We start from the raw sequence: 56,471 nt of genomic DNA, 5'->3' as shown, positions 1-56,471 counted from the left end.
GCGCCGAAGCGATCCGCGCCCTGTTGCTGGGCGTGGAGGGCGAAGGCTGGGGCGCCCGCGCTGAGGCTCTGCTGTTCGCCGCTGCCCGCGCCGATCACGTCGAGCGGCTGATCCGCCCGGCTCTGGCGCGCGGCGCCTGGGTGGTGTGCGACCGCTTTATCGATTCCACCCGCGCCTATCAGGGCGGCGGCGGCGGCCTCTCCGAAGAGGATCTGCTGACGCTGCACCGGATCGGCAGCGAGGGTTTGTTACCTGACCTCACCCTGCTGATCGAGGTGCCGCCTCAGGAAACCGCGCGCCGTCTGGCTGCGCGCGATCTGGATGGGCCGGACCGTATCGGTGGGCGGGGCGAGGCCTATCACGCCCGCGTCAGCGCCTCTTTCGCCGGCTATGCGGAGGCAGAGCCGGAACGCTTTGCGCGCATCGACGGGCTGGGCGAGCCTGAAGCCATCCATCGCCGGATCATGGATGCCGTCGCGGGACTCGCGTCTTGACCATCCTTGAAGGCCATAGCGCCCCATGGCGGGAGTGGCGCGCGGCGCAAGCCTCGCCGCGCATGCATCATGCGTGGATTTTGACCGGGCCCAAGGGCGTGGGCAAGGCCAGCTTCGCCTTTGCCGCCGCCGCTGAGCTGGTGGCCGAAAAGGGCGTGCCTCAGCCTGAGATTGAAGCCCATCCCGATATTCTGATCCCGCGCCATCCCCCCGCCACCAAGGAGGATGAGAAAAAGCGCGACGAGGGCCTGCCGCATAACGTCAAGCGCTCGATCCCGGTGGATGAGATCCGCGCCCTGCAGCGCCGCCTGACTACGCGGCCCACTTTGGGCAGCCGCCGCGCCATCATTCTGGATCCGGCTGACGATCTGGAGACCAGCGCCGTCAACGCGCTGCTCAAAAGTCTGGAGGAGCCCCCGGCGGGCACCTATTTCCTGCTGGTGACGCATCGTCTGGGGCGGTTGCTGCCCACGATCCGCTCGCGTTGCCGTATCCTGCGGTTCGCGCCTTTGTCCGATGGGGCGGTGGACGGCATTCTGAAGGCTCAGGCCCCGCAGGCCGATGGCCCGACGCGCGCCGCCGCCGTGGCTGCGGCGCAAGGTTCGCCCGGTGTCGCGCTGGATTTCGTGCAGGAGGAGTTGGCCGGGGCTCACCAGTTGATGGGCCGCATTCTGGCCGAGGGCGACAAGGGCATGATGCTGCGCGGCTTGCTGGCCGAGGAGCTGGGCGCCCGCCCCAAGCGTGAACGGCTGAGCGCCGTTCTCGATCTGGCCCGCGCCGTGCTGGCCGCCGATCTGCGCTCTGCCACGCCGTTGCGGCAGGCCCGGCTGATCGAGGCGCATGGCGCCATGGTCAAGCTGGCGCGCGAAGCGCCGATCTACAATTACGACCCCGGTCTGCTGGCGATGGAAATCGGGGCCTTGCTGGCTTCGTCCGCCGTGCCTACAGAGGCTGGCAACCGATAACCCTCTCGCAAGTCAGGTAAGCACGGGCCCATGGCCGATCCTTTCTACATCACCACCGCCATCGCCTATCCCAATGGCAAGCCCCACATCGGCCATGCCTATGAGGCGATCGCCGCCGACGTCATCGCCCGCCACCAGCGCGCCGAGGGCCGCGACGTGCGTTTCCAGACCGGCACCGACGAGCATGGTCTGAAGATGGCGCAAAAGGCGCGCGATCTGGGCATCACGCCGCGCGAGCTGTGCGATGAAATGTCCAGCCATTTCCGTGCGATGTGCGATGCTTTGAACATCTCTTACGATGTGTTCCAACGCACCACCGATGAAGCCCATTACAAGGCCAGCCAGGCCATCTGGCAGGCGATGGAGGCCAATGGCGATCTCTATCTCGATCGCTATGAAGGCTGGTATTCGGTGCGCGACGAGGCTTTCTACGATGAAAGCGAACTGGTCGCGGGCGAGGGGGCTGAGAAGCTGTCGCCGCAGGGCACGCCAGTGGAATGGACCGTGGAGGAAAGCTGGTTCTTCCGTCTTTCGGCCTATCAGGAGCCGCTGCTGGCACTTTACAACAGCCAGCCTGATTTCATCAGCCCCGACAGCCGCCGTAATGAGGTGGTGAAATTCGTCGAGGGTGGTCTGCGCGATCTGTCGGTTTCGCGCACCAGCTTCGATTGGGGCGTGCCGGTTCCGGGCTCGCCGGGGCATGTGATGTATGTCTGGGTCGACGCGCTGACCAACTATCTGACGGGTCTGGGCTATCCCGAGAAGACCCCGGAGATGGAGCGCTGGTGGCCCGCCGATATCCATCTGATCGGCAAGGACATTGTCCGCTTCCACACCGTCTATTGGCCAGCCTTCCTGATGAGCGCCAAGCTGCCGCTGCCCAAGCAGGTGTTCGGCCATGGCTTCCTGCTGCATCGTGGCGAGAAAATGTCGAAGTCGCTGGGCAATGTGGTCGATCCGCTGGAGCTGGCCGAGCGTTTCGGCGTGGACAGCCTGCGCTATTTCCTGATGCGCGAAGTCAGCTTCGGGAATGACGGCAGCTATTCGGCGGAAGCCATCGTGACGCGCTGCAATGCCGAGCTGGCCAACAGCTTCGGCAATCTGGCGCAGCGCAGCCTTTCCATGATTTTCAAGAATATGGGCGGCGTTCTTAAGGCTGATCTTCCGCTTTCCGAAGCCGATGATGCGCTGCTGGCCACCGTGGCCGAGAGCATTGCCGCCATGCGTGAGGCCTTCAGTACGCTGGACTTCTCCGAAGGGCTCGATGCCTGGATGCGCGGCGTCTTCGCCTGCAACGCCTATGTCGATGAGCAGGCGCCCTGGGCGCTGCGCAAGACCGATCCCGAGCGGATGGAAGCGGTGCTGATGGTGCTGCTGCGCGTGGTGCGCGATCTGGCCATTGCCCTGCGCCCGGTGGTGCCGACCGCGATCGACCGTCTGCTCGATCAGATGGGCATTGCCGCGGATGTCCGCGATTTTACGGCGTTGGAGAACAAAGGCTGGCTGGCCGATCTGGCTGCTGCCGGATTCACGCTGGAACAGCCCAGCGGCGTTTTCCCGCGCCTCGAACTGCCTGCTGACGAGAACGCCTGATGCTCATCGATTCCCACTGCCACCTCAATTACAAGGGCTTGATCGAGCAGCAGGGCGAGGTGCTGGCACGTGCGCGGGCAGCGGGGATCGGGGCTTTTCTCAACATCTCGACAAGGCAGAGCGAATGGGCCGATGTCGTCGCCACGGCGGAGCGCGAAAGCGATGTCTGGGCGACCGTCGGCATCCATCCGCATGAAGCCGACCAGCATGCCGATCTGGGCGAGGGGGCCCTGCTGGAGGCCACGAAACACCCCCGCGTGATCGGCATCGGCGAGACGGGCCTCGATTACTATTACGACCATTCGGACCGCGTGGTGCAGCAGGATCTGTTCCGCACGCATATCCGCGTGGCGCGTGAAACCGGCCTGCCGCTGATCATTCACACCCGCGAGGCGGAAGAGGATACGGCGCGCATCCTGACCGAGGAGATGGAGCAGGGGGCTTTCCCCGCGCTGATCCACTGTTTCACCGCCTCGGCCGATTTTGGCGAAAAGGTGCTAAATCTGGGATTAACCATCTCGATCTCGGGTATTGTGACCTTCAAAAATGCCAAGGATCTTCAGGCCTTTGTCTCCACCATCCCGCAGGATCGCCTGCTGGTGGAGACGGACTCGCCTTTTCTTGCGCCGATCCCCCATCGCGGCAAGGTCTGCGAACCCGCCTACACCGCCGATACGGCGCGTTTCGTGGCCGGTCTGCGCGATGTCAGCCTTGAGGATCTGGCTGCGACCACCAGTGCCAATTTCCGCAAGCTCTTCGCCAAGGCGGATCTTGACAAAGCGGGATTGGCCGCATGAAGCTGGTGATGCTCGGCTCCGGCACCTCCACGGGCGTGCCGCGCGTGGCGGGAGAGATGGGCGAGGACTGGGGCCAGTGCGATCCCGCTGACCCCAAAAACCGCCGTACCCGGGCCTCGATCCTGGTCGAAAGCTCCGAGGGTGCGCGCATTCTGGTCGATACCTCGACCGATCTGCGTCAGCAGCTGCTGGCCAACAGCATCCATCGTCTGGACGCTGTGTTCTGGACCCATGACCATGCCGACCATTGCCACGGCATCGATGATCTGCGTCCATTCCGTTATGGCCGCGCCGGGCCTTTGCCGGGCTTTGCCAATGACGAGACGGTGCGGCGGCTGCGCAATCGCTTCGGTTATGTCTTCGCCGGGCAGCACGGTTATCACACGCTGGTCGAACTGGACTCGCTTGATCGGCTGCGCATGTTCGCGGGGTTTGGCGTGGGCTGGTGCCAGATGCCGCATGGACCGGCGCAGAGCACGGCTTTCCGGTTCGACTGCGACGGCAAGTCCATCGGCTATGCCACTGATTTCAGCGCGATCACCGGGGAGATGGTCAACCTGTTCCATGGTGTCGATCTGCTGGTCACCGATTGCCTGAGGCGCGAACCGCATCCGACCCATGCGCATCTGGGCATGGCGCTGGAGTTGGTGGAGGCCACGCGCGCCAGTCGCGCTGTGCTGACCCATCTGGACAAGAGCATGGATTACCGGGAGGTTTCCGAGGAAATCCCGAGTCACGTGCAGGTGGGCTATGATGGGCTGACCATCGAGCTTTGACGCGCGAGGGTGCTGTCAAATCGCGTCCCTCTTAACATAATATCGATTATCGCAATCTTGTGTGCGCTGCGGAAACATCGCTGTTCCGTGTGATGTTATGGCAACCCGACAAGGCCCTGACATCGGTGTCTTTGTTTTGACGTAAAACAGTCAACATCCCGTCATCTCAACCCTCTAGCGGCTTCGCAACCGCAGCGCGATGTTAGAGGGACACGCCATGAGTTTTCGCAGACTGGTAAACACATTGATGCTGCCGGGGGTCGCCGCCCTCGCCTTGGCACCGGTTCTGGCCCACGCCGCCGATACCGCTGACGCTCCCGCCGCGGCCTCGGCGCCGGAGAACGAAGACACCGCCGAAACCATCACCGTCACGGCCAAGGCGACGCGTTCCAGCACTGCCGTGGCCGGCGCGGAAATCCAGAAGATCCTGCCTGGCGCCTCTCCCTTCAAGGCGATGCAGACGCTGCCCGGCGTCCTCTACATCACCGCCGACCCGTGGGGTAACAACGAGCAGAACGCTCAGCTCTTCATCCACGGTTTCTCGATCAGCCAGCTTGGCTATGTGATGGACGGCGTGCCGCTGGGCGACCAGAATTACGGCAATTTCAATGGCCTGTCGCCTCAGCGCGCGCTGATCAGCGAAAATGTGGGCCGCACCGTCGTGGCCACCGGCGCCGGTGAACTGGGCATTGCCTCCACCAGCAATCTGGGCGGCGCGGTTCAGGTCTACAGCAGCGACCCCGAAAGCCGCATGGGTGTTCAGGTCAACCAGACCGGCGGCATGTATGGCACTTCGCGCACCTATGCCCGCATCGACAGCGGCGAGTTCGCCGGTGGCAACAAGCTTTATATCTCGGCGGCGCGCCAGCGTGGGCGTTCGTGGGATTTCGCCGGCATTCAGGGCGGCTGGCAGGCCAATGCCAAATTCGTTCATGAAGATCACATCGGCAAGCTGACGGCCTATTTCGACTGGTCGGACAAGACCGAGCCCAACGAAGACGCCTCGGTCATCTACACCAAGCCTGCCAATGCGGTGCAGGCCAATGTGCCTTACACCCGCCCCTACACCTATCCCAATTTCGCCACCGCGCGCAATTATGTGGATGCCTATGGCAACACGCCTGCCGGAGACGGCTCGAACTATCGCAACTATTATTCTGACGCTCACCGCGCGGATTATCTTGGATACCTCAAGTATGATCTGAACCTTGGCGAGCATGTGAAATGGTCGAACCAGGTCTATTATCACCACAACAACGGTGAAGGCGTGGTGGCCGGGCCGCTTGGCCAGTCGATCACCGTGGTCGATGCCTATCTGACCCCGGGCTACACCACCGCCACGGCGCAGAAGAGCAATTCGAACACCTCGTCCTATCTGGTCGCGGCGACGGGCGGCTCGGGTTACGTGACCCGCACCACCGAATATCGCATCATGCGCAAGGGTATCATCTCGACGCTGAACGCCGATATCGGCAATCACGCGATCGAGGCGGGCGTCTGGTATCAGTACAACAGCTCGCATGCCTGGCGCCGCTGGTATGCTCTGGATGCCAGCAATCCGGACAGCTCCACCCCCTACACCACGCCGAGCAACCCGCTCTTCACGCAGTATGCCGCTGAAATGCGCGTGAACACCCTGCAGCTGCATCTGCAGGACACGTGGAAGATGACCAACCGCCTGACCGTCGAGGCGGGCATCAAGACCAGCGCGCAATATGCCAATGGCTTCTTCATCGCCCAGCCCAAGGTCGGTTCCTATGCCGGTCTGGTCGCGGGTGACAGCCTGCCCTCGGGCCGCATCAACACCGAAAACTGGTTCCTGCCCACCGTGGGCGCCAAGTGGGACGTGAACGGCCACGAGGAATTCTACGCCAACATCCAGAAGAACATGCGCCAGTATCAGGCCTACGGCGGCGGCGGCAGCGCCGATCCGTGGTCGGTGGGCAACCAGCAGGCCTTCAATTACATCAAGGCCAACGGTCACCCGGAAAGCTCATGGACCTATGAAGTGGGTCTGCGCTCGAAGCACAGCTTCACCAACAGCGCGGTGACCAGCATCGAGGGCCAGATCAACTATTACCACGTCGATTTCAGCAACCGCCTGCTTTCGGTCAGCGCGGCGCCGGGCGGCATCGCGGGTGGCTCGATCACCGGCGGCACCACCTCGCTGTTCAACGTGGGCAATGTGAAGACCGATGGCGTGGACGCCGGCGCCACGCTGCGCTTTGGCTCGATCGCCTCGATCTACAACGCCATCAGCTACAACAACTCGGTCTATCAGAGCGACTATTCCACCGCGACGGGCGCGGCCACCGGCACCAGTATCGGCGGCTTCACCACCGTCAACAATGTGGTGCCCACCGGCGGCAAGCAGGTGCCCGGCAGCCCCAAGTGGATGAACAAGACCGTCATCTCGCTGGACAATGGGCCCTTCCAGGTCCAGCTCTTCGGTGACTATGTGGGCAAGCGCTACGCCACCTATGTCAACGATGGCATGGTGGACAGCTACTTCCTGGTTTCGGCCCGGATCGCCGCCAAGATCCCCGAGCGCTGGATCCACGCCCGCAAGGCAGAGATCAGCATGAATGTGACCAACCTGTTCAACGCAACCGGCTGGTCCACCGTGTCTGTCAATACGGCGTCCAGCTTCTCGGCCTATCCGATCGCGCCGCGCATGGTGTTCGGCACGCTTTCGCTGGGGTTTTAAGACAATGACGATGGGGCCGATTTCCCGCCGCCGCCTGATGGGCTATACTGCCGCAACAGGCATCGCCATGGGGGTCGGCCCCCTCACGTCTATGGTTAACGGAGCTGTTCCCATGCGCCAACGTCCTGCCAAGCCGGTTGTGATGGGGCATCGGGGGTGCTCCGCCCTGCGCCCGGAGCACACGCTGGGCTCCTATGCCAAGGCGATCCAGGATGGGGCCGATTTTGTCGAACCCGATCTGGTGAGCACCAGGGATGGCGTGCTGGTGATCCGCCATGAAAACAACATCGCCGAAACCACCAATGTTGCGGCACATCCTGAATTCGCATCGCGCAAGGTGACCAAGACCGTCGATGGCGAGCAACTGACCGGCTGGTTCACCGAGGACTTCACGCTGGCCGAACTGAAAACCCTGCGTGCCAGGGAACGCCTTGAGGGTATGCGCACGGAAAGCCATTCCTATGATGGTGAATTCCAGATCGTGACGCTGGAAGAGATGATCGACTTCGTGGCGGCGGAAAGCGCCGCGCGCGGCCGCATCATCGGCATCATTCCCGAAATCAAGCACTCCACCTATTTCGCCGGGATCGGCCTGCCTCAGGAAGGACGCTTTCTGGAGCGGCTCAACGCCAGCCGTTACCTGAAGACCGCGCCCGTGATCGTGCAGAGCTTCGAGACCGCCAATCTGCGCAGCCTGAAAAAGGCCGTGGCCGACAAGCCCAATGTGCAGTTGATGCAGTTGATCGGCGCGCCCGATGAAAGCCCCGCCGATTTCACGGCCAAGGGCGACAAAAGGGTTTGGAAAGACCTGTTCACCCCCACCGCCATGGCCGATATGGCGACTTACGCCGACTGGTTCGCTCCACCCACGCGCATGTATATTCCGCTGGGCAAGGACGGCAAAATGGCCGCACCCACCGGTCTGCATATTGCGGCGCGCAAGGCGGGCATGCTGGTTGGCACCTGGACTTTCCGTCCTGAGAACCACTTCCTCGCCGGTGATTTCCGGAATGGCGCGGGCGATGGCGCGCGCAATGTCGAGGGCAGTCTGGCCGAGATCAGCCATTATCTGAAGACGCTGCAGCTCGACGGTTTCTTCACTGACGATCCTGCGCTTGGCCGCAAGGTTGTCGATCAGGCGTAAAGGCCTGTTGGCAAAGTGGGACGCTCCATGGCAGAGGGCAAGGTGCCCTTCCCTCTGCCGCGAGGTTTCCCGATGACCGCCAGCCCTTCTCTCGACCGTTTGCTCGCCATCATGGCCCGGCTGCGCGATCCTGCGAAGGGGTGTGAATGGGATGTGGCGCAGACTTTCGCCACCATCGCGCCCTACACCATCGAAGAAGCCTATGAGGTCGCCGACGCCATCGAGCGTGACGATATGGCCGATCTGCGCGAGGAGCTGGGCGATCTGCTGCTGCAGGTGGTCTTCCATGCCCGTATGGCCGAGGAAGCGGGGCATTTCAGCTTCGACGATGTCGCCGCCGGGATCGCGGCCAAGATGGAAAAACGCCACCCGCATATCTTCGGCGATGAAGCCGGGCAGGACTGGTCACGCGAGACCCGCTGGGAAGCCCAGAAGGCCAGCGAGCGTGAAGCCAAGGGCGCAACCAGCGCGATGGATGGGGTGGCTCAGGCGCTGCCCGCGCTGATGCGGGCGGAGAAGCTGCAGAAGCGCGCGGTACGGCAGGGTTTTGACTGGCCCGATACCGAAGGCCCCGTCGCCAAGCTCTCCGAGGAAGTGCAGGAACTGGCCGAAGCAACCAATGAGGCCGAGCGTATCGAGGAAGCGGGCGATCTGCTCTTCGCCGCCGTCAATGTGACGCGGGCTTATGGCGTGGCGCCCGAGGAAGCCTTGCGCGCCGCCAATGCCAAATTCGAGCGCCGCTATCGCGGGATGGAAACGCTCTCAAGCGAACAGGGCCGGGATTTCGCGGCCCTGTCGCTCGATGAGCAGGAGGAACTGTGGCAGGCCGTCAAGCGACGCGAGAAGGGCTTAACGGTCTGAGCGCCGCCGCGCTCTAGCCCTCCAGATCCTCACTCAACCTGCAATAGCGGCCCCATTCGCGCGGCGTCAGGCGCACGCGCAGGCGCCGGCGATGATCCTCGCCCTCGCCCGCGTCGCTGTCTTCCAGCACATCGCCATGGGCATGCAGCCAGGCCAGACGCTGGCCATCGCCCGCCTCGAGCGTGAGGAGATGTTCCCGCGCATCACCCGTCAGCAGGCGCCCGGCGGCTTCGAGCAGTTCCTCACAGCCCTCGCCCGTCAACGCCGAGAGCGGCACGATCAGCTGGTCCTCATCCTCGCGCTGCTGACGCGCGGCGCGCAGCAGATCGGCGATCTGGTCGGCGGGCAGCAGGTCCCACTTGTTCCACACCTCGATGACAGGAACCTTGGGGGCGAAGCCGCCCTCCTCCATTAGTCCCAGATCGGCCAGCACATCCAGAACATGCGCCTTTTGCGAGGCTGTTTCGGGATTGGCGATATCGCGCACATGGATCACCACATCGGCGGCGGTCACCTCTTCCAGCGTGGCGCGGAAAGCGGCGACCAGCTGCGTCGGCAGGTCCGAAATAAAGCCCACCGTATCCGAGAGGATCGCCTTGTCGACGCCCGCCAGACGGATGGCGCGCATCGTCGGGTCCAGCGTGGCGAAAAGCAGGTCCTGCGCCATCACGCCAGCACCGGTCAGCCGGTTGAACAGCGTCGATTTGCCCGCATTGGTGTAGCCCACCAGCGCCAGCACCGGCCAGGGCGCCTTGCCGCGCCTCTCGCGGTGCAACCCGCGCGTGCGGCGCACCTGCTCCAGCTCGCGGCGGATGCGGGCCATGCGGTCGCGGATCATGCGACGGTCGGCCTCGATCTGCGTTTCGCCCGGGCCGCCCAGGAAGCCGAAGCCGCCGCGCTGACGCTCAAGGTGAGTCCAGCTGCGCACCAGACGGCCCGCCTGATAGTCCAGATGGGCCAGCTCGACCTGCAGGCGACCTTCGGCGGTCGCCGCGCGCTCGCCGAAGATTTCCAGGATCAGACCGGTGCGGTCGATCACCTTGCGCTTGAGCTTTTCCTCAAGATTGCGCTGCTGCACCGCCGAAAGCGAACCATCCACGATCACCAGCTCGGCCTCGTGCAGGGTGCATTGCACCATGATGTTGTCGATCTGGCCCTCGCCGAACAGCGTGCCGGGGCGTGCCTCGCGGATGGGCACAGCAAAGGCCTCGGCGATCTCCAGCCCGATGGCCAGCGCCAAGCCCTTGGCCTCCTCGATCCGTGCGGCCGGGTCGCTGGTGGTGGCGGCCCGCCCGCGGATGTCGGGGCATACGACGAGGGCACGCGCGCCGCGCGTCACCTCGCCCTTCGAGTCATCGATATGGAAAGTCAGGCGTTGGAATCCTCTTCGCCGTCCCATTCACCGGTCAGATCAACCGGGGTCAGTGGCTGAATGGTGGAAACGGCATGTTTATAGGCCAGCTGGACGTAACCTTCACGCTCCAGCAGCATGCAGAACAGATCGTAAGCCGCCACGCGGCCCTGAAGCATCACACCGTTCACCAGGAACATCGTGACCTGCGCCTCTGCAGCGCGGATGCTGGAGAGGAACACGTCCTGAAGCAGACGGGCCTTCTTGCCGCCATCGGTGCCGCTGCCGAACAGGCGCGTGTCGATGGGGGTGCTGGGCATGATCGTCGAGACGGCATGCTTGTAAACCAGCTGCGACTGGCCATCGCGGCGCAGCAGGATCGAGAAATTGTCAAACCAGGTGACAATACCCTGCAACTTCACGCCCTTGACGAGGAACATCGTCACCGGGGTCTTGTTTTTGCGCAGGTGGTTGAGGAACTGGTCCTGAAGGTTTTGGCCACCCTTGCCCGACGGAGCCGCCGCGGAAGCAGGAGCCGGTGCTGCCTCAACCTCGGGGGCGGGAGGCGGGGTGGGAGCCTTGAGCTTGGGGCGCGCCGAGAGCTTGCGTGCAGGCTTCACGACCTCAGGGGTTTCCGAGGTTTCGGTTGCTTCAGTCATGTTTTTGCTCCTTTTTTTTGGCGGGCGGTGGGGCCACCCGCGATCTGGCACCCGATTCTCGGGTTGCCGACGTCTGATGTGAGTGAATAATGTTTCGCGCTTGCAGCGTAAATGGCCTAAATTGTCTCAGCGTGTAAAAAGAGGCCCTTACTCCTCCTCTTCATCCTCACGGCGCTCGCCCATGCCCAGCAGCTTGAGTTTGCGGTGCAGTGCGGAACGTTCCATGCCGATGAAGCTGGCGGTCTTGGAAATGTTGCCCGAAAAGCGGCGGATCTGGACACGCAGATATTCGCGCTCGAAATTCTCGCGCGCTTCACGCAGCGGCACGCCCATCAGCGCCGACATGCCGCCATCGCCAGCCAGACGGCCGGTGACGATCTCGCCGGGCAGCATATCGGGCTCGATGATGCCGAGCCTCTCACGCGGAGCGAGGATCACGGTGCGCTCCACCACATTGCGCAGCTGGCGCACATTGCCCGGCCATTCATAGGCCTGCAGCGCGGCCATCGCCTCCAGGCTGATGTCGGGCGGCGGCAGGCCCTGATCGTTGGCGTAACGCGCGAAGAAATGGCTGACCAGCGCGGGCACGTCATCACGGCGTTCCGAAAGCGGCGGCACATGGACCGGCACCACGTTCAGACGATAGAACAGATCCTCGCGGAAGCGCTTTTCGGCGATTTCCTTCTCCAGATTGCGGCTGGTGGAGGAGACCACGCGCACATCGACCCGCAGCTGCCGCGCCCCGCCGACACGGGCAAAGGCCTGATCGGTCAGCACGCGCAGGATGCGGGCCTGGGTGGACAGCGGCATATCGCCCACCTCATCGAGGTACAGCGTGCCGCCATCGGCCATCTCCAGCAGGCCGGCGCGCACCAGCTTGCCGTTCTGCTCCTCACCAAACAGCTCTTCCTCAAAGCGTTCGGGGGTGATGCGGGCGGAATTGACGCTGACGAAGGGGTTCGTCGCACGCGGGCTCCAGCTGTGGAGCAGGCGCGCGGCCACCTCCTTGCCCGCGCCGGAAGGGCCCGAGATCAGCAGGCGGCTGCCGGTGTTGGCAACGCGTTTCAGCGTTGCGCGAACGTGGTTGATCGCGCTGGAATTGCCGGTGAACTCCTCGCCCTGCGTGATGTCCAGCTTCAGCCTTGCGTTCTCGCGGCGCAGGCGCTCCGTCTCGGTGGCGCGTTCCACAAGGTGCAAAAGGCGCTCGGTCTCGAAGGGTTTTTCGATGAAATCCATCGCCCCGCGCCCGATCGCGGCCACGGCCGTATCGATGTTGCCGTGCCCCGAGAAGATGATCACCGGCAGATCGGGCTCACGCGCCTTGATCGCGTCAAGCACCTCAAGCCCGTCCATCGGGCTGCCGTGCAGCCACACGTCGAGCAGCACCAGCGAGGGGCGCCGCTTGTCCACCGCCTCCAGAGCGGCGCGGCTGTCGCCCGCCGTTCTGCAGTCATAGCCCTCGTCGGAGAGCACACCCGCGACCAGATCGCGAATGTCCTTCTCATCGTCGACGACCAGGATATCGAGTGCCATGGAGATGTCCGTTCCTTACTACTCTGCCGCTTCACCGACGCGCCTGTCAGCGGCAGGCTTGTCGTCCAGCGGATCGCGCGCAAAGCGCATGGTGACTTGGGTGCCCCCCGTATCCACCGAGGCAAAGGCCATATCGCCCCCATGCTCCTCGATGATCTTCTTCACGATGGCCAGACCAAGGCCCGTGCCCTTTTCACGCGTGGTGACATAGGGTTCGACAATGCGCTCCCGGTCCTGAGGCAGGCCGATGCCATTGTCGGTGATGGTGACGGTGACGCTGTCCTCCGCGCCGGTGAGGCCCAGCGTGATGCGGCCGCGGTAGTCCTCGCCAGCGTTCTTGGCCTGCGCCTCGACCGCTTCGGTGGCGTTTTTCAGCACATTGGTCATGGCCTGACCGAACTGATGGCGATCGCAGGCGATCTGGCTGACATCCTCGCCCGCCAAGAAGGCGAAGCTGATATCGGGCCGCGCCACCTCCTGCAGGAACATGGCCTGACGCGCCAGATCGGCGGGATCCTCATTGCGGAACACCGGTTTGGGCAGGCGCGCGAAGGAGGAGAATTCATCCACCATCTTGCGCAGATCGCCCACCTGCCGGATGATCGTCTGGGTCAGTTCCTCGAAGAGCTCGCCATCGTCCACGATCTGCTTGCGATAGCGGCGCTTCAGGCGTTCCGTGGCCAGCTGGATCGGGGTGAGCGGGTTCTTGATCTCATGCGCGATGCGCCGCGCCACGTCGGACCATGCGGCCTGGCGCTGATCGAGCAATTGCCGCGTGATATCCTCGAAGGTCAGCACCGCGCCCGAAGGGTTGCCGGTGACCTTCACGGCCAAGGTCAGCAATTCGCTGCCCTTGGCATATTGCACGATGCCTTCATTGGCCCCCGGCACGACCAGACCGGCCAGCTGGGGGGCGATCTCGGCCAGCAGGAGGCCTTCTGGCGGCGCGGCATCGGCAGGGCGCAGCAGCTTCTGCGCCGAGGAGTTCATCAGCAGCACACGCCCCGCGCCATCGAGCGAAATCACGCCTGCCGTGACCGATTCCAGCACCGCCTCGATAAAAGCGCGGCGCTCACCGATCTGCTGGTTGGCGCCGACGAGCGCCAGCGTCTGCCGCTCGATCTGCCCGGTCATGCGGTTGAAGGCCCGGTTGAGCAGACCGATCTCGTCCGACCCGGCCCTGCCCTCCACACGCTGGGCGAAATCGCCCGCGCCCACGCGGCGGGCGGCGGCGACCAGCTCGGCCAGCGGCTGCACCTGCCGGTCGGCAAAGCGCAGGGCGAACCACACGGACAGGCCCACCAGCGCCAGCGAGGCGATGAACAGCGCCACGTTGAAGCGCAATTGCAGCAGCCGCGCTTTCTGCGTGAGCACCTGATAGGCGCGCACGATGTTATCGGCGCGGCGGCCCTGAGTGATCGCCAGAAGGTCCGAACGGCGCGCGGCAAAGAGATAGATGCCGCTGCGGCGGTCGATCGGCGTCACCACCTCGATCCGGTCGGCATTGGTGTTGACCACGATGGGCTCGCCGGCATCGATGCGCCGCACCACCTCGGGCTTCGGGGGCGTGGGCGGCTTGCCGCTGGGGTCGATGAAGGCGACCGTGTTCAGGGCGCCGTTGGGCTCCTTCTGCAGGATCGCCACCTCATCCAGCTTGCGCTGGAGCACCTGATAGGAAATGCCTTCCTGAAACTCGCGGCTGACCATCGAGACCCGGCTGAGCGCATCGTGCACATCGTAAGCCATGGCGATGGCATTGTCGGACACGTCGCGCTGGCTCTGCTCGTAATAGCCCTGCGCCAGCTTGTTGGCGTTTTCCAGCATGCCGCGCGAACTGTCGGTGAACCAGAACTCGCCGGTCGACTGGAACAGCCATGAGGCGCAGACCACCACCAGCAGCGTGGGCACCGCCGCGATCATCGAGAAGAGGAACACCAGCTGCACATGCAGCCGCCCCTTGGAGCCGATGCTTTCAGCCGCGCGGCGCAGCGCCATGCGCCGGCCGATCAGCATCAGGATCGCCATGGCGGGCACCAGCATGCCGACCAGCAGGGTCGCCGTCAATGCCGAGTTCAGCAACTGCCCCTTGTCCGACTGGTCCGAGAGAACCAGATAGGCCGAAAGCGTGGCGGCCATGAACGAGACCAGCGCAATGCCTTCCAGCCATGGGAAGATGTTCACACGCCGCAGATAGACCTGCGCCCGGCGCCACCAACGAGGCGGCCATCGGCGCATGGAAGGGGTCATATTCTGTGACATCGTTGCGCGCTTACAACACCACTGTAACGTGCTTGCAAGAGGATTTGTGTAACCATCGCGTTCAGGAACGGCGCCCCAGCGTCTCGGCATCGATGGCCAGCTCGCCCAGACGCTTGCGCAAGGTGTTGCGGTTGATCCCCAGCAATTGCGCCGCGCGCAGCTGGTTACCGCCGGTGGCGCGCAGGATTTCGATGAACAGCGGGCGCTCGAAAGCGGCCAGCGCGGTGTCGTAAATCGTACCGGGCTCGGGGTTTTCGCGGGCCAGCCATTGGGGCACGCAGCTCTCCAGATCGAAGGCGCGGGTTGGCGCGGGCGCAGCGGCCACATCCTCTTCCGTCCGCGCCGGAGCCGTCAGCAAGGGGGCCAGAGCGGCGGCATCGATCACATCCTCACGCGCCAGCAAGGCAAGGCGATAGATGAAATTGCGCAGCTCGCGCACATTGCCGCGCCATGGCTGACGGGCCAGCAGGTCGACGGCATCGGGCGCCAGCTGGCGGCGCGGCAGGCCTTCCGAGGCGGCCAGGGTCAGGAAATGGCGGGCCAGGGCCTCCACATCGTCGGCGCGCTCGCGCAGCGGCGGCAGGTTGATGGGCACGACGTTCAGGCGATAGAACAGATCCTCGCGGAATTGCCCTGCCGCGATCATCGGCATCAGGTCGCGGTTGGTGGCGGCGATGATGCGCGTGTCGATGCGCACCTCGTCGCGCCCGCCCACGCGGCGGATCATCCCCGATTGCAGCGCCCGCAACAGGCGGGTCTGGGCCTGCATCGGCATATCGCCGATCTCGTCGAGGAACAGCGTGCCGCCCTCGGCCTGCTCGAACTTGCCGATGTTGCGGGCGACGGCTCCGGTGAAGGCGCCCTTCTCATGGCCGAACAGCTCGCTTTCGATCAGCTCGGCGGGGATGGCGGCGGTGTTGACCGCCACGAAGGGCCCGGAACGCCGATGGCCCAGCTGATGGATCGCCTCGGCCACCAGCTCCTTGCCGGTGCCGGATTCGCCAAGGATCAGCACCGTCAGATCATTGCGCAGCACGCGGGTGATCATGCGATAGACCGCCTGCATCGAGGCGCTGCGCCCCACCAGAGGCAGCCCCTGTCCGGCGTTCTCTTCCTCCAGCAACCCCTGCGATGAGCCCGCCGCAGCCGCCTGACGCACGGTGCGCACCAGTTCATCGATGTCGAAAGGCTTGGGGAAATATTCGAAAGCGTCGGTATCGCTGGCCCGCACCGCCGTATCCAGCGTGTTCTGCGCCGAAAGGATGATGATCGGCATATCGGGGCGCAAAGCACGCACCCGGTCCAGCGATTCGATGCCGTCGCCATCGGTCAGCATCACATCGGTGACCAGCGCGGCAAAGCGCCGCTCGCCCAGCAGGCGGTCGCGACCGGCAATGCTGTCGCTGCGCGATACGGCAAAGCCATCCGCCTCCAGCGCGGCGGTGATCACGATGGCGATGGACTCGTCATCTTCGACCAGCAGAACATTCATCAAACGCCCGTCATCCTATGCCCTGTCTCTTGAATAAGCGCCATTTTCCAGGATTTGGCGTGTCATCGATGGCGACGGGCAGGTGCAGGCGGAAATGGGTCCAGCCTCCGGCCTCGTCGCGGTCATGGGTGATGCGGCCATTCATGTCGCGCACCAGCTTGCGCACCAGCGCCAGCCCCAGCCCCTGCCCGCTTTTCTTGCTGCTGACGAAGGGTTCGAAAATATGGTCGCGCATGGTGGGATCGATGCCCGGGCCATTGTCAGAGACGCGCACCTCGATCGGCAGGCGCACCGGAGAGCCCTGCCCCGCCGAATGCAGCTGCAGGCCGCTGGCGAAACGCGTACGCACGATGATGCGCGCGCCTTCGGTCTTGCGGCAGGCATCGCGTGCGTTGGAGAGCAGGTTGATCAGCACCTGCACCAGCCCATGCGCGCTGCCCAGCACCGAGGGCAGCGAGGGATCGAACTCTTCCTCGATGCGCGGCGGGGCTTCGGTGGCGGCGGAGAGAATGGCGGCGGCGCGGCGGATCGCCTCATGCAGATTGCAGGGCGCGACCGGCTCGGCGGTGCGACGGCTGAGAGTCTGCATCTGGTCGATCAGCTTGGCGATGCGGTCGACCTCATCGGCGATCAGCAGGGTCATGGCGCGGTCTGCGCCCTCCACCTTGCGGCCCAGCAATTGCGCGGCGCCCTTGATGCCCGCCAGCGGATTCTTGATCTCATGGGCCAGGATTTCGGGCGCGCGCAGCACGCCTTCCTCATTGCCCGAACCATTTTCGCGCATGGCGTCGGCAGCGAAGGAATCATGCAGAGTCATCACCAGCCAACCGGGGAAATCCGCCACCGGGGCTGCCGTGATATCCAGCCGCCTTACGCCATGGCCGACCAGTTGCACATCGATCTGCCGAGCGGAGACCGGGGCATCGCCCTCGGCCAGACGGCGGGCCAGACGCGGCTCGCCCACATCGATCAGGCTGCTCAAAGCCCTGCCGACAAGGCGGCGGTTGGATTGCCCGAAAAACTGCTCGGCGGCGGGATTGACCTGAGCGATCATCTGCCCGGGCGCCAGCACCACCACCGCCATGGGCAGGCTGAGCATCAGTTTGCGATGATCGGGCCCCTCCCCGGCTGCGACCATGCTTAAGCAGCCTGCGCTGGCTGATGGCCTTGTTCGATCAGCGGCATATAGAACTCTTCCAGCGCCGCTTTCACCATATCGGGATCATCGAAGAAGTTGACGCGGTTGCGGAATTCCGCCGAGCCATGCAGCCCCTTGGTGTACCAGCCCAGATGCTTGCGGGCCAGATTGACGCCGGTGACGGTGCCGTAATGCTCCAGCATCAGCTCGTAATGCTCGCGCAGCACGGCATATTGCTCGGCGAGATCCGGGGCATCCTTGCGCTCGCCGGTCGAGAGCCAGTGCATCACCTGACCCAGCAGCCAAGGCCGGCCATAAGCACCGCGCCCGATCATCACACCATCGGCGCCCGACTGCTCGACGGCCTTGGCCACATCCTCGATGGTGCAGATATCGCCATTGACGATGACGGGAATGTCCACCGCTTCCACCACATTGCGAACAAAGGCCCAGTCGGCCTCGCCGCGGTACATCTGGTTGCGGGTGCGGCCATGCACGGTGATCATCCTGGCGCCCAGATCCTGAGCGATGCGCGCCAGTTCGGGGGCGTTCAGACTGTCATGGCACCAGCCCATGCGCATCTTGACGGTGACGGGCACATCGACGGCCTTCACCGTGGCCTCGATCAGGCGGGTGGCCAGCGGCAGGTCGCGCATCAGCGCGGAACCGGCATCGCCATTCACCACCTTTTTCACCGGGCAGCCCATGTTGATGTCGATGATGGCAGCGCCCTTGTCGGCGGAAAGCTTGGCCGCCTCGCCCATCTGTTCGGGCTCGCAGCCGACCAGCTGCATCGAGACCGGCTCTTCCGCCGGGTCCCAAGCCGCCTTCTGGATCGACTGGCGCGTTTCGCGGATCGCGGCGGGGCTGGCAATCATCTCGGTCACATTGAGCCCGCTGCCATAGCGGCGCACCAGGCGGCGCATCGGCAGGTCGGTCACCGCCGTCATCGGCGCCAGAACGACTGGACAGTCGATCTGGACGGGGCCGATATGGATCGGCTTGAGGACGGGCGGAATGGGTGTGCTGCTCATAAACCGGGCTTTGCCTAAAAAACAGGCAGCGCATAGTGGATTGCGCGGCAGGCAGCAAGCGTTTACCGGCCCGCCCGATGACGAGCGAAGCGAATCTCTCCGACGTGGCGGCTCTGGTCGTGGCAGCAGGGCAAGGCTTGCGGGCCGGGCAACCCGTTCCCAAGCAATTTGCACCATGGCGCGGCAAACCGGTTTTGCGGCATTCCGTGGAAGCCTTGGCGCAGGCGGGCATCACCCCGATCATCGTGGCCATCCCCGAAGGCGCCGAAGAGATCGCCCGCGCCTGCGTGGCCGGGATCGACGGCGTGCGCTTTATCACCGGGGGCGAGACCCGCCAGCAATCGGTGCGTTTCGGGCTGGAAGCGATGCAGGGCGATGGTCCGCGTCTGGTGCTGATCCATGACGCCGCCCGCCCGGTCCTGCCCCGCGCGGTGATCGACAGGCTGGTGGAGGCGTTGGAGCATTTCCCCGGCGCCATCCCTGCGCTGCCGGTGGTGGACAGCCTGTGCCATGCCGATCCGCGCGGCCTGAAAATGGGCGCTCCGGCCCAACGCGAAGCCTTGCGCCGGGTGCAGACTCCGCAGGCCTTTAACTATAATGACATTCTTGCGGCGCATCAGGCTTGGGCACAGACGCCCATCGCCGGCGACGATGCCCAGGTGGCGCAGGCCCATGGGCTCGACGTGGCGCTGGTCGATGGAGATGAAGTCTTGCACAAACTGACCTATGCCAGCGATTTTGGGAACGGCGAGACCCGCCCGCCCGTCCGCATGGGCACCGGCTATGACGTCCACCGGCTGGAGGATGGCGAGGAGCTGTGGCTCTGCGGCGTGAAGATCGAGCATCATCGGGGCCTCTCGGGCCATAGCGATGCCGATGTGGCGATCCATGCGCTGGTCGATGCCCTGCTGGGCGCGGTGGCGCTGGGCGACATCGGCAAGCATTTCCCGCCCAGCGATATGCAGTGGAAGGGTGCTTCCTCCGACCGGTTCCTGGCCCATGCCATGAAGCTGGTGCGCGAAGCTGGCTATCAGCTCGGCAATGTCGATGTGACGATCATCTGCGAGGCGCCCAAGATCGGCCCGCATCGCGATGCCATGCAGGTCCGTCTGGCCGCCATCATGGAGGTGCCCGAGGCGCTGGTGAGCGTGAAGGCCACCACCACCGAAAAGCTGGGCTTCACCGGGCGCGGCGAAGGCATCGCCTGTCAGGCCGCAGCCGTGGTGGTGCGCGCGTGAGAGCCCGGCGGGTCGGCAGGCGCCCTTTCTGCGCCCTCTCCGCCGCGCTGCTGGTGCTGGTGCCAGGTCTGGCCCGCGCCGCCGAACCGCCTTGCCTGACCCCGCATGAGTTCAATTCGCTGGCGACCTATGCCCTGCCCAACGCGCTGAGCGCGACGGCGCAGCGCTGCTCGGCCAGCCTGCCGCCCGACGCCTTTCTGCGTACCGGCGGGCCCGACATGATCGCGCGCTATGCCGCCGCCAAGCCCGGCGCATGGCCGGACGCACGCAACGTGTTCCTCAAGCTGTCATCGGGTCAGCAGGGCCCGGTTGGCGACATGCTGCGCAACATGCCCGATCCCCAGCTTCAGCAGATGGCCGATGCCTTTATTCAGGGCCTCGTCGTCGAGAAAATTCCCGCCGAGCGGTGCAGCAGCCTCGATTCCATGCTGCGCCTGCTCTCCCCCCTGCCCGCCCAGAGCGCGGCGGATATCATCGGTCTCGCCATCGGTCTGGGTTCCCAGGCCGGTGCGGCGAGGGTCGGAAAGATCCAGATCTGCAAATGACCCAATCCCTTCTCCCTCCCGAGATCGTTGCGCTGGCGCAGCGGGTGATCGATGAAAACCTCGCCGCTGGCCGCAAGGTAACACTGGCGGAAAGCTGCACCGGGGGCCTCGTCTGCGGGGCGCTGACGGAAATCGCGGGCTCCTCGGCGGTGGTCGAGGGCGGCTTCGTGACCTATTCCAACGCCGCCAAGCACCGCCAGCTGGGCGTGCCGCATGACATCATCGACACCTTCGGCGCGGTCTCCGTGGCCTGCGCCTGGGCGATGGCGCAGGGCGCGCTCAAGCATTCGGACGCCGATGTGGCGGTGGCGATTAGCGGCATTGCCGGGCCCGATGGCGGCACGGCGCAAAAGCCGGTAGGTCTGGTGGTCTTCGCCAAGGCCGAGCGCGGCGCGACCGATGTGGTGGCCGAAGAGCGCCATTTCGCGCCCACCAGCCGCGCCAGCGTGCGCGCCGATGCGGTGAAAGTGGCGCTGGAATTGCTGTTGCCCGCGCAGGCCGAGAAAGAAACCCAGCCCGGCGGGAACTACGATATCTGAGTTAGCCGAAGTTGCCGGTCTTCAGCCGGTAAGCGGTGAAGATCAGAAACACGGCCAGAACCGTGCCGAAAATCGCGATCTGGCGGATGATCCTCTGTTTCTTTTCCAGGGGGCTCATGGGGGTGATCTCTCCGTCTCGTCTGGTGGCTGAACGGCTGCTTAGCCCTTCCCGTCCTTGAGAATTGTTCTTTTACGACAACGCCGGCCAACTCTCTGGGACTCGGCCGGCGTTGCTGTGTCCTGCTGCGGCTTCAGACCGCCGGAGCGCCGTAAAGATCGGCGGCGCGGGCCTCGAAAGCCTCGACCATCTTGCGGAAGGCGCGGTCGAAATACTGGCCCGCGATGCTTTCGAACAAGGCGTTGCGGAAGCTGAAGGTCACGTTGAAATCCAGCTCGCAGCCACCCTCCACGTCGCGGAATTCCCAGCGATTATCCAGATCGCGCATCGGGCCATCGACATAGTGGACGGTGATGACGTTGGGGCGTTCCTTCACCACCTTGCTGGTGAACTTCTCGCGCAGCATCTTGAAGCCGACCAGCATGTCGGCGATCATCTCATGCCCATCGTCGCTGCGCACGCGGGTGGCCACTACCCATGGCAGAAACTCGCCATAATGCGCGACATCGGCGACCAGATCGAACATCTGCTGGGCGCTGTAAGGCATGCGCCGCACTTCATGAATGCCCGGCATGTTACTTGCCGCCCGCCAGCGCGGCCTGAGCCGCCTGTGTCGCCGCTTTTTTGGCCAGCTGCGCCTCACGCGCGGCACGCATTTCGGCGAAATCCTCACCCGCGTGATAGGACGAGCGGGTCAGCGGGCTGGCCGCCACCTGCAGGAAGCCCTTGGCCCGGGCAATCGCGCCATAGGCGGCGAAAGCCTTTGGGGTGACGAACTCCTTCACCTCGGCATGCTTGGGCGTGGGGCGCAGATACTGGCCCATGGTCAGGAAATCGATGCCGGCGCTGCGCATGTCGTCCATCACCTGATGGACCTCCAGACGCTCCTCGCCCAGACCCAGCATGATGCCGCTCTTGGTGAAGATCATCGGATTGTGGCGCTTCACCTCCTCCAGCAGACGCAGCGAGGCATAATAGCGCGCGCCGGGGCGGATGGTGGGGTAGAGCCGGGGCACCGTCTCAAGATTATGGTTATAAACGTCCGGACCGGCAGCCACGATCGCCTCGATGGCGGGCAGCATCTTGTTGCGGAAGTCCGGCGTCAGGATCTCGATGGTGGTGTTGGGCGTGTTCTTGCGCAGCTCGTTGATGACCTTCACGAACTGGCCCGCGCCGCCGTCGGGCAGATCGTCACGGTCCACCGAGGTGATGACGATATGCTCCAGCCCCAGCTTGGCGGCGGCTTCGGCCACATGCGCGGGCTCGAGCGGATCGACCTTGCGCGGCATGCCCGTCTTCACATTGCAGAAGGCGCAGGCGCGGGTGCAGACATCGCCCAGGATCATCACCGTGGCGTGCTTCTTGGTCCAGCATTCGCCGATGTTGGGGCAAGCTGCCTCTTCGCACACCGTGTTCAGGCTCAGCTCGCGCATCAGGTCGCGGGTCTTGCCATATTCCTTGCTGACCGGCGCTTTCACGCGAATCCAGTCGGGCTTGCGCTGGATTGCGGGGCGTTCAGGGTTCTGTTCGGCGGGCTGAGGCGCGGTCGAGAGGTCGTTCATGTGTGCCAGATAGGCGCATGCGCGGCGCCTTTCCAGAGGAAAAGCGTCTTAAGACTTGCGCGCAATGCAAGCCTGCTTGCACCAAAGGGCATGGACGGAAAGCCGCCTCTTGCATGGGGGGCGTTCTGGTGGATAAAAAGCGCCTATGAGCACGGACGCTACCCCCCCACTCGACCGCCTTCTGGCCGGATACCGCCGTTTTCGCGAATCGGGCTGGAACCCGCATCGCGACCGCTGGCAGCAGCTTGGCGAAGGCCAGCAGCCCGAGGTGATGGTGATCGCCTGTTCGGACAGCCGCGTCGATCCCTCTCAGATTTTCGATGTCGATCCGGGCGAGATTTTCGTGGTGCGCAATGTGGCCGCCATGGTGCCGCCTTTCGAGACGACGCCGGGCCTGCACGGTGTTTCCGCCGCGCTGGAATTTGCGGTGCAGGTGCTGAAGGTAAAAGAGGTTCTGGTGCTGGGTCATGGTCTGTGCGGCGGCTGCAAGGCGGCGCTGTCTCAGGATCTGCACGGCACCGAGCCGGGACAGGGCGGCTTTATCGCCAACTGGATTTCGCTGCTGGATGAAGCACGCGGGCCAGTGGTGGAGAAATACGGCACGAAGGGCCGCGAGGCCGAGCGCGCGATGGAGCTGGCCGGGGTGAAGGTCAGCCTTGAGAATCTGCGCAGCTTCCCCTGCGTGCGCGAGAAGGAAAAGAGCGGAGAACTGACGCTGCGCGGCGCCTTCTTCGCTATTTCCGATGGCGTGCTGCATGTGCTGGATGAGGCCACGGGCGAATTTGCCCCGGCAAGCTAAGGTTTCAGGCTGGACATGAAACAGGGCGTCGGGACACCGGCGCCCTTTTCTATGCCGTCAACGCGTGGTCCAGATCGACGCGCACGCAGTCGCGCCCATCCCGCTTCGCACGATAAAGCGCGAGATCGGCACGCTCGATGCAAGTGGTGAGCAGATCGCGCGGGCCGATTTCCACCGCGCCGAAGCTGGCAGTCGGCATGGTAAACCCAAGCGCGTCATCGTCCTGATCCGAGGACAGGGTGATGCGCAGTCGATTGAGCAGATCGCTGACCTCGCTCGCATTCACGCCCGGCAGCAGCAACACGAATTCCTCGCCCCCGGCGCGCGAGACCAGATCGCCCTGACGCAGCCCTGATTGCAGGCGGCGGGCAAATTCGCTGAGCGCCAGATCTCCGGCGGCATGACCGAAACGGTCGTTGATCGACTTGAAATGATCGAGATCCACCACCGCCACGCAAACCGGCGTGCGGCTGCGGCGGCATTGCGCCTTGACCCGCCGCGCCGCTTCCTCGAACCCGCGGCGGTTGAGCAGCCCGGTCAACGGGTCGACAATCGCCAGATGGCGCATGCCATGGGCCAGATCCTCGGCCAGCAGGAACAGGGCGAACAGGCCGATGCCTGTCAGGCTGGCGGGCACGCCCAGCACATAGACGGCATGATAGATCTGGCTGCTCAGCGCGCCCCACGGGTCGGTCATCAGGCCCAGGATGGTCAACGCGCCGAAGAAGGCCATGAACAGGCTCATCATCGCCAGCGTGGTGCCCCCTTGCGCCAGTTCGCGCTCCGGCCCGCGCCGCAGCGCGCGGATCGAGAAGAACAGCATCACCACCACATAGGCGGTGACCACCGGATGATGCACCGGCTTGTCCGGAAACCGCACGACAAGCACGCCGCAGCCCAGCGCCATGATCGCCAGGGAGCCCAGAAACCAGCCCTGCTCACGCAAACCGCTCCGCTCGCGAAAGCCCAGCGCGACCAGCGTGGCGCCGGATAAAGACGCAGTGCAAGCCACCAGATTGGCGACCGTATGGCTTCCCGGCGTCAGCAGCCGCATCGCCATCAGCGTGTGATCCAGCGCGATCAGGGCGAAGGCGCTGGCCCAGTAGGTGGCATGGCGCACGCGCCCAAAGCGCTGAAAAGCAGCCAAAAGCGCGATGGCGAGAAGCAGGCTGGTGCTGGCGACGCCGAAAAATGCAAGCGCAAGAACGGTCATGGTCGGGGCCTAGCAGGATCGCAGCGCGATCCAAAGGCCTCTCATCTCCTTTACGCAAGTTTACATTTGAAGGATCGTGTTTTTCAGAAACAAATCAATAGACATCGCGCAGATAGCGTTTCGACTTCTGCATGGCGGTGAGATAATCGCGGGCGCTGGTGTCGCTCATGCCGCCATGTTGGGCGATGATCTGGCGCAGCGCCTTGTCGACATCCCTGGCCATGCGCGAGGCATCGCCGCAGACATAAACATGCCCGCCCTCATCCAGCCAGCGCCAGAGTTGCGCGCCTTCCTCGATCATGCGGGTCTGGACATAGATCTTTTCGGCCTGATCGCGCGAAAAGGCCAGGCTGAGGCGCGAAAGGTGCCCGCTACGGGTCCAGCTTTCGATCTCTTCGCGGTAGTAGTAATCGCTGGCTTCATGCTGTTCGCCGAAGAACAGCCAGTTCCTTCCGCGCGCGCCACTGGCCTGACGGTCATGAAGAAAACCCCGGAACGGCGCAATGCCCGTGCCTGGCCCGATCATGATCGCGGGCGCCTCGGGATCGGCGGGCGGGCGGAAATGCGCCGAAGGTTGCAGGAAGATGCGGCATTCCTCGCCTTCCGCGCGGTCGGCCAGAAAGCTGGAGCACACCCCCATCCGCGTGCGCAGATCCTGCATCCAGCGCACGACGGACACGGTCAGCTGAACCTCATCGGGCTGAACGCGCGGGCTGGAGGAAATCGAATAGAGCCGGGGCTGAAGCGGCTTGAGAACATCGACCAGTTCCTGCGCGGACAGTTTCACCGCCGCGCCATGCAGCACATCGGCCCATTGCCGGCCCCACAGCCAGTTGTCGAGCTGGGCCTTCTCGCCCGCCAGCAGAGGCACGACATCGGCCTGCGGATCGCGCCGGGCCACCAGCTCCAGCAAAGGCCGGGTCACCCTGGTGATATCGAGATGATAGGCCAGCGCCCAGCCCAGCGGCATCTCGCCCTTGCCCGGCAGGATCACCGGGGCCATCGCATCCAGCTCCAGCCGCAGCAGCACTTCCGCAATCAGATCTGAGCAATTGACCGGCCAGACGCCCAGCGCGTCGCCTACCTCATAGGTCAGCCCGCTGCCCGCCAGATCGAAGCCGAACTGCCGCACATCCTTTTGCGAGGACAATCCGCTCAGCCGCCGGTTGGTGATCAGCCGCGTGGAGAGCGGGGCTTTGCGATCATACATTGCCTGATCGGGTTTAGGCGTGGCAGCAGCAGCGGCAGGCCGCTCCATCACGGCCAGCATGGCATCCAGATTTTCCGGTCCGGGGGCGACAGGCAGCGGAGGAGTCATGTCCGCACCCTTGTCCGGTTCACCGTCGCTGGTCAGGCTGGCCACGGCCTTTTCCAGCCAGCCTTGGGCCGCATCCTCACCATCAGGCTCGCAATCCACGCGTTCAACCAGACGACGCCCGCCGAGCGCTTCCAGCCTTGCGTCCAGCTTGCGACCGAAGCCGCAGAACTGGTCATAGCTGGAATCGCCAAAGGCCAACACCGCGAAGGACAGGGCCTCAAGCCGGGGCGCGGCCTCCTCGCTCAGCGCATCCCAGAAGGCACCGCCATTGTCGGGCGGATCGCCATCGCCGAACGTGCTCGCCAGCAGGAGCGCATGGCCCGCTCTGGCCAGATCGGCAGGCGTTACCTCATCCATGGAAATCAGCTTGGCAACGAGCCCTTGCTCGCCAAGAAACGCGGCGACCTTTTCCGCAAAGGCCTCGGTATTGCCCGTCTGCGAGGCCCAGAGCACCAGCACCTCTTTCGAGGCAGCACCAACCGGAGCAGCCACCATCACCCCGGTCGCCTCACCCTCCAAAGGCTGAGCCATGCTCCCCGCCCGCGATACCATCCCCGCCAGCAAGCCATTGACGAAATTCAGCTTCGCCCCGGCAAGCGGCGCCGTGGCAGGCACCACCGGCATGCTGCCCGGCGCGGCGGCGCCCGGCACTCTCAGCCCGGCGGTGAAGCCGGAGAGGTAATGCTGCTCCTCCACCGAGAAATCGGGGATCGACCGGGGCAGCCCCAGAACATCGACAAGCGCGTCGGCAAGAGCATGAGGCATAAGGGTAAAGTCCCGGGAGGTGGCTTCAGGGATGGCTGTCTTGGCGGGCGCTGCATCGGGCGCAGCTTCGGCGGGGCCGGAAAGCCGCGTCAGCGCCACGGCGGAGAACTTGAATTCGGGCTGCATCGAGATCGGGTCGATGGCGTCGCTGGTGACCGCATTGATCGCCAGATCCTCGCCGAACACATCGTTCCAGTGGAAGGGCGCAAAGGCATTGCCTGGCCTCACCCGGTCGGTCACCACGGCGGGCAGCACCGCCCGGCCCCGGCGTGAACGGATTTCCACGCGATCCTTTTCGGCAATGCCCAGCGCCCTGGCGTCTTCGGGATGGAGTTCGATAAAGGGGCCCGGGTTCAGCTTGTTGAGCGTGGGCACCTTGCCGGTCTTGGTCAGCGTGTGCCACTGGTGCTGCAGCCGCCCCGTGTTGAGGATCAGGGGGAAATCGGCATCGGGCATGTCCGCCGCGTCTATATGCGGGCGCGGCAGGAAGAAGGCCTTGCCCCGCTCCGTGGGGAAAGCGATGGCGGGCGTGGCACCATCCTCGCCCTTGCGCAGCGTCTGGCTGATGCCGTCATTGAGATAACGCACCGGGTTGCGATCCTGCTCCGCATCGGGGGCGCAGGGCCATTGCAGCGGGGTTTCGCGCAGCCTTTCGTAACTGGCGCCGCGAATGTCATAGCCGGTCTTCGGGTTCCAGAACTGGCGGATTTCCTCGAACACCTGCCCGGCATCGGCATAGGTAAAGCCCTGCTCATACCCCATGGCGCAGGCGACGCGGGCGATGATCTGCCAATCGGCCATGGCCTCGCCCGGAGGGGCCACCGCCTGCTGCATCAGCGTCATATTGCGTTCGGAGTTGATCATCACCCCTTCCGCCTCGGCCCAGAGGGCGCCGGGCAGGATGATATCGGCATAGCGGTTGGTCTCGGTATCGACGAAAGCATCCTGAGCGATGACCAGTTCGGCCTTCTCCAGCCCGGCGATCACGGTCTTGCGGTTGGAAACGCTGGCCACCGGATTGGTGCAGATGATCCAGCACGCCTTCACCTTGCCCGCCGCCATATCCTCGAACAGGGCGATCGTCCCCTTGCCCGCCTCCTTCTTCAGCGTGCCCGGGGCGATGCCCCATGCACGTTCCACAAAGGCGCGATCCTTGGCGCTGAGCGTGGCGCGCTGCCCCGGCAGGCCCGGCCCCATATAGCCCATCTCGCGCCCGCCCATCGCATTGGGCTGTCCCGTCAGCGAGAAAGGCCCGGCGCCGGGGCGGCAGATCGCGCCCGTCGCCAGATGGAGGTTGCAGATGGCATTGGTGTTCCAGGTGCCATGGGTGCTCTGGTTGAGGCCCATGGTCCAGCAGCTCATCCAGTTGGGCGCGGCGCCGATCATCGCGGCGGCCTGGCGCAGATCCTCCTCGGGGATGCCGGTGATCCGCGCCACCTTGGCGGGCGGGTAATCGGCCAGAAAATCCGGCATCGCCTCCCAGCCTTCGGTGTAGCTGGCGATAAATTCCGGATCGGTATGGCCTGCCGCATGCAGCAGATGCAGCAGCCCGTTCATCAGCGCCAGATCGCTGCCGGGTTTCACCTGAAGGAACAGATCGGCCTTCTCCGCCGTGGTGTTGCGCCGCGGGTCGACAACGATCAGCTTCGCCCCCGCCTTCACCCGGTCCATCATCCGCAGGAACAGGATGGGGTGGCAGTCGGCCATATTGGCGCCGATCACGAAGAACAGATCGGCGGAATCGAAATCCTGATACGATCCCGGCGGCCCATCCGCCCCGATGGACAGCTTGTAACCGCTGGCCGCGCTGGCCATGCAGAGGCGCGAATTGCTCTCGATGTTGTTGGTGCCGATAAAGCCCTTGCACAGCTTGTTGGCGAGGTACTGCGCCTCCAGCGACATCTGCCCCGAGACATAGAAGGACACCGCATCGGGCCCGTCGCGGTCGATGATGCCGCGCAGGCCCTGAGCAGTGCGCGCGATGGCCTCCTCCATCGGGATCGCGCCCTGATCCTTGCCGTCGGCGAGGCGGGCATAGGCCTTGTCCGCCCGCCCCGGCGCGGTGACAGGCACATTGCACGAACTGCCCTTGGTGCAGAGCCGCCCGAAATTGGTGGGGTGGCTCTTGTCGCCTGAAACCTTGGTGATCCGCCCCTGTTCGACCTGCATGACGATGCCGCAGCCCACGCCGCAATAGGGGCAGACGCTCTTTACCTGCCTTGCGATTTCAGCCTTGATCGTCGCGGTGTCGATCGTCACGGTGGGCCCCAAACACAAAAAACGCCACCGAACGCAGCCCCAGGGCTGGATCGATGGCGTCGTTGCCATATCGTCAATTCATGCCCCTTCCCGGGGCGAAACCTTCGTCAGACATCTTCGCACTGACGAACCTGATTATCCTTTCACAGAAGGGCCTTGGCCGCAAGTCCCTTTGTGCGGCGCAGCATTGCCGAAATTACGCCGCTTTTTCAGGAGATTTCTGCCTCAATACGACATTTGGCCCAGCCCCGAAGCCGCGCATCACCGCAAAGCCCAGAGCGCCCAGAACCACCACCACATCATTGGCGATCGAACAGCCGATCCCCTGCAGAAAACCGCTGGCAAAGCCCATCAGCCCCGGCGCATTGGGCCCCACCCCCAGATCGGGCAGCACCCCGCTCGCCGCCGCCAGCCCCATCAGCAGCGAGGCCGGAAGCCAGAAGCAACTGCTCAGCGTGATCCCGATCCGGCAGATCGAACCCAAGGTGAGATCGGAGAGTCTCACAGCAGACGGGCGCGACGCATGGGCATTGTCGATCATGGCATCCCCTTTGACGAAAAGCTCATGGCAGGCGCCAGGCCTGTCAATCGCCGCGCGGCCAGTCGATGCGCTGGCTCGCCGGATTGACCGGAATATACGAATCGTATATGTTTCGCATATTGGAACACGGAGGCTCCCATGGGCATAGTCAAGATCGACGACCAGCTTCACGAGGACATCCGCCGCGCCAGCGCGGTGATGTGCCGCTCGATCAACGCTCAGGCGGAATTCTGGATGAAGATGGGCATGCTGGCCGAAGCCAACCCCACCCTCTCCTTTCAGGAAATCGTCAAGATCCAGCTGGAACAGGCGCAGATCACCCTGCCCTCTCCGGATGCGCCCATCGCTTCTGTCATGGCGGCCTGATCATGGTTAAAACCCCGGAGGAACTGGCGCTGATGCGGATCTCGGGCCGTCTGCTGGCCCGCGTCTTCGAGATGCTCGATACGCTGGATCTGGCGGGCCGTTCCACCATGGAGGTCAACGATCTGGTCGAGCGTTTCATCACCGTCGATCTGGCGTCGCGCCCGGCCAGCAAGGGGCAATATGGCTTCAAATATGTGCTGAACTGCTCGATCAACCATGTGGTCTGCCATGGCGTGCCCGACACAGACACGATCATCCGCGCCGGCGATATCATCAACCTCGATATCACGCTGGAAAAGAACGGCTTTATCGCCGATTCCAGCAAAACCTACATGGTAGGGGAGGTCAATCCGGCCGCCCGGCGTCTGGTGCGCGTGGCGCAGGAGGCGATGTGGCAGGGCATCCGTCAGGTCCGCCCCGGCGCCACGCTGGGCGATATCGGCCATGCCATCGAGCGGCACGCCAAGAAGCACGGCTACACGGTGGTGCGCGAATATTGCGGCCACGGCATCGGCCGTGAGATGCATGAGGAGCCCAACATCCTTAATTACGGCCGCCCGGGCACGGGGCAAACGCTGAAGGAAGGCATGGTCTTCACCATCGAGCCGATGGTTAACCAGGGCAGTCGCATGGTCGAAACCGAAGACGACGGCTGGACGGTGGTGACCCGTGACCAGAAGCTCTCGGCCCAGTTCGAGCATACGGTCGCGGTGACTGCCTCAGGCGTCGAAGTGCTGACCCTGCGCGCCGACGGCCAGTAAGGGTTCAAGCAGGGATCGACAGCAGGGCCAACCAGCCTGCGATCTCACCCACCACCTGCATGGTGCCCAGCACATCGCCGGTCTGCCCGCCGATCTGGCGCCATGCGATCAGGCCCGTCAGCGCCACCGCAACGGCCATCACCAGCCCCACGATCAACCCCGGCACAAACTCCAGCCCGGAAACCAGCGCCAAAGCACCCAGCACCAATCCCATGCCAAGCCGCACCACGCCGACACCGGAGGCAGAACGCCCCAGCCCATCGGCCCGCGCCACCGGCATCACCGCCAAGGCGCCCACCAGCAGAGCACGACTGGCCACCGACAGCGCAAGAATCCGCCAGACATCGCCAAGCTGGGCCAGCAGCAACCACCGCAACCCCAGCGCCATCACCAGAGCCATTGCGCCATAGCTGCCGAGGCGGCTGTCCTTCATGATCTCCAGCTTGCGTTCACGGGTCTGGCCGCCGCCGAAGCCATCGGCGACATCGCCCAGCCCGTCTTCATGCAGACCTCCCGTGGCCAGCAGTCCGGCCACCAGAGCGACGCCCGCCGCCACCGGCGCAGGCCAGCCCAGCGCTTGCCCCAAGGTGAAGATGCCGCCGACAATCGCCCCCACCGCCAGTCCGGCCAGCGGAAAGGCCCATGCCGCCTGAGCCAGCGTGGGCACCTCACCGCGCAAACGCCCGGCGGGCAGCCTTGTCAGCAGCATCAACGCCACCTGCGCTTCGGAGCAGCGGCGGCGCAAAAGGGTCACGCCTCGCTCACTCCGGCCTCGCCGAAGGTGGCCATGCCATTGTGGCACTCCAGGGCCGCACGCACGATGCCCAGCGCCAGAGCCGCGCCCGATCCCTCGCCCAGACGCATATCGAACTCCAGCACCGCGCGCTTGTTCAGCGCCGAGAGCAGGCGCCGATGGCCCGGCTCGGCGCTGGCATGGCCGATCAGGCAATGGTCCAGCAGATCGGGCGAGACGCCATGCAGCACCGCCGCCGCCGCCGTGCAGATAAAGCCGTCGAGGATCACCGGGATGCGCCTGGCGCGGGCCGCCAGCACCGCGCCGCAGATTGCCGCCTGCTCGCGCCCGCCAAGGGCGGCCAGACGCTGCATACCCTGTGCATCGCCATGGCGTTCCAGCCCTTGCGCGATCACCTGAGCCTTGCGTTGCATGCCTGCACTGTCAGCACCCGTGCCCGGACCGACCCAAGCTGCCGGTTCGCCGCCGAACAGCGAGCAGGCCAGCGCCGCAGCGATGGTCGAATTGCCAATGCCCATTTCCCCCAGCACCAGAATATCCGCTTCGGGGTTCACCGCTTCGGCACCCCGCGCGATGGCGGACAGCGTGTCGGCCTCGCTCATGGCGGGGCCCTGGGTGAAATCATCGGTCGGGCGGTCCAGATCGAGGGCGATCACCGAAAGATCGGCGCCAGAGGCCCGGCAAAGCTGGTTAATCGCCGCCCCGCCATGCTCGAAATTGGCGACCATCTGCACGGTCACCTCGCTGGGATAGGGGCTGACGCCGTGGACGCAGACCCCATGATTGCCGGCAAAGACCAGCGCCTGGGCATGGTTAATCGCCGGACGCGGCGTGCCGCGCCATCCGGCCATGAATTCGGCGATCTCCTCAAGCCTTCCCAGCGAGCCGGGGGGCTTGGTCAGGCTGTTCTGCCGGGCGCGGGCGGCCAGCGCGGCAACCTCATCGAAACGGGGGGCATTGCGGGCGAAATCGGCAACTTCGGCAAGACTGGCAAACATCACTTCACCTTCATGGGCAGTCCGCAGACCGCCAGAACAACCTCATCGGCCATGGCCGCGACGCGCTGGTTGAGCAAGCCCGCTTCATCACGAAAGGTGCGCGCCAGCGCATTGTCGGGCACGATGCCGCCGCCAACCTCATTGGTGACCAGTACCACGGGCGAGGTTCGCGCGGCCAGAGCCTCCGGCAGGCCCTGCTCCCGCCAATCACGTTCGGCCAGCATCATGTTGGTCAACCACAGCGTCAGGCAATCGACCAGACAGGGGGCATGATCGCTTTCGCGCAAGGCATCCGCCAGATCGAAGGGAGCGTGCAGATTGCGCCATTCCGGCCCGCGACGGGCCTGGTGGGTAGCTATGCGCTGCTCCATTTCGGTGTCGAAAGCCTGCGCCGTGGCGATATAGGTGGCGTGACCGGTGAAGCCCAAGGCATGGCCTTCCGCGATGGCGCTCTTGCCGGAGCGGGCACCGCCGGTCACCAGAATTATCCGCGCCATGCTGTGGGTTGCTCCATCAAGTGCTTGCCGAATCATGCGCAGAGAAACCAGAAGCACGTCCAACTCAAGAGGAGATATGCCTTTTGGCATCCGCGCCGCGCCACGAACTGCTGCTGATCCGCCATGCCCCGGCCCTGAATGAGGGCCGACTGGCCGGGCGGCGCGACGTGCCCGCCAATCTGGGCGATGGGCAGGCCCTGGCGGCTTTGCGCGGCTTTTTGGGGCCGGTGGATCGGGTCATAACCAGCCCCGCCCTGCGCTGCCGCCAGACGGCGCAGGCGCTGTGGGCGGACATGGCCATGGCCGAAGATGCCCGCCTGTGGGAACAGGATTTCGGCGCATGGGAAGGCCTGCCCTTTGCCGAAATCCCCGATCAGGGCGCCTTGCCTCCCGAAAAGCTGGTCCGGCTTGCCCCGCCGCAAGGCGAGAGCTTTGCCGACCTTTACGCCCGCGCCGCCCCCGCCCTCGTCGAAATCGCCACCCTTCCCGGGCGCAGCGCCATCGTCGCCCATGCCGGAACGATCCGCGCCGCTCTGGCCATGGCATGCGGAACCATGGGGCCTGCTCTGGCGTTCAGCATCGATCCTCTGTCGATCACGCGGCTGATCCCCTGCGGCCAGCAATGGGCGATTGGCTACGTCAATCAGAAAGCCTGCCCATGATGGCCCTGCATGCCACGCAGATGCTGATCGGACTGACGCTGGAAGCCATGCTGGGCTGGCCGATGGTCCTCTATCGCCTGATCGGCCATCCGGTCAGCTGGCTGGGCCAGCTGATCGCTCTGGGCGACCGGCACTGGAACGACGAAAGCGAGGATGACGACACCCGGCAGTCCAAAGGCACCATGCTGGCCCTGAGCATCATCCTGCTGGCCGGAGGCGTGGCGATGGCGCTTTCCCTGCTGCTGGTGCGCGACTGGACCGGTGCTGTGGTCGGCGGCATTCTGGCCTGGCCGCTGCTGGCGGCGCGCTCCCTGCACGATCATGTCGCCGCCGTGGCCGAGCCGCTGGCCGCTGGAGATGTGCCCCGCGCGCGCAAGGCGGTCTCGATGATCGTCGGGCGCTCGCCCGACAGGCTGGACAAGCCCGCCATCACGCGCGCCGCCGCCGAAAGTCTGGCGGAGAACACGTCGGATGGCGTGATCGCCCCGCTGTTCTGGGGTGTGCTGCTGGGGCTGCCGGGGATCGCGGCCTATAAGGCGATCAACACGCTGGATTCGATGATCGCCTATCGCACCACGCGCCATCTGTTCTTTGGCCGCACCGCCGCGAAAATCGACGATATCGCCAACTGGATTCCCGCGCGGCTGACGGGCCTGCTCTATGTGCTGGCCAGCAACCGACCTGCGACAGCTCTGCGCGTGATGCTGTCGGATGCCGGCAACCACCGCTCGCCCAACGCCGGTTGGCCCGAGGCCGCCTTTGCCGGAGCCCTGGGCATCCGCCTGTCCGGCCCGCGCCTCTATGCCGAGGGGCCGAGTGAAGACCCATGGCTCAATGGAGAAGCTCCCGATCCCGCGCCCGCCAATCTGCTGGCCGGGCTGAAGCTTTATCGCCGCGTGGTGGGGCTGGCGGCGCTCTGCGCGGCGACGCCTTGTGTGATCGCCTTATGGAAGTTCCAGAACTATGCGGCGTGACCATGGCGGCGATCTGGACCGCGCGCGCGCCAGCCGCGGCGGCGATGACTGGATCGACCTGTCAACCGGCATCAACCGCGTGCCCTATCCCGTGCCTCCCCTGCCCCCCGAGGCATGGACAGCCCTGCCCACCGCCAGCGCACGCGATGCCCTGCTCAAAGCCGCCGCACAGGCCTATCGCACCCCAGCGCCGATGGTGGCGCTGGCCGGGGCTCAGGCCGCGATCCAGATGCTGCCAATGGCGCTGGGCGCGGCTGGCGGTACAGTGCGCGTTCTCTCCCCCACCTATAATGAGCATGCCGCCTGCTTCACCGCCGCCGGCTTCATGGTGGAGCCGGTCAGTGATCCGGGGGATCTTGCGGGGGGCGCCATCGCTGTCGTGGTCAATCCCAACAATCCCGATGGCCGCCTGATCGCGCCTGCCGATCTTCTGGCCCTGCGTGACAAGGTCGGCTTGCTGGTGGTGGACGAGAGCTTCGCCGACCCCTTGCCCGAGATGTCGCTGGCGCCCCATGCCGGAGAGCCGGGGCTGGTGGTGCTTCGCTCCTTCGGCAAGTTCTACGGACTGGCGGGCGTGCGGCTGGGCTTTGCACTGGGCGATGCGCAGATCATCGCCCGGCTGACCGCCATGGCTGGCCCCTGGCCCGTGGCGGGCCCGGCGCTGGAAATCGGCGCCACCGCGCTTCAGGACGCCGCATGGGCGCGGGCGACCACGCGGCGTCTGGTTCATGAGGTCGGGCGGATCGATGCACTGACGCAGACCCATGGCTGGACGCTGGTGGGGGGCACCCATCTCTTCCGGCTCTATGACACGCCCGGTGCCGCCGCCGCTCAGGATCATCTGGCCGATCATCGCATCTGGAGCCGCATCTTTCCATGGTCATCCCGCTTGATCCGTCTGGGTCTGCCGGGCATGGAGAGCGAATGGCGGCGCCTTGCCGCCGCGTTTGGGCAAGCGGATTGATGGATTTCACGCAGGACGAGGCCAACACGCTGGAGCGCATCATGCGCTGGCGACGCGATGTGCGCCACTTCCGCGACACAGCCTTGGATGAAGCCCGGATCGAACGCCTTCAGGCGGCGATGGATCTGGCGCCATCTGTCGGCAATGCCAGACCATGGCAGGTGATCCGCGTGGAGGATGCCGGGCTGCGTCAGGCCGTCCATGACAATTTCCTCGCCTGCAATGCCGAGGCGGCGCAGGCCTATGAGGGTGAGCGCCTTTCGGAGTACAACCGGCTCAAGCTGGCCGGGCTGGACAAGGCGCCGCTGCAACTGGCGGTGTTCACCGTCAGCGATCCGGCCGAGGGGCATGGGCTGGGCCGCCACAGCATCCCCGCCACGCTTCAGGCCTCGACCGCCATGGCGATCCATACGCTGTGGCTGGCGGCGCGGGCCGACAATCTGGGGCTGGGCATGGTGTCGATCCTCGACCCCGAAGCCATCGAGCGCCTGCTGGAGGTGCCCGATGGCTGGGCTTTCTCGGCATGGCTGTGCATCGGGCATCCGGAATTTGTCGATGATACGCCGCTGCTGCATCGCGCGGGCTGGCAGGAAAACCACAGCCATGCATGGCTGCGGCGCTGAGCTTTATTCAGCCAGCGCCAGCAGGCCGGTCACATCGGCATGGGCTTCGAGATGATCGGCGAGGGCATCGAGGGTTGCCTCGACCGTGGCGCCATAGGCAAGGCCTGACGGCTTCGCGCCAAGGCCCGCGATAAAACCCGAGCGAAAAGCATCCTGCGCGAAAAGACCGTGCAGGTAGCTGCCCATGATGCGGCCATCTTCGGAGATCGCACCCTCGGGCCGCCCCCCGATCCGGGCGAAGGGGCGGGCGCGATCCGGGCCATCGGTGAGGCCGATATGGATTTCGTAGCCCTCGACAGGCAGGCCGCTGGCGGCGTGGATCGCCTGAACCTGCGTCAGCCGCTTGTCGCCCTGCATGGCCGTTGCAACATTCAGCAGGCCAAGGCCGGGCATCTCTCCCGCCGGTCCTTCCAGCCCTTGCGGATCGCTGATCGAGCGGCCCAGCATCTGATAGCCGCCGCAAATCCCCAGCACATGACCGCCCCGCCGCACATGCCCCGCCAGATCGACATCCCAACCCTGAGCGCGCAGAAAATCCAGATCGCCGCGCGTGCTTTTGCTGCCGGGCAGGATGACCAGCCTGGTATCGCCGGGGATGGCCTCGCCGGGGCGGATCATCACCAGATCGATGTCGGGCTCTTGCGCCAGAGGATCGAGATCATCGAAATTGGCGATGCGCGAGAGCGCCAGCACCGCCACCTTCACCTGCCCTCCGGACGAGATATGCCCCAGATCAAGCGCATCCTCGGCAGGCAGCAGATGGGCCTGAGCAAACCATGGCAGCACCCCAAAACCGCGCCAGCCGGTGCGGTCCTCGATCAATCGATAGCCATCGTCGAACAGCGAGGGGTCGCCGCGAAACTTGTTGATCAGAAAGCCGCGCACCATCGCGGCATCCTCGGGCGAGAGCACCGCCTGCGTGCCGACCATCTGGGCGATCACCCCGCCCCGGTCGATATCGCTCGCAAGCACCACCGGCACATTCGCCGCACAGGCAAAGCCCATATTGGCGATATCGCCGTCGCGCAGATTGACCTCCGCCGGGCTGCCCGCGCCCTCCACGATCACCAGATCATGCGCGTCTTTCAGGCGGTGAAAACTTTCCAGCACCGGGGCCATCAGCTGCGGTTTCAGAGCGGCATACTCCCGCGCCTTCACCGTGGCGATGCGCCGCCCCTGCACCACCACCTGACTGCCGACATCGGTTTCGGGCTTCAAAAGCACCGGGTTCATATCGGTATGCGCCGCCAGACCGCAGGCCAGCGCCTGCAAGGCCTGAGCCCGCCCGATCTCCCCGCCATCAGCGGTAACAGCCGCATTGTTCGACATGTTCTGCGGCTTGAAGGGCGCGACACTCAGTCCCCGCCGACGCGCCGCCCGGCAAAGCCCCGCCACCAGCAGCGATTTGCCGACATTAGAACCCGTCCCCTGGATCATCAACGCGGGCATAAAGGGTCTAGAACTCCACCCCGGCCTGCGCCTTGATGCCGCCGCGGAAGGGATGCTTCATCAGCGTCATCTCGGTGACGAGATCGGCCTGCTCGATCAGCTCGGGCGCAGCGTTGCGGCCCGTCAGCACCACATGGGTCATCTCGGGCTTTTCCTCGCGCAGGAAGGTCAGCACCTCCTCCAGCGGGAGGTATTCATAGCGCAGGGCGATGTTGATTTCGTCCAGAAGCACCATGCGGATTTCCGGGTTACGGATCAGTTCCTTGGCCTTGTCCCAGCCCTTGCGCGCCGCCGCGATATCGCGGGCCTTGTCCTGCGTTTCCCAGGTAAAACCCTCGCCCATGGCGTGAAACTGGCAGAGATCGGGGAAATTTTGCTCGATCAACCGCCGCTCACCGGTGTCCCAGGCGCCCTTGATAAACTGCACCACGGCGCTCGGCATACCATGGGCGATGCAGCGCAGGATCATCCCGAAGCCGGAGGACGACTTGCCCTTGCCCGTGCCGGTATGAACGATCACCAAACCCTTTTCGCCCTGTTTGCTCGCCATGATCTTGTCGCGAGAAGCCTTTTTCTTGGCCATCTTGGCGTTGTGGCGGTCAAAGTCGGCATCTGGGGTTTTCGTCGGGGCTTCGGCGGTCATGCTACTCTCCTGATCGCGGCATTCCTTGACAGCCCCGCCGCAATCCCGCAATCCCCGCCACGTTGGTTCCTTACGGCGGCGCTTGTCTGCCAAGAGGCGAAGAGGGAATGTGACAGGGCTTGCCAAAGCCTCAAACACAGCCGCCCCCGCGACCGTCAACGGATGAGGCAGCTTCGATGCCACTGGCCGCAAGGCTCGGGAAGGCGAGGCTGACGCAGGGTTCACGCCCCCGATCCGCCAGCCGGGAGACCTGCCAGCAGTTGAAAACGGACAGCCGGGGTGTGCTGTGGCCGGTCGATCAGGCGCTGAACCAGGGGTTCGGTGCCCGGTGGTCTGTGCAAAGACGCCCCCGCATACGGGAATGGAAGCGTCGTGGGCCAGAATGCCGTCCTTTTTGTCTGCACCACCTGCCGCGCGGGCCAGACCTCCGTGGAGGGCCAGAGCGTGCCCGGCGCGCTGCTGGCGCTGGCCTTGAGCGCCGCCAATGCGGATGGCGCGGTCGAGGTGCGCCCCACCGAATGCCTTTCGGCCTGCACCAATGGCTGCTCCATCGCCCTGACGCGTCCCGGCAGCTGGACCTATGTCTATGGCCGCCTCTCCGACGCCGATGTGCCCGAGATCCTTGCCGGCGCCAGCGCCTATGCGCAAAGCGCCGATGGCATCGTGCCATGGCGCGAGCGCCCGATCATCTTCCGCAAGCAATCCATTGCCCGCATTCCCCCGCTGGAGCTTTAACCCCATGTCTCTGGAAAAAATTCCCGTCACCATCGTCACCGGCTTTCTGGGCTCGGGCAAGACCACGCTGATCCGCCATCTGCTGCAGAACCCGGGCGGCCGCCGCCTTGCGGTGCTGGTCAATGAATTCGGCACGGTGGGCGTCGATGGCGAGATCCTGAAGGCCTGCGCCGACGAGAATTGCCCGGAAAGCGCGATCCTCGAACTGGCCAATGGCTGCATCTGCTGCACCGTGGCCGATGATTTCATCCCGACCGTAGAAAAGCTGCTGGCCCTGCCGCAGCGCCCCGACCACATCCTGATCGAGACCTCCGGCCTCGCCCTGCCCAAGCCGTTGCTCAAAGCCTTCGACTGGCCTGCGATCCGCAGCCGCATCACTGTCGATGGCGTCATCGCGCTGGCCGATGCCGAAGCCGTGGCAGCGGGCCGTTTCGCCCCCGATGTGGCGGCGGTGGACGCCCAGCGCGCGGCGGACGACAGCCTCGACCATGAAACCCCGCTGTCGGAAGTCTTCGAGGATCAGCTGGCCTGCGCCGATATCGTGCTGCTGACCAAGGCCGATCTGGTGGACAGCGCCACGCTGGAGCAGGCCCGCGCCGTGATCGCCGCCGAGGCCCCGCGCCCGCTGCCGATGTTGCCCGTCACCGATGGCGTGATCGATCCCGCTGTGATCCTTGGCCTCAACGCCGCCGCCGAGGACGATCTGGCCGCCCGCCCCAGCCATCACGATGGCGAGGACGAGCACGAGCACGAGGATTTCGACAGCACCATCATCACCCTGCCCGAAGTCAGCGATCCCGAGGCGCTGACGCAGGCCATCCAACGCCTCTCCCGCGAGCAGGCGATCCTGCGCGTCAAGGGCTTCGTGGCGGTGCGGGGCAAGCCGATGCGTCTGCTGGTGCAAGCCGTGGGCGAGCGCGTGCGCCATCAGTATGACCAGCCCTGGGGCCAGCGCCCGCGCGTCACCCAGCTGGTGGTGATCGCCGAGCACGACCACCTCGATCCAGCTGCCGTCCGCGCCGTGCTGGACACGGTGCTGGCCCCGGCATAAGCGCCAGCCCATGCATGTCATCTTCCGCGAAAGCCGGGGGCTGGATGAGGTCGAGGTCGCCACCGATCTCGGCCAGAGCCCCGCGCCCCTGATCGTCCTGTCCTTTTCGGACAGCGATCTGGGGGCTTTCGCGGCGGGCTGGCATGCGGGGCGCGCGGAGCTGCCCGAACTGCGCCTCGCCAATCTGGCGGCGCTGAAGCATCCGCTCTCGGTCGATACCTATATCGAGCAAACCTTGTCCGGCGCCAGGGCGGTGCTGGTGCGCCTGATCGGCGGCACGGGTTACTGGTCCTATGGTCTGGCGCAGCTGAGCGATCTGGCGCGGCGTGAAAAGATCGCTCTGGCCGTGCTACCGGGCGATGGTCGGCCCGACCCGGCGCTGGATGCGGCCTCAACCCTGCCTGTCCCTGTGTTGCGGCGCCTGTCCGATCTGTGCGAGACAGGCGGGGCCATCGCCGCGCAAAAAGCGCTGACCGAGCTGGCCCGCGCCGCTGGCCTGCCCGCCCCGGAGATCAAGGGCGCTGCCGAAATTCCATCCTGCGGCTGGTATCGCCCCGGCGCCGGCGTGATGGCGCCGCCGCCGCCCGGTGAGACGCCGCTGGTGGTGGTCAGCTTCTACCGCGCCTATCTGACCAGCGGCGACACCGGCCCCATCGACGCCCTGATCGAGGCCCTGATCCGCCGGGGCTTTCGCGCCATAGGCCTCTTTGCGCCATCCCTGAAAGCCCCCGGCGCAGCGGCATGGATCGCCGCCGCGCTGGAACGTCACGCCCCCGCGGCCATCGTCAACGCCACGGCTTTTTCCGGGCGCGACGACAGCGGCGTGTCGCCCCTCGATGGCCCCGGCTGCCCCGTGTTCCAGATCGCGCTGTCCACCGCCGATGAAGCGGCATGGGCTCAGGCCGAACGCGGGCTTTCTCCCGCCGATCTGGCGATGCATGTCGTGCTGCCGGAAGTGGATGGACGGCTGCTGGCCGGTGTCGCCAGCTTCAAGACCGCCGGGGTGATCGATCCCGATCTGCAATGCGCCCGCACCCTGCACCGCCCTCACCCCGAGCGGATCGAAGCCATCGCCGGCAAGGTGCAGGCATGGCACAGGCTGGCCATCACACCCGCCAGTGATCGGCAGCTGGCGCTGATCCTCTCGACTTATCCGGGGCGGGCCGATCAGATGGCGCATGCTGTTGGCCTCGATGCGCTGGCCAGCGCGGAAGCTATTCTGGAGAGTTTGGGCGAAGCCGGATATGGCGTTGCACCAGCCCGGGCGCTGGCCCCCGCTTTGCAGGCGGAAAGGCTGACATGGCCGCTGAGTGATTACCAGGCCGCGCTGAAAACTTTGCCAGCCACACTGCGCGCCGATCTGGCGCAGGCGTGGGGCCCGCCGGACAGCGATCCCGCCTTGATCGATGGCGCCTTTAACTTCACCGCCATCCGATCCGGCAAGACCCTTGTCGCCCTGCAACCCGAGCGCGGCGATCCCACGCAGCGTGACGATGATTACCACGATGTCTCGCGCATCCCGCGCCACGCCTATGTCGCTTTCTATCTCTGGCTGCGTGCGCAGGGCATCGATGCGTTGGTCCATATCGGCGCGCATGGCACGCTGGAGTGGCTTCCCGGCAAGGCCGTCGCCCTCTCGGAAAGCTGCTGGCCCGAAGCGCTGATCGGCCCGCTGCCGGTGATCTATCCCTTCATCGTCAACGATCCGGGCGAGGCGGCGCAGGCCAAACGCCGCATCGGCGCGCTGACCTTGGGCCATATCCCTCCCCCCATGGCCGCCAGCGCCGTGCCCGAGAGCCTGCTGCGCCTCGAGCGCCTGCTGGACGAATATTCCACCGCCGAGGGCCTCGATCCCTCCCGGCGCGATCGCCTGATCGCCCAGATTCGCGACGAGGCCGAAGCCACCGGCGTCACCAGCGATCTGGGCCTTGCGCAAAACGCCAGCGCCGCCGAGGCCATGGTCCGCATCGACCGCTTCGTCTGCGACATCAAGGAAAGCCAGTTCGGCGACGGGCTGCATATCTATGGCAAGGCTCCGGGCGAAAACGCAGGCCTGCTGACGGCTCTTGCGGGGCAACGCGTGACCTCGGGCCCTTCCGGATCGCCCCTGCGCGGGCGCGGCGATGTGCTGCCCACCGGGCGCAACCTCTACAGCGTCGATCCGCGCGCGGTGCCCAGCCGCATGGCCCATGCCCAGGGCGTCAAGCTGGCCGAGGAACTGCTGCGCCGCCACCTGCAAGACCATGGCGACTGGCCCAAAGGCCTCGTCATCGACCTGTGGGGATCGGCCACCATGCGCACGGCAGGCGAGGAATTCGCCATGGCGCTGCATCTGGCGGGCCTCGCCCCACGCTGGGATGTGGACAGCGAGCGCGTCAGCGGCTTCGAAATCCTCCCGCCCGCCCTGCTGGGCCGCCCGCGCATCGATGTCACCCTGCGCGTCTCCGGCCTGTTCCGTGATGTGTTTCCGGGGCTGGCGCAACTCTTCGAAGCCGCCGCCTCAGCTTTGGCCGAGCGCGATCATGAGGGGCTGGAGGAGAACCCCTACCTCACCGCCACGCCCCGCGTCTTCGGCCCCAAACCCGGCCTCTATGGGCTTTCCATGGCAGACCCGGCGCAGCATCTTGGCGATCAGGCCCGCCATGCCGCCGGGGAGGCATGGCTCGCTGCCTCCGCATGGGCGCTAAATGCTCAAGGCGGCATCACCCATGACCGTGACGCTCTGGAAGCGCGTCTGGCCGGGGCCGACGCCTTCGCCCATATTCAGGACCTGCCCGAAACCGACCTGCTGCTGGCCCGCGACTACGCCGCCCATGAGGGAGGCTTCGCCGCCGCCATGGAGGCGCTGGACCGCCCCACGCCAGCCCTCTATCATCTGGACGCCACCAGACCGCAAACCCCTCACGCCCGCACGCTGGCCGAGGAAGTGGCCCGGGTGGTGCGCGCCCGCGCCGCCAATCCGCGCTGGGCGCAAGGCATGATGCGCCACGGCTTTCGCGGCGCTGCCGAGATCACCGCCACGGTGGACAATCTGGCCGCCTTCGCCCAGCTGACGCGGCAGGTGCCCGCCCACCTCTTCGACCTTTGTTTCGAAGCCACGCTGGGCCGGGAGGATGTCTCGGATTTCATGGCGCAGGCCAACCCGCAAGCGCTGGAACAGCTCAAAAACCGCTTCGCCGCTCTGGCTGAGGCCGGGCTGTGGTCCACGCGCAGCAACTCCATCGCCGCACGGCTGGAACGGCCATGAGCGCGCCGCTGATCAAAGGCTGGTGCCCGGGCGCCCTGCGCCCCATGGAAACCGGCGATGGTCTGGTGGTGCGGGTCCGCGCACATGGCGGGAGGCTGTCGCAGGATCAGGCGCGGGGGCTGGCCGATCTGGCGAAGCGCCATGGCAATGGCCTGATCGACCTTTCCGCGCGCGCCAATCTCCAACTGCGCGGGATTACCGATCACGCGGCCATCGTGGGGGGACTGGCGGAAATCGGCCTGATCGATGCCGATCAAGCCAGCGAGACCCGCCGCAACATTCTGGTCACCCCCTTCTGGCGGCAGGATGACGGCGCGCAGAAACTGGCGCGCGACCTGACCGAGGCGCTGGCCGCCAGCGATCTTCCGCTGCCGGGCAAGTTCGGCTTTGCTCTGGATACGGGTGAAAACCCCGTCCTGCGTGACAGCTCCGCCGATATCCGGATCGAGCGGGCCGGTCATGGCTATCATGTGCTGGCCGATGGCGCTTTATCGAGCGCCCCGGCAACCATGAGGAACGCTATCGCGACAGCCCTCGATCTGGCCCGCTGGTTTGTGGAGTCGGGCGGTGTTCATGACGGTCGCGGGCGGATGCGCAAGCATCTGGCGCAGGGCGCTGCGCTGCCTGCCAACTTTGCGTGCCCCCTTGAAGCGGCAACCCCTTTTTCTCCCTCGCCCGGCCTCACGCCACAGGGACGGATGGTGGCGCTGGAATTCGGCCAGATCCATGCGGAAACCCTTGCCGCTCTGGCCAATCTTGCGCCCCTGCGCCTTACCCCATGGCGGATGCTGCTGCTGGAGGGATGCGATCATCAACCCGCATTACCGGGCCTGATCATCGCGCCCGACGATCCGCTGCTGCGCGTGGTCGCCTGCACGGGCGCACCCGGTTGCTCTCAGGCGCTGGGTCCGGTGCGCGATCTGGCTCGCCAACTCGCGCCGTCTGTGCCATCGGGCGGGATGCTTCATGTGTCGGGCTGTTTGAAGGGATGTGCGCATCCGGGAGCCGCCGATATCACGCTGGTGGCGCGAGGGGAGGATTTTGCTCTGGGATATGACTGCAAGGCGCAGGACGCCAACCATTCCAGCCACCCGAAAGCCGACCTTCTCGCCAACCCCACCCTGCTGATGACCCGGACCTGATGCCTTACACCTATGAAATGGATGGCGCCGCCATCTACCGCCAGTCCTTCGCCACGATCCGCGCCGAGGCCGATCTGGCCCGCTTTACCCCCGCTCAGGAGCCGGTGGTGGTGCGGATGATCCACGCCGCCGGTCTGGTCGGACTGGAGGCGCATGTCGCCTTTTCCGGAGGCATGGCGCAGGCCGCCCGCGACGCGCTGGAGGCGGGGGCCCCGATCCTGTGCGATGCCCGCATGGTCTCCGAAGGGATCACCCGCGCCCGCCTGCCCGCCGGAAACGCAGTGATCTGCACCCTGCACGATCCCCAGGTGCCCGAACTGGCCCGCACCATGGGCAACACCCGCTCCGCCGCCGCGCTGGAGCTGTGGAGGCCGCATCTGGCGGGCAGCGTGGTGGCGATCGGCAATGCGCCGACGGCGCTGTTCCATCTGCTCAACATGCTGGAAGACCCCGCCTGCCCTCGCCCCGCCGCCATCATCGGCTGCCCGGTGGGTTTTGTCGGCGCGATGGAATCCAAGGAAGCGCTGATGGAGGCGCTGCCGTGCCCAGCCATGGTGGTGCGCGGGCGCCTCGGCGGCTCGGCGATCACCGTGGCGGCGGTCAACGCTCTGGCCAGCAGGGCGGAATGATGGGCAGGATCATCTGCGTGGGGCTGGGCCCCGGCGATCCCGATCTGATGAGCGTCAAGGCCGACAGGTTGGTGCGGGGGGCTGCCCATGTCGCCTATTTCCGCAAGGCCGGGCGCCCCGGGCAGGCAAGGCGCATCGTGTCGGGCATGCTGCGCGAGGATGCCATCGAGCATGCGATGGAATATCCTGTCACCACCGAAATCGCTTTCGACAGCGCCGATTACAATGCGATCCTCGCCAGTTTCTACGATGAATGGACCCGCCGTCTGGCCGATCTGGCTGTCAGCCATGAGGTCATTGTGCTGTGCGAGGGCGATCCCTTTTTCTACGGCTCTTTCATGCATCTGCACACAAGACTTCAGGGTCTGTGCGAGGTGGAGGTCGTCCCCGGCATCACCGGCATGACCGGCTGCTGGCATGCCACCGGAGTGCCCATCACCTGGGGTGACGATGTGCTGAGCGTGCTGATGGGCACGCTGCCCGAAGAGGATCTGGTCGGTCATATGCGCAAGGCCCATGCGCTCGCCATTATGAAGACCGGACGCAACCTGCCCAAGGTGCGCCGCGCTCTGGCCGCGGCAGGCCGGCTGGATGAGGCATGGCTGGTCGAACGCGGCACCATGCCGGGCCAGCGCGTGATCCGTCTGGCCGACACCGATCTCGACGACTGCCCCTACTTCGCCATCGTGCTGGTCCACGGTCAGGGCCGCCGACCGGAGGCGGCGGAATGACGGGATCGGTCACCGTGGTGGGTCTCGGCCCGGGCAAGGAGGCGATGGTTACCCCGGAGGTCACCAACGCCCTCGCCCGCGCCACCGATATTCTGGGCTACACGCCCTATGTGGAGCGGATCGCCCCGCGTGACGGCCTCACCCTGCACCCCAGCGACAACCGCGAGGAACTGGCCCGCGCCACTCATGCGCTGGAACTGGCGGCAGAGGGGCGGCAGGCCGTGATCGTCTCCTCGGGCGATCCAGGTGTTTTCGCCATGGCCTCGGCGCTGTTCGAGGCTTTGGAGGGCGCTCCCCGGCATCTGGGGGGGCAGATCGCCATTCTGCCAGGCATCACCGCCATGCTGGCCGCCGCCGCTGCTGCCGGGGCGCCGCTGGGCCATGATTTCTGCGCCATCAACCTGTCGGACAATCTGAAACCCTTCGCTCTGGTGGAGCATCGGTTGCGCATGGCGGCGCGCGGGGATTTCGCGATGGGCTTCTACAATCCGCGCAGCGCCAGCCGTCCGCATCAATTCGCCCGCGTGCTGGACATCCTGCGCGAGGAATGCGAGTCCGAACGCCTGATCATCTTCGCCCGCGCGGTTTCAACGCCGCAGCAGACCATCCGCACCGTCACCTTGGCCGAAGCGACGCCCGAGATGGCCGATATGCGTACGGTGGTGATCCTCGGCAACAGCGCCACCCGCCGCGTGGGCGACTGGGTTTATACGCCCCGTTCCGCGGAGCTGCCGGCATGAAGCCAGCGCATCACCTGATCCACCTCGCTGAACACCAACCGATCCGGAATGAAAGGCCGGTCGATCAGGATCACCGGCAGGCCCAACAGGCGCGCCGCCTCCAGCTTGGCACTCGCGCCGCTGCCGCCCGCATTCTTGGCGACGATATGGGTGATGGCATGCCGCCGCAGCAGCGCCAGATCGCCCCCGACGGTAAAGGGGCCACGGTCCACCACCACCGTGGCATTGGCCAGAGGCTGAGGCGCGGGGTCGACAAGGCGCAGCAGGTAATGATGCTTTTGCCCGGCGAACAGGCCCAGATTTTGCCGGCCGATGGCCAGAAACACGCATGCAGGTTCGCCGGCCAAGGCCTGTACGGCCGCTGCCAGATCGGGAACAATGCGCCAGTCATCGCCCGTCTGCGGCGCCCATGGCTGGCGTTCCAGCGCGGCGAGCGCAACATTGGCCTGAGAACAAGCGGCCACCGCATGGGCGCTCATCTGCGCGGCAAAGGGATGGGTGGCGTCCACGACATGGGTGATGCCCTGCTCGCGGATGTACTGCGCCAGTCCCTCGATCCCGCCAAAACCGCCGACACGCATCGGCAAAGGCTGGGTGATCGGGCTGGCCGTGCGCCCGGCGTAGGAGAACACCGCCTCCATGCCCTCTTCGGCCAGAGCCCGCGCCATGGCGCTGGCCTCGCTGGTGCCGCCCAGCAGCAGGATGCGTCTTGTGGCTGAGGGGGAAAAGGCATGGCTGTCGATCATCGGCATCGGCGAGGATAGGGCAGAGGGCCTGCCTCCCGCAAGCCGCAAGGCGCTGGCCGGGGCCGATCATGTGTTTGGCGCGCCGCGCCATCTGGCACTGGCCGGGTTGGCGGGCGATCCCCGTGCACAGGCGTGGCCGGTGCCCTTCTCCATCGATCCGGTGCTGGGTTTGCGGGGGCGAAGCGTGGCGATGCTGGTCTCCGGCGATCCCTTCTGGTTTGGCGGCGGCGCCAGCGTGACGCGGCATCTGGAGGCCGATGAATGGCAGGCTTATCCCGCCCCCTCCACCTTCAGCTGGGCGGCGGCCCGGCTCGGCTGGCCCCTTGAGGATACCGCCTGCCTCGGCCTGCATGCCGCGCCTTTTGAGCGGTTGGTGCCGGTGATGGGCCATGGCCAGCGGGCGATCTGCCTGCTGCGCGACGGTGCTGCGGCAGGCGCTCTGGCGGCATGGCTGACGGAGCGCGGCTTTGGCGCCAGCCGGTGCCATGTTCTGGAGGCTCTGGGCGGCCCCGAGGAACGGTGTCGCACCACCAGAGCGGGTGATTTCACCATGTCCGATATCCACGCCCCCGTGGCGATGGGCATCGCGTTTCAAGGCCCCGCCGCCCTGCCGCGCGCCAGTGGTCTGGCGGACGATCTGTTTCTTCATGACGGCCAGATCACCAAGCGCCCCGTCCGGGCTTTGGCGCTTTCGGCGCTGGCGCCCCGCACCGGGGAACTGTTGTGGGATCTGGGGGCCGGTTCGGGATCGATCAGCGTGGAATGGTGTCTGGCCGGCGGGCATGCCGTAACGGTCGAACGCAAGCCCGAGCGCGCCGCCAACATCCGCGCCAATGCGCAGGCTTTCGGCCTTGCGCATCGTCTTAGCGTGGTTGAAGCCAGCCACGCCTACCTGCCGGATGCGCCCCTGCCCGATGCGGTGTTTATCGGCGGGGGCATGGATCAGGGTCTGGTCAATCGCCTCTGGGCATGCATGGCTCCGGGCACCCGGCTGGTGGCCCATAGCGTCACGCTGGAAAGCGAGCTGCTGCTGCTGGGGCTGCAGGCAAGGTTTGGCGGCGATCTGCTGCGGATCGAACTGGCGCAGGCCGCCCCGCTGGGCTCGATGCGCGGCTGGCAGCCTGCCCGGCCCGTGGTGCAATGGAGCGTGGTGCGATGATCTCCTGCGTCGCGGGTCTGGGCTGCCGTGCCGATGCGCCGCTCGACGCCTTGCGTGAGGTGTTGGCGCAGCTGTGTCGCGACCACAGCATCGATGCGCTGGCCACCTTGGCGGAGCGGGCAGATCGCCTTGTTTTGCGCGATCTGGCGCGGGAAATCGGCCTGCCGCTGATCGCCATCGAACGCAGCGCCATCGCCGGGATCGCCACCCCCACGCAATCCTCGCGTATCCTCGCCGATTTTGCGACCGGATCGGTGGCCGAGGCCGTCGCTCTGGCCGCGCTTGACGCCCCGGCCCATATTGCGGTGACGCGCCGGATTTCCTCCGATGGATCGGCCAGCGCCGCCATCGCCCTGAAAGACCTGACGCGAGACCTTATGCGAGACCTTCCATGACCGTCCACTTCATCGGCGCCGGCCCCGGGGCGCCTGATCTGCTGACCCTGCGCGCGGCAAAGCTCATCAGCGAATGCCCGGTCTGCCTCTACGCCGGGTCGCTGGTGCCTGAAGGCGTTCTGGCGCATTGCCCCGAAGGCGCGCGGATTGTGAACACCGCGCCACTCTCGCTGGACCAGATCATGGACGAGATCGCCGCCGCCCACGCTGCGGGACAGGATGTGGCGCGGCTGCATTCGGGCGATCTTTCGGTCTGGTCTGCGATGGGCGAGCAGATGCGGCGGTTGCGCGCTCTGGGCATTCCCTATGACGTCACGCCCGGCGTGCCCGCCTTCGCCGCCGCCGCCGCCGCGCTTGAGGCCGAACTCACCCTGCCCGGCGTGGCGCAATCCCTGGTGCTGACACGCACCCAGGGCCGCGCCACGCAAATGCCCGAGGGCGAGACCCTGGCCGCCTTCGGCGCCACGGGAGCGACATTGGCGCTGCATCTCTCGATCCATCTGCTCGACAAGGTGGTGGCGGAGCTGACGCCGCATTATGGCGCGGACTGCCCCGCCGCCGTGGTCTGGCGCGCCAGCTGGCCCGATCAGCGGATCGTGCGGGCCACGCTCTCCACGCTGGAAAGCGCCGTGGACGGCAGCATGGAGCGCACCGCGCTGATCCTTGTCGGCCACGCAATCGGCAGCGAAACTTTCGCGGAAAGCCAGCTCTACGCCAAGGAATACGACCGGCGCTATCGCCCCACCGGCACCAACCCCCGCTTTCCCGAGAGCGCATGATGACACCGGGTCTGGTCATTTCCGCCCCGGCTTCGGGCGCGGGCAAGACGATGGTGACACTTGGCCTGCTGGCGGCGCTTCGTGCTGCCGGACTGGCGGTGCAGCCCTTCAAGAACGGGCCGGACTATATCGATCCGGCCTTTCATGCCGCCGCTGCCGGGAGGCCGTCCTACAATCTCGACAGCTGGGCCATGGGCGAGACGCGGTTGGCTGGGCTTGCCTCCTTTGCGCAGGGGACCGATCTGGTGCTGGCGGAAGGCTCGATGGGGTTGTTCGATGGCGTCGCCAGCGCCGGCGAACTGGGCAATGGCGCCAGTGCTGAACTCGCGGCGCGGGCAGGCTGGCCGGTGGTGCTGGTGCTGGATGTTTCCGGGCAGGCGCAATCGGCGGCGGCGGTGGCTCTGGGTTTCGCGCGGATGGCGCAGAATGTGCGTCTGGCAGGCGTGATCCTCAACAAGGTGGCCAGCCCCCGGCATGAGGCGCTGATCCGGGACGGCATGGCCCGCGCGGGGATCGAGGTGTTGGGCGCCCTGCCCCGCCGTTCCGATCTGACTCTGCCCGAGCGTCATCTGGGGCTGGTGCAGGCTGGCGAACATGAAGGTCTGGCGGAAACCTTATCGTCTCTTGGCAGCTTCGTGGCGAGCCATGTTGATCTTGACCGGCTGCGCCGTTTGGCATCGGGCGGGTTTGCCGCCGCGCGCCCCGTCGCCGTACCGCCGCCGGGGCAGCGCGTGGCGCTGGCTTGGGATGAAGCCTTTTCCTTCGTCTATCCCCATCTGCTGGAAGGCTGGCGCGCGGCAGGCGCGGACATCCTGCCTTTCTCGCCAGTGGCCGATCAGGCGCCCGATGACAGCGCCGATGCCTGCTGGCTGCCCGGCGGCTATCCTGAACTCCATGCCGGACCGCTGGCCGCAGCGGAGGGCTTTCGCGCCGGCCTGAACCATTTCGCCCGGACACGCCCGGTGCATGGCGAGTGCGGCGGCTATATGGCGATGGGGCAGGTGCTGGTGGACGCTCAGGGCAATGCGCATCGCATGGCGGGGCTGCTGGGGCTGGAGACCTCCTTCGCCAGGCGCAAGATGCATCTGGGCTATCGTCTGGCCCGGCTGGAAGCGCCGATCCCCGGCTATGATGCGGGATCACATCTGCGCGGGCATGAGTTCCATTACGCCACCATCCTCACCCAGCCCGATCAGCCGCTGGCGCATGTGGAGGACGCCAATGGCGCGGCGGTGCCGGAAACCGGGTCGCGTTGCGGGCTGGCGACGGGCAGCTTCTTCCATATGATCGCGCAGGCTTCGGCATGATCGAGCTGGTTCTGATCGGCATCGGCACGGGTGGGCTCGATCAGCTGACGCTGGCGGCGGTGAAGGCGATCAACCGCGCCGATCTGATCCTGATCCCCCGCAAGGGCGCCGACAAGGCCGATCTGGCCGATCTGCGCCGCGCCATCTGCGAGGAGGTGTTGACCAACGCCGCCACGCGGATCGCGGAATTCGACCTGCCGGTGCGCGATCCCGCCACGCCCGATTATCTGCGCCGTGTCGATGACTGGCATGATGCCATCGCCGGGGTTTGGCAGCGGACCATTGCCGATCATGTCAGCGATGGCCAGGTGGCCTTGCTGGTTTGGGGCGATCCGGCGCTTTACGACAGTTCCCTGCGTATTGCCCGGCGCCTGCCCGATGTGGCGGTCGAGGTCGTGCCGGGGCTGATGTCGATCAATGTGCTGACCGCCGCCCATGGCATCACCCTCAATGAGGTGGGCGCGCCCTTTATCGTCACCACCGGGCGCAGGCTGCGCGAGGAAGGCTGGCCTGCCGGGGTCGATACGGCGGTGGTGATGCTCGATGGTGAATGTTCGTTCCGGCATCTCGCGCCGGAAGGTGTCTCGATCTGGTGGGGCGCCTATGTCGGCATGAGCAGCCAGATCCTGCTGTCCGGCCCGCTGGCTGATGTGGGCGAACAGATCGTGGCGGCGCGGGCGGAAGCACGCGCGCGCCACGGATGGATCATGGATATCTATCTGCTGCGGCGGGGTCAGGTTTCCCTCACCACCTCCACCTCATCGAGCCGCTTGTAGCGATAGATCGCCCAGCTCAGCGCCCAGCTCAGCGCAAACAGGCCCACGATGGCGAAGCCCAGCAGGTTGAAGCTGCCCGCCAGATCGCCGAACACATCCCACAGGCCGCCCGTCAGGTGCAGATGGTCGGCGATCAGCGCCATGGTTTCGATCCCGCCGATCAGGATCGCCACCAGAGCCGCCACCAGCGTGATCGTCATATTGTAGTAGAGCTTGCGCATCGGCTTGACGAAAGCCCATTCATAGGCGCCCAGCATCATGATGCCGTCCGTGGTGTCGATCAGCGCCATGCCCGCCGCGAACAGCGCGGGAAACAGCAGCACCACGCCAAAGGACATGCCCTGCGCCGCTTGCGATGCCGAAAGGCCCAGCAGGCCGACTTCCGTGGCCGTGTCGAAGCCCAGCCCGAAGAGGAAGCCCAGCGGCGCCATATGCCAGCTTTGCGTCACCAGCCGGAACAGCGGGCGCAGCAGGCGCGCGATGAGGCCACGCCCGGCCAGCAGCATATCGAGATCCTCTTCCACATAGGCCCCGCCCGCCAGCACATGGCGATAAGACCGGTATACCGAACGCAGGATCATCAAATTCATCCCCGCGATGGTGAAGAGGAAAAAGGCCGAAACGCAGGTGGAGATAAGCCCTCCGGTGGCCTTGAAGCCCTCGATCCCGCTGGCCGCGCCTGCCATCAGCGCGATCAGCAAGGTGGCCACCAGCACCACCGCCGAATGACCGATGGCGAAGAAAAAGCCCGTGCCGACAGGGCGCTGCCCATCCTGCATCAGCTTGCGGGTGACGTTGTCGATGGCCGCGATATGGTCCGCGTCCACGGCGTGGCGCAGGCCCAGAGTGTAGGCCAGCAAAGCGGTGCCCAGCATGCCGGGCGTGTGATGCAACTCCAGCCAGCACCAGATCCAGACGCCCAGATTGGCGATCAGCAACAAGGCGTAGACCGCCCCGATCCTCCTGCGCAGCGGGGTTTGCGCAGGGGCGATGGCGGAGGCTTGCGGCCTGTCCTGAACAACAATCTCTGTCACGATACATATCCGTCGGCGCGGGCGAGACTCTGATCCGTGCCACCGCCTTCCAGCGGTCGGCATGCCACCGGGCGCGCGCCTGCAACGCCCTCGTGTCATGCCCTTGCGGCCCGGCCATGTGTCGCCCAGACGGTGGAGCCGTGCCATGGCCATTCCCTGGGCCGCGGCAAGAGCGACCCCGCATCGGCAGGTCTCCTGGCTTGCGGGTCACAGCGCGTTTCCACAGCCTTCCCGGGCCCCGCATGGTTCTGCGTCTGACCCAGTGGCCGTGCCTTGCCTGATCGACATGTGTCTGATCGACAGGGCACAAGTGCAAAGCGCTCGCCGCTCACAGTTGCAGGGACAGCCCGGTTTCCGGACCGCCTCCCGGCGATCCTGACCGTGTTCCCTATTAAGCCCTTGCGGGCGCCGTTGCGGGATGGCGGAACCGGCGATCACCGGTCCCGTCAGGTCCGCGATAGTTCGCTTTGCCGGATTGGCCAAGAGGCTTTCAGCGCCCGGCGCATATGATCTGGCGCAAGGACATGGACGGAGCAAAGGTTTCATGAAACTGTTACGGTCCGGGTCCATGCAGTTTCTCATAACGCCCCGGCATGGAAGGGAAACCTTGTGAAAACCATGAAGCCCGCCCCTGCCGAGTCGGAACCCATGGTGGCTCAGGCCGCGGCGATCTGCCTGCGGGATGGCGCGGGGGGCGGAGCGGAGGTTCTGCTGATCGCCAGCCGGGGCACGGGCGAATGGTGGCTCCCCAAAGGCCATATCGAAAGCGGCGAGACATCCCGCGACACCGCCCGGCGTGAGGCTTTCGAGGAAGCCGGCGTGCTGGGCGAGGCCGAGCAGGAGGTGATCGGCTCCTTCCGCTATCGCAAGCCGCTGATCGATGCGGTCTATTGCGTGGAGGTCCATCTGCTCAGGGTTCAGGGGCAGGCGGAGGTTGTCGCCGCCGGCGAAACGCGCAGGATGCGCTGGGTGCCGCTGGCTCTGGCCGCGCGCGTGGTGGGCAACCGGGAACTGGCGGGGCTGCTGGAAGCGGTTTGCCTCAAGCTTTCACCAGCCCTGCAGACGGCCTGATCGCCGCCCGATTTCAGGCGTGCCAGTTTAGGCGTGCCAGTGTCGCGCAAGCGCAACCTGCCGGTGGCAGGGCGGAGCCTTTACCACTCGGAGCGATCTGTTCATGGCTCTTGCCAAATCCGCCAGCCTTCCTGATTTCGTTCTGCTGGGGGACGTTCCCGAAGCCTCGCGCTTTTTGCTCAGCGCCCGTTTGCTGGGGGAGCGCATCGATACGCGTCATGTCTCCGAAGAGGCGCTGTCCCCGCCGTGGACGGCGCGCGAGGGGCTGACCATCGTGTTTCGCGATGGCGTGGTGGTCTCGATCACCGATGAGGACAGGCCGCAAAGCGATCCCGACAGCCTGCTGCTGCCCCATACGATCGATCTGGAGCAGGTGCCCGAAACGGAGATGACCACGCTGGTCGTCAAGCCGGGTGGTAATGACAAGATCGCCGCCGACGGGCAGATCCAGCTGCTCGACGCCAGCACGGAGCGCTTTTTGCTGGTGGCGATCGTGCTGGCGCGCAGCGTCATGCTGTCACGCGACGAAATTCTGGTGGCCGGTGCCTTCGACCGGATCAGCCCTCTGGTCGGTGATTTGCGCGAGAACGGGCAGGCGCGGCTGCCGATCAAGCAGGCAATGCAGCTGGTGGGCAATGCGCTGGCCGCGCGCCATCGCATCATGGGCAGCGCTCAGGCCAATGACCGGCCCGACCTGCTCTGGGACCGTCCCGAGCTGGACCGCCTCTACGCCCGCCTTGAGGACGAATACGAGCTGGACGAGCGCCACGAGGTGCTGGAGCGCAAGTTCGTCGCGCTGGGCGATGTGGCCGAGGTGCTCCTCGATATCGTGCGCGACAAGCGCGCTTATCGGCTGGAGCTGGCCATCATCGCCCTGATCGCCTTCGAGATCGTGATCTCGCTGGTGGATATGACCTTACGGTCAGGCGGGCATTAAGAAGGCTGGGCTTGGCGCGGCATGGCGTGCTGAACCAGAAGCTTCTCCAGCGCATCATAGGCCACGGGCTTGACCAGATGATGGTCAAACCCGGCCTGAGCCGCCAGCTCCTTGTCGCGATCCTGCCCCCAGCCCGTCTGCGCCACGATCAGCGTCTCGCGGAATTGCTGGTCCTGACGGAAGGCGCGGCAAACCTCATAGCCATCCATCACCGGCAGGCCGATATCGAGCAGGATCGCATCGGGCTTGTAATCGCGCGCGGCCTCCAGCGCCTCGCGGCCATCGTTGACCACCTGAAAATCGTGTCCCATTTCCTCAAGCATCCAGCCCATGCTCATGGCGATCATGGCGTTGTCATCGATCACCAGCACCTTGAGCGGGCGCTCGGCAGGGCTCTGTTCGGCCTGATCGGATGGCGCCGCGCCGGGCAAGGCTGAAACCAAAGGCGCGCGAATGGTGAAGGTGCTGCCCTGCCCGGCGCCGCCACTGCGCGCCTCGATCGAGCCACCATGCATCTCCACCAACTGCCGCGCCAGCGCCAGACCGATGCCCAGCCCACCTTTGGCATGAACCGAGTGATCCTCGATCTGGGTGAAAAGCTGGAAAATCTGTGACTGCATCGTCTCGGGAATGCCGAGGCCATTGTCGCTGACGGCGATCACCGCCTCGCCTTGCTCCGCGCGCAGGGAAACCGCGATCTTGCCCCCTGTCGGCGTGTATTTGGCGGCATTGTTGAGCAGATTGCCCAGCACCTGCGCCATGCGCGTCAGATCGGCATCGAGCCAGATGCCCTGAGGCAGCAGATCGACCGACAGGCTGTGGCCATGGCTCTCGATCAGCGGACGGCTGGCTTCCAGCGCGAGGCGAACGATCTCTTCGGCCTGAATACGCTCACGGCGCAGTTCGATCTTGCCCTGGCTGATGCGCGAGACATCGAGCAGATCGTCGATCAGCCGCACCATCTGCGTCAGCTGCCGGTCCATCATCGCGCGGATATCCGTGGCGCTCTGATTGTCGGGATTGCGACGCAGCACATCCAGACCGTGGCGCAAGGGCGCCAGCGGGTTGCGCAATTCATGGGCCAGCGTGGCGAGGAATTCATCCTTGCGGCGGTCGGCCTCTTCCAGAGCGGCGCTGCGGGCTTTCAACTCGTCGCGCTGAGCGGCGATCTGCTGGCGCTGGCGGTAGAGTTCGAAAAAGACCTCGGCCTTGCTGCGGATGATATCGGGCTCGATGGGCTTGTGGATGAAGTCCACCGCACCCGCCTCATAGCCGCGGAAACGACGCTGACTGTCGGCATTGCCTGCCGTCACGAAGATGATCGGCACATGGCGGGTCCGCTCACTGCCGCGCATCAGTTCTGCCAGATCGAAACCCGAAAGCCCCGGCATCTGCACATCGACCAGCGCCAGCGCCACATCATGCTTCAGGAGCAATTCCAGCGCCTCGTCACCCGAGCGGGCCTTGAGCAGCACCAGCCCCTCGCGCCGCAGCAGGGCTTCGAGCGAGAGGAGATTTTCCTCCAGATCGTCCACCAGAAGAAAGCTGACGGGGGTCATGAGCGACTGTTCCTTCCCGGATGATTGCGGCCCAGATCAAGC

53 protein-coding genes and 2 riboswitches (2 of these 55 cut by a window edge) are annotated in these 56,471 nt (G+C 65.4%); of the genes, 32 read left to right on the top strand and 21 right to left on the bottom strand.

The genetic code is table 11. The features are described from left to right. From tmk to mazG, 8 genes are all read left to right on the top strand, one after another. Positions 1–494 carry the 3' portion of a dTMP kinase gene (gene tmk, locus SR3_RS06030; RefSeq protein ID WP_068082221.1) on the top strand. It extends 136 nt beyond the left edge of the window, so 494 of the gene's 630 nt are visible here — the last part of the coding sequence; its start codon lies off the left edge, out of view; it ends in the stop codon at positions 492–494. Positions 495–496: 2 nt separating this feature from the next. Continuing rightward, entirely contained in the window at positions 497–1,459 is a 963-nt protein-coding gene (locus SR3_RS06025) for an AAA family ATPase (protein ID WP_084455033.1), read from the top strand. A gap of 30 nt (positions 1,460–1,489) precedes the next feature. Further along, positions 1,490–3,052: a methionine--tRNA ligase gene (metG, locus tag SR3_RS06020; protein ID WP_068082215.1), complete on the top strand. Its 1,563-nt coding sequence runs from the start codon at positions 1,490–1,492 to the stop codon at positions 3,050–3,052. After that, the gene (locus SR3_RS06015; RefSeq protein ID WP_068082212.1) at positions 3,052–3,849 is read left to right on the top strand and encodes a TatD family hydrolase; all 798 of its coding nucleotides are present in this window, start codon (positions 3,052–3,054) and stop codon (positions 3,847–3,849) included. Before metG ends, SR3_RS06015 begins: the two co-directional genes overlap by 1 nt. Further along, complete coding sequence (locus SR3_RS06010; RefSeq protein WP_068082210.1) at positions 3,846–4,625, top strand: MBL fold metallo-hydrolase; 780 nt, start codon at positions 3,846–3,848, stop codon at positions 4,623–4,625. Before SR3_RS06015 ends, SR3_RS06010 begins: the two co-directional genes overlap by 4 nt. A gap of 217 nt (positions 4,626–4,842) precedes the next feature. Then, positions 4,843–7,332 carry a TonB-dependent receptor gene (locus SR3_RS06005; protein WP_084455017.1) on the top strand — a complete coding sequence of 830 codons (2,490 nt, stop codon included), beginning with the start codon at positions 4,843–4,845 and terminating at the stop codon, positions 7,330–7,332. Positions 7,333–7,336: 4 nt separating this feature from the next. Continuing rightward, on the top strand, positions 7,337–8,476 hold the full coding sequence (locus SR3_RS06000; RefSeq protein WP_068082202.1) for a glycerophosphodiester phosphodiesterase family protein: 1,140 nt from the start codon (positions 7,337–7,339) through the stop codon (positions 8,474–8,476). A gap of 72 nt (positions 8,477–8,548) precedes the next feature. Then, positions 8,549–9,337: a nucleoside triphosphate pyrophosphohydrolase gene (mazG, locus tag SR3_RS05995; RefSeq protein ID WP_068082309.1), complete on the top strand. Its 789-nt coding sequence runs from the start codon at positions 8,549–8,551 to the stop codon at positions 9,335–9,337. A 13-nt stretch (positions 9,338–9,350) separates the two neighbouring features. Here mazG and hflX read toward each other — a convergent pair whose 3' ends face one another. From hflX to dusB, 7 genes are all read right to left on the bottom strand, one after another. After that, complete coding sequence (hflX, locus tag SR3_RS05990; protein WP_068082199.1) at positions 9,351–10,736, bottom strand: GTPase HflX; 1,386 nt, start codon at positions 10,734–10,736, stop codon at positions 9,351–9,353. After that, a complete protein-coding gene (gene hfq / locus SR3_RS05985; RefSeq protein WP_068082196.1) occupies positions 10,706–11,347 on the bottom strand; it encodes an RNA chaperone Hfq in 642 nt (213 codons plus the stop codon). The genes hflX and hfq overlap by 31 nt, the downstream gene beginning before the upstream one ends. Before the next feature lie 147 nt (positions 11,348–11,494). Continuing rightward, on the bottom strand, positions 11,495–12,880 hold the full coding sequence (gene ntrX / locus SR3_RS05980) for a nitrogen assimilation response regulator NtrX (protein WP_068082193.1): 1,386 nt from the start codon (positions 12,878–12,880) through the stop codon (positions 11,495–11,497). 18 nt (positions 12,881–12,898) lie between these two features. Continuing rightward, positions 12,899–15,115: a sensor histidine kinase gene (locus tag SR3_RS05975; RefSeq protein ID WP_245653793.1), complete on the bottom strand. Its 2,217-nt coding sequence runs from the start codon at positions 15,113–15,115 to the stop codon at positions 12,899–12,901. A gap of 85 nt (positions 15,116–15,200) precedes the next feature. After that, positions 15,201–16,631 (bottom strand): sigma 54-interacting transcriptional regulator, encoded by a 1,431-nt coding sequence (locus SR3_RS05970; protein ID WP_174549131.1) that lies wholly within the window; start codon positions 16,629–16,631, stop codon positions 15,201–15,203. A 10-nt stretch (positions 16,632–16,641) separates the two neighbouring features. Then, positions 16,642–17,769, bottom strand: a complete 1,128-nt coding sequence (locus SR3_RS05965; protein WP_068082182.1) for a two-component system sensor histidine kinase NtrB — start codon at positions 17,767–17,769, stop codon at positions 16,642–16,644. 2 nt (positions 17,770–17,771) lie between these two features. Then, a complete protein-coding gene (dusB, locus tag SR3_RS05960; RefSeq protein WP_068082180.1) occupies positions 17,772–18,803 on the bottom strand; it encodes a tRNA dihydrouridine synthase DusB in 1,032 nt (343 codons plus the stop codon). A gap of 77 nt (positions 18,804–18,880) precedes the next feature. Here dusB and SR3_RS05955 point away from each other — a divergent pair, with 77 nt between their 5' ends. The 3 genes from SR3_RS05955 to SR3_RS05945 are packed head-to-tail and all read left to right on the top strand — an operon-like array spanning position 18,881 to position 21,125. Then, the gene (locus tag SR3_RS05955) at positions 18,881–20,041 is read left to right on the top strand and encodes a bifunctional 2-C-methyl-D-erythritol 4-phosphate cytidylyltransferase/2-C-methyl-D-erythritol 2,4-cyclodiphosphate synthase (RefSeq protein ID WP_068082178.1); all 1,161 of its coding nucleotides are present in this window, start codon (positions 18,881–18,883) and stop codon (positions 20,039–20,041) included. Next, positions 20,038–20,586, top strand: coding sequence for a hypothetical protein (locus SR3_RS05950; protein WP_068082172.1), 549 nt, complete (start codon positions 20,038–20,040; stop codon positions 20,584–20,586). The genes SR3_RS05955 and SR3_RS05950 overlap by 4 nt, the downstream gene beginning before the upstream one ends. Further along, entirely contained in the window at positions 20,583–21,125 is a 543-nt protein-coding gene (locus SR3_RS05945; RefSeq protein WP_068082171.1) for a CinA family protein, read from the top strand. Before SR3_RS05950 ends, SR3_RS05945 begins: the two co-directional genes overlap by 4 nt. Before the next feature lie 251 nt (positions 21,126–21,376). Here SR3_RS05945 and SR3_RS05940 read toward each other — a convergent pair whose 3' ends face one another. Both SR3_RS05940 and lipA read right to left on the bottom strand, forming a co-directional pair. After that, the gene (locus SR3_RS05940) at positions 21,377–21,817 is read right to left on the bottom strand and encodes a type II toxin-antitoxin system RatA family toxin (RefSeq protein WP_068082169.1); all 441 of its coding nucleotides are present in this window, start codon (positions 21,815–21,817) and stop codon (positions 21,377–21,379) included. Position 21,818: 1 nt separating this feature from the next. Further along, the gene (gene lipA, locus SR3_RS05935) at positions 21,819–22,805 is read right to left on the bottom strand and encodes a lipoyl synthase (protein ID WP_068082166.1); all 987 of its coding nucleotides are present in this window, start codon (positions 22,803–22,805) and stop codon (positions 21,819–21,821) included. 145 nt (positions 22,806–22,950) lie between these two features. Here lipA and SR3_RS05930 point away from each other — a divergent pair, with 145 nt between their 5' ends. Further along, the gene (locus tag SR3_RS05930; RefSeq protein WP_068082162.1) at positions 22,951–23,604 is read left to right on the top strand and encodes a carbonic anhydrase; all 654 of its coding nucleotides are present in this window, start codon (positions 22,951–22,953) and stop codon (positions 23,602–23,604) included. Between the two features lie 49 nt (positions 23,605–23,653). On the opposite strand, the gene SR3_RS05925 is transcribed toward SR3_RS05930, so the two are convergent. The 3 genes from SR3_RS05925 to SR3_RS05915 form a co-directional block, all read right to left on the bottom strand. Next, positions 23,654–24,817, bottom strand: a complete 1,164-nt coding sequence (locus tag SR3_RS05925) for a GGDEF domain-containing protein (RefSeq protein WP_068082159.1) — start codon at positions 24,815–24,817, stop codon at positions 23,654–23,656. Positions 24,818–24,911: 94 nt separating this feature from the next. Next, positions 24,912–29,159 carry a bifunctional nitrate reductase/sulfite reductase flavoprotein subunit alpha gene (locus SR3_RS05920; protein ID WP_245653792.1) on the bottom strand — a complete coding sequence of 1,416 codons (4,248 nt, stop codon included), beginning with the start codon at positions 29,157–29,159 and terminating at the stop codon, positions 24,912–24,914. A 196-nt stretch (positions 29,160–29,355) separates the two neighbouring features. After that, the gene (locus tag SR3_RS05915; RefSeq protein ID WP_068082156.1) at positions 29,356–29,700 is read right to left on the bottom strand and encodes a hypothetical protein; all 345 of its coding nucleotides are present in this window, start codon (positions 29,698–29,700) and stop codon (positions 29,356–29,358) included. A 138-nt stretch (positions 29,701–29,838) separates the two neighbouring features. Here SR3_RS05915 and SR3_RS05910 point away from each other — a divergent pair, with 138 nt between their 5' ends. Both SR3_RS05910 and map read left to right on the top strand, forming a co-directional pair. Then, on the top strand, positions 29,839–30,066 hold the full coding sequence (locus SR3_RS05910; RefSeq protein ID WP_068082152.1) for a ParD-like family protein: 228 nt from the start codon (positions 29,839–29,841) through the stop codon (positions 30,064–30,066). Positions 30,067–30,068: 2 nt separating this feature from the next. Beyond that, positions 30,069–30,827 carry a type I methionyl aminopeptidase gene (gene map, locus SR3_RS05905; protein ID WP_068082149.1) on the top strand — a complete coding sequence of 253 codons (759 nt, stop codon included), beginning with the start codon at positions 30,069–30,071 and terminating at the stop codon, positions 30,825–30,827. 4 nt (positions 30,828–30,831) lie between these two features. Here map and SR3_RS05900 read toward each other — a convergent pair whose 3' ends face one another. Genes SR3_RS05900 through cobU form a run of 3 tightly spaced genes read right to left on the bottom strand, consistent with a single transcriptional unit; the run spans position 30,832 to position 33,076 of the window. Continuing rightward, positions 30,832–31,581, bottom strand: coding sequence for an adenosylcobinamide-GDP ribazoletransferase (locus SR3_RS05900; protein ID WP_218018761.1), 750 nt, complete (start codon positions 31,579–31,581; stop codon positions 30,832–30,834). Beyond that, positions 31,578–32,579 (bottom strand): nicotinate-nucleotide--dimethylbenzimidazole phosphoribosyltransferase, encoded by a 1,002-nt coding sequence (gene cobT / locus SR3_RS05895; RefSeq protein ID WP_068082147.1) that lies wholly within the window; start codon positions 32,577–32,579, stop codon positions 31,578–31,580. The genes SR3_RS05900 and cobT overlap by 4 nt, the downstream gene beginning before the upstream one ends. After that, positions 32,579–33,076: a bifunctional adenosylcobinamide kinase/adenosylcobinamide-phosphate guanylyltransferase gene (cobU, locus tag SR3_RS05890; protein WP_068082144.1), complete on the bottom strand. Its 498-nt coding sequence runs from the start codon at positions 33,074–33,076 to the stop codon at positions 32,579–32,581. The genes cobT and cobU overlap by 1 nt, the downstream gene beginning before the upstream one ends. Positions 33,077–33,159: 83 nt before the next feature. Here cobU and SR3_RS05885 point away from each other — a divergent pair, with 83 nt between their 5' ends. The 4 genes from SR3_RS05885 to bluB are packed head-to-tail and all read left to right on the top strand — an operon-like array spanning position 33,160 to position 36,299. Further along, positions 33,160–33,738 (top strand): histidine phosphatase family protein, encoded by a 579-nt coding sequence (locus tag SR3_RS05885; protein ID WP_068082141.1) that lies wholly within the window; start codon positions 33,160–33,162, stop codon positions 33,736–33,738. Beyond that, positions 33,735–34,712: an adenosylcobinamide-phosphate synthase CbiB gene (gene cbiB, locus SR3_RS05880; protein WP_245653791.1), complete on the top strand. Its 978-nt coding sequence runs from the start codon at positions 33,735–33,737 to the stop codon at positions 34,710–34,712. Before SR3_RS05885 ends, cbiB begins: the two co-directional genes overlap by 4 nt. After that, on the top strand, positions 34,702–35,676 hold the full coding sequence (cobD, locus tag SR3_RS05875) for a threonine-phosphate decarboxylase CobD (protein ID WP_068082137.1): 975 nt from the start codon (positions 34,702–34,704) through the stop codon (positions 35,674–35,676). The genes cbiB and cobD overlap by 11 nt, the downstream gene beginning before the upstream one ends. Continuing rightward, a complete protein-coding gene (gene bluB / locus SR3_RS05870) occupies positions 35,676–36,299 on the top strand; it encodes a 5,6-dimethylbenzimidazole synthase (protein WP_068082133.1) in 624 nt (207 codons plus the stop codon). Before cobD ends, bluB begins: the two co-directional genes overlap by 1 nt. Before the next feature lie 3 nt (positions 36,300–36,302). Here bluB and SR3_RS05865 read toward each other — a convergent pair whose 3' ends face one another. Further along, on the bottom strand, positions 36,303–37,748 hold the full coding sequence (locus tag SR3_RS05865; protein ID WP_068082130.1) for a cobyric acid synthase: 1,446 nt from the start codon (positions 37,746–37,748) through the stop codon (positions 36,303–36,305). Positions 37,749–37,755: 7 nt separating this feature from the next. Further along, positions 37,756–38,391 carry a cob(I)yrinic acid a,c-diamide adenosyltransferase gene (gene cobO / locus SR3_RS05860; protein ID WP_068082127.1) on the bottom strand — a complete coding sequence of 212 codons (636 nt, stop codon included), beginning with the start codon at positions 38,389–38,391 and terminating at the stop codon, positions 37,756–37,758. Positions 38,392–38,450: 59 nt separating this feature from the next. Next, positions 38,451–38,663, top strand: a riboswitch (cobalamin riboswitch). A 100-nt stretch (positions 38,664–38,763) separates the two neighbouring features. On the opposite strand from cobO, the gene SR3_RS05855 reads away from it, so the two are divergent. The 7 genes from SR3_RS05855 to cobJ are packed head-to-tail and all read left to right on the top strand — an operon-like array spanning position 38,764 to position 46,666. Next, on the top strand, positions 38,764–39,126 hold the full coding sequence (locus SR3_RS05855) for a DUF1636 family protein (protein ID WP_068082124.1): 363 nt from the start codon (positions 38,764–38,766) through the stop codon (positions 39,124–39,126). Between the two features lie 4 nt (positions 39,127–39,130). Then, entirely contained in the window at positions 39,131–40,177 is a 1,047-nt protein-coding gene (cobW, locus tag SR3_RS05850) for a cobalamin biosynthesis protein CobW (protein WP_068082121.1), read from the top strand. Positions 40,178–40,187: 10 nt separating this feature from the next. Beyond that, positions 40,188–43,424, top strand: coding sequence for a cobaltochelatase subunit CobN (gene cobN, locus SR3_RS05845; protein ID WP_068082118.1), 3,237 nt, complete (start codon positions 40,188–40,190; stop codon positions 43,422–43,424). After that, a complete protein-coding gene (cobG, locus tag SR3_RS05840; protein ID WP_068082115.1) occupies positions 43,421–44,566 on the top strand; it encodes a precorrin-3B synthase in 1,146 nt (381 codons plus the stop codon). The genes cobN and cobG overlap by 4 nt, the downstream gene beginning before the upstream one ends. After that, positions 44,566–45,195, top strand: coding sequence for a precorrin-8X methylmutase (locus tag SR3_RS05835; RefSeq protein ID WP_068082111.1), 630 nt, complete (start codon positions 44,566–44,568; stop codon positions 45,193–45,195). The genes cobG and SR3_RS05835 overlap by 1 nt, the downstream gene beginning before the upstream one ends. Further along, positions 45,192–45,926 (top strand): precorrin-2 C(20)-methyltransferase, encoded by a 735-nt coding sequence (locus SR3_RS05830; protein WP_068082108.1) that lies wholly within the window; start codon positions 45,192–45,194, stop codon positions 45,924–45,926. The genes SR3_RS05835 and SR3_RS05830 overlap by 4 nt, the downstream gene beginning before the upstream one ends. Continuing rightward, positions 45,923–46,666: a precorrin-3B C(17)-methyltransferase gene (gene cobJ / locus SR3_RS05825; RefSeq protein WP_068082104.1), complete on the top strand. Its 744-nt coding sequence runs from the start codon at positions 45,923–45,925 to the stop codon at positions 46,664–46,666. Before SR3_RS05830 ends, cobJ begins: the two co-directional genes overlap by 4 nt. Here cobJ and SR3_RS05820 read toward each other — a convergent pair. Next, entirely contained in the window at positions 46,633–47,412 is a 780-nt protein-coding gene (locus tag SR3_RS05820; protein ID WP_068082295.1) for a cobalt-precorrin-6A reductase, read from the bottom strand. The two genes, cobJ and SR3_RS05820, sit on opposite strands and share 34 nt — an antisense overlap. On the opposite strand from SR3_RS05820, the gene SR3_RS05815 reads away from it, so the two are divergent. From SR3_RS05815 to cobF, 5 genes are read left to right on the top strand one after another with little or no spacing between them, the layout of a single operon-like run. Further along, a complete protein-coding gene (locus SR3_RS05815) occupies positions 47,369–48,571 on the top strand; it encodes a bifunctional cobalt-precorrin-7 (C(5))-methyltransferase/cobalt-precorrin-6B (C(15))-methyltransferase (RefSeq protein ID WP_068082292.1) in 1,203 nt (400 codons plus the stop codon). The genes SR3_RS05820 and SR3_RS05815 overlap by 44 nt on opposite strands. Beyond that, a complete protein-coding gene (locus SR3_RS05810; RefSeq protein ID WP_157098652.1) occupies positions 48,568–48,966 on the top strand; it encodes a cobalamin biosynthesis protein in 399 nt (132 codons plus the stop codon). The genes SR3_RS05815 and SR3_RS05810 overlap by 4 nt, the downstream gene beginning before the upstream one ends. Further along, positions 48,963–49,745: a precorrin-4 C(11)-methyltransferase gene (cobM, locus tag SR3_RS05805; RefSeq protein ID WP_068082097.1), complete on the top strand. Its 783-nt coding sequence runs from the start codon at positions 48,963–48,965 to the stop codon at positions 49,743–49,745. Before SR3_RS05810 ends, cobM begins: the two co-directional genes overlap by 4 nt. After that, positions 49,742–51,052: a cobyrinate a,c-diamide synthase gene (locus SR3_RS05800; RefSeq protein WP_068082090.1), complete on the top strand. Its 1,311-nt coding sequence runs from the start codon at positions 49,742–49,744 to the stop codon at positions 51,050–51,052. Before cobM ends, SR3_RS05800 begins: the two co-directional genes overlap by 4 nt. After that, positions 51,049–51,828, top strand: a complete 780-nt coding sequence (cobF, locus tag SR3_RS05795) for a precorrin-6A synthase (deacetylating) (RefSeq protein ID WP_068082087.1) — start codon at positions 51,049–51,051, stop codon at positions 51,826–51,828. The genes SR3_RS05800 and cobF overlap by 4 nt, the downstream gene beginning before the upstream one ends. On the opposite strand, the gene SR3_RS05790 is transcribed toward cobF, so the two are convergent. Further along, the gene (locus tag SR3_RS05790) at positions 51,786–52,862 is read right to left on the bottom strand and encodes a HoxN/HupN/NixA family nickel/cobalt transporter (RefSeq protein ID WP_407668149.1); all 1,077 of its coding nucleotides are present in this window, start codon (positions 52,860–52,862) and stop codon (positions 51,786–51,788) included. The two genes, cobF and SR3_RS05790, sit on opposite strands and share 43 nt — an antisense overlap. Positions 52,863–53,030: 168 nt before the next feature. After that, positions 53,031–53,290, bottom strand: a riboswitch (cobalamin riboswitch). A gap of 190 nt (positions 53,291–53,480) precedes the next feature. Here SR3_RS05790 and SR3_RS05785 point away from each other — a divergent pair. Both SR3_RS05785 and SR3_RS05780 read left to right on the top strand, forming a co-directional pair. Then, a complete protein-coding gene (locus SR3_RS05785; RefSeq protein ID WP_068082085.1) occupies positions 53,481–53,933 on the top strand; it encodes an NUDIX hydrolase in 453 nt (150 codons plus the stop codon). A 103-nt stretch (positions 53,934–54,036) separates the two neighbouring features. Continuing rightward, positions 54,037–54,870, top strand: coding sequence for an RMD1 family protein (locus tag SR3_RS05780; protein WP_068082083.1), 834 nt, complete (start codon positions 54,037–54,039; stop codon positions 54,868–54,870). Here SR3_RS05780 and SR3_RS05775 read toward each other — a convergent pair. Together SR3_RS05775 and SR3_RS05770 are read right to left on the bottom strand one after the other, a co-directional pair. Beyond that, complete coding sequence (locus SR3_RS05775) at positions 54,867–56,429, bottom strand: response regulator (protein ID WP_068082079.1); 1,563 nt, start codon at positions 56,427–56,429, stop codon at positions 54,867–54,869. The two genes, SR3_RS05780 and SR3_RS05775, sit on opposite strands and share 4 nt — an antisense overlap. Beyond that, positions 56,426–56,471, bottom strand: the final stretch of a protein-coding gene (locus SR3_RS05770) for a chemotaxis protein CheB (protein ID WP_068082071.1). It continues 554 nt past the right edge of the window; 46 of the gene's 600 nt are visible here — the last part of the coding sequence; its start codon lies off the right edge, out of view; the stop codon is at positions 56,426–56,428. The genes SR3_RS05775 and SR3_RS05770 overlap by 4 nt, the downstream gene beginning before the upstream one ends.

The sequence above is a fragment of the Novosphingobium rosa NBRC 15208 genome (genome assembly GCF_001598555.1).
Taxonomy (GTDB): domain Bacteria; phylum Pseudomonadota; class Alphaproteobacteria; order Sphingomonadales; family Sphingomonadaceae; genus Novosphingobium; species Novosphingobium rosa.
Note: the sequence above shows the minus strand (reverse complement) of the source record. Positions and strands in the feature narration are given on the sequence as shown.

Bases quoted from the DNA above. Each gene is read 5' to 3' on its own strand.
- SR3_RS05955 (WP_068082178.1), top strand. From the start codon at position 18,881: ATGACGAGCGAAGCGAATCTCTCCGACGTGGCGGCTCTGGTCGTGGCA.
- SR3_RS05835 (WP_068082111.1), top strand. From the start codon at position 44,566: ATGCCTTACACCTATGAAATGGATGGCGCCGCCATCTACCGCCAGTCC.
- cobF (WP_068082087.1), top strand. From the start codon at position 51,049: ATGATCGAGCTGGTTCTGATCGGCATCGGCACGGGTGGGCTCGATCAG.
- dusB (WP_068082180.1), bottom strand. From the start codon at position 18,803: ATGAGCAGCACACCCATTCCGCCCGTCCTCAAGCCGATCCATATCGGC.
- SR3_RS05820 (WP_068082295.1), bottom strand. From the start codon at position 47,412: ATGATCGACAGCCATGCCTTTTCCCCCTCAGCCACAAGACGCATCCTG.
- SR3_RS05800 (WP_068082090.1), top strand. From the start codon at position 49,742: ATGATGACACCGGGTCTGGTCATTTCCGCCCCGGCTTCGGGCGCGGGC.
- mazG (WP_068082309.1), top strand. From the start codon at position 8,549: ATGACCGCCAGCCCTTCTCTCGACCGTTTGCTCGCCATCATGGCCCGG.
- cobU (WP_068082144.1), bottom strand. From the start codon at position 33,076: ATGGCGCGGATAATTCTGGTGACCGGCGGTGCCCGCTCCGGCAAGAGC.
- hfq (WP_068082196.1), bottom strand. From the start codon at position 11,347: ATGACTGAAGCAACCGAAACCTCGGAAACCCCTGAGGTCGTGAAGCCT.
- metG (WP_068082215.1), top strand. From the start codon at position 1,490: ATGGCCGATCCTTTCTACATCACCACCGCCATCGCCTATCCCAATGGC.
- SR3_RS05925 (WP_068082159.1), bottom strand. From the start codon at position 24,817: ATGACCGTTCTTGCGCTTGCATTTTTCGGCGTCGCCAGCACCAGCCTG.
- cobG (WP_068082115.1), top strand. From the start codon at position 43,421: ATGAGCGCGCCGCTGATCAAAGGCTGGTGCCCGGGCGCCCTGCGCCCC.
- SR3_RS05915 (WP_068082156.1), bottom strand. From the start codon at position 29,700: ATGATCGACAATGCCCATGCGTCGCGCCCGTCTGCTGTGAGACTCTCC.
- SR3_RS05785 (WP_068082085.1), top strand. From the start codon at position 53,481: ATGAAGCCCGCCCCTGCCGAGTCGGAACCCATGGTGGCTCAGGCCGCG.
- SR3_RS05945 (WP_068082171.1), top strand. From the start codon at position 20,583: ATGACCCAATCCCTTCTCCCTCCCGAGATCGTTGCGCTGGCGCAGCGG.
- cobW (WP_068082121.1), top strand. From the start codon at position 39,131: ATGTCTCTGGAAAAAATTCCCGTCACCATCGTCACCGGCTTTCTGGGC.
- SR3_RS05830 (WP_068082108.1), top strand. From the start codon at position 45,192: ATGATGGGCAGGATCATCTGCGTGGGGCTGGGCCCCGGCGATCCCGAT.
- cobD (WP_068082137.1), top strand. From the start codon at position 34,702: ATGCGGCGTGACCATGGCGGCGATCTGGACCGCGCGCGCGCCAGCCGC.
- bluB (WP_068082133.1), top strand. From the start codon at position 35,676: ATGGATTTCACGCAGGACGAGGCCAACACGCTGGAGCGCATCATGCGC.
- SR3_RS05975 (WP_245653793.1), bottom strand. From the start codon at position 15,115: ATGCGCCGATGGCCGCCTCGTTGGTGGCGCCGGGCGCAGGTCTATCTG.
- SR3_RS05940 (WP_068082169.1), bottom strand. From the start codon at position 21,817: ATGCCGGGCATTCATGAAGTGCGGCGCATGCCTTACAGCGCCCAGCAG.
- SR3_RS05780 (WP_068082083.1), top strand. From the start codon at position 54,037: ATGGCTCTTGCCAAATCCGCCAGCCTTCCTGATTTCGTTCTGCTGGGG.
- SR3_RS05965 (WP_068082182.1), bottom strand. From the start codon at position 17,769: ATGGTCGCAGCCGGGGAGGGGCCCGATCATCGCAAACTGATGCTCAGC.
- SR3_RS06000 (WP_068082202.1), top strand. From the start codon at position 7,337: ATGACGATGGGGCCGATTTCCCGCCGCCGCCTGATGGGCTATACTGCC.
- cobT (WP_068082147.1), bottom strand. From the start codon at position 32,579: ATGTTTGCCAGTCTTGCCGAAGTTGCCGATTTCGCCCGCAATGCCCCC.
- hflX (WP_068082199.1), bottom strand. From the start codon at position 10,736: ATGGGACGGCGAAGAGGATTCCAACGCCTGACTTTCCATATCGATGAC.
- SR3_RS05970 (WP_174549131.1), bottom strand. From the start codon at position 16,631: ATGAATGTTCTGCTGGTCGAAGATGACGAGTCCATCGCCATCGTGATC.
- cobJ (WP_068082104.1), top strand. From the start codon at position 45,923: ATGACGGGATCGGTCACCGTGGTGGGTCTCGGCCCGGGCAAGGAGGCG.
- SR3_RS05810 (WP_157098652.1), top strand. From the start codon at position 48,568: ATGATCTCCTGCGTCGCGGGTCTGGGCTGCCGTGCCGATGCGCCGCTC.
- SR3_RS05815 (WP_068082292.1), top strand. From the start codon at position 47,369: ATGCGTCTTGTGGCTGAGGGGGAAAAGGCATGGCTGTCGATCATCGGC.
- SR3_RS05775 (WP_068082079.1), bottom strand. From the start codon at position 56,429: ATGACCCCCGTCAGCTTTCTTCTGGTGGACGATCTGGAGGAAAATCTC.
- SR3_RS05930 (WP_068082162.1), top strand. From the start codon at position 22,951: ATGAGCACGGACGCTACCCCCCCACTCGACCGCCTTCTGGCCGGATAC.
- lipA (WP_068082166.1), bottom strand. From the start codon at position 22,805: ATGAACGACCTCTCGACCGCGCCTCAGCCCGCCGAACAGAACCCTGAA.
- map (WP_068082149.1), top strand. From the start codon at position 30,069: ATGGTTAAAACCCCGGAGGAACTGGCGCTGATGCGGATCTCGGGCCGT.
- cobM (WP_068082097.1), top strand. From the start codon at position 48,963: ATGACCGTCCACTTCATCGGCGCCGGCCCCGGGGCGCCTGATCTGCTG.
- cbiB (WP_245653791.1), top strand. From the start codon at position 33,735: ATGATGGCCCTGCATGCCACGCAGATGCTGATCGGACTGACGCTGGAA.
- cobO (WP_068082127.1), bottom strand. From the start codon at position 38,391: ATGACCGCCGAAGCCCCGACGAAAACCCCAGATGCCGACTTTGACCGC.
- SR3_RS05865 (WP_068082130.1), bottom strand. From the start codon at position 37,748: ATGCCCGCGTTGATGATCCAGGGGACGGGTTCTAATGTCGGCAAATCG.
- ntrX (WP_068082193.1), bottom strand. From the start codon at position 12,880: ATGGCACTCGATATCCTGGTCGTCGACGATGAGAAGGACATTCGCGAT.
- SR3_RS05910 (WP_068082152.1), top strand. From the start codon at position 29,839: ATGGGCATAGTCAAGATCGACGACCAGCTTCACGAGGACATCCGCCGC.
- SR3_RS06015 (WP_068082212.1), top strand. From the start codon at position 3,052: ATGCTCATCGATTCCCACTGCCACCTCAATTACAAGGGCTTGATCGAG.
- SR3_RS06005 (WP_084455017.1), top strand. From the start codon at position 4,843: ATGAGTTTTCGCAGACTGGTAAACACATTGATGCTGCCGGGGGTCGCC.
- cobN (WP_068082118.1), top strand. From the start codon at position 40,188: ATGCATGTCATCTTCCGCGAAAGCCGGGGGCTGGATGAGGTCGAGGTC.
- SR3_RS06010 (WP_068082210.1), top strand. From the start codon at position 3,846: ATGAAGCTGGTGATGCTCGGCTCCGGCACCTCCACGGGCGTGCCGCGC.